Source organism: Brachybacterium sp. FME24, assembly GCF_014897705.1.
GTDB lineage: Bacteria > Actinomycetota > Actinomycetes > Actinomycetales > Dermabacteraceae > Brachybacterium.
In genome coordinates, this window is record NZ_JABUXV010000028.1 from 1 (window position 1) to 46,767 (window position 46,767).

Consider the following 46,767-nt stretch of genomic DNA (forward strand, 5'->3'; position numbering starts at 1 on the left):
CGCTGCCGACCGCTGCGTAATCACACCCCGTGTCCAAGATCCGGGGGTAGGGCCCGGCTCGTCGGCGAAGACCACCGACGGGCGACCAGCCAGGGCGCGGGCGATCGACACCCGCTGCGCCTGGCCGCCGGAGAGCTGGGTGGGACGACGCTCATGCATCCCCTGCAGGCCGAGGCGGTCCAGCCAGGAGCGGGCCTCAGCAGTGGCGCTGCGCCGGGAGACCCCGGCGAGCATCCGCGGCAGGATCACGTTCTCCACCGCGGTGAGCTCGGGCAGCAGCTGACCGTCCTGGAAGACGAACCCGAAGTCGCTGCGGCGCAGGCGGGTGCGAGCGCGGTCACCGAGCGACGCGAGGTCCGTGCCGTCGTGGAGGACATTCCCCGAGGTGGGACGCAGGATCCCGGCGAGAATGTGCAGCAGCGTGGTCTTCCCGCAGCCGGAGGGACCCATCACCGCCAGCGAGTCCGCGCGACCGATGTCGAGGTCCACACCGTCCAGGGCATGGGTGGCAGTGCCCTGGGTCCCGTAGGTCATGATCAGGCGCCGGCCCGAGAGCACCGGGGCAGGATGCAGGGCGGAGGGCTGCGCAGTGCCGGCCGGTGCGGGAGCGGCGGCCTGCTGGACGGGGACAGCGGGCTGCTGGACGGGGACAGCGGGCGGCTGGATGGGAGCGACGGCCTGCTGGACCGGAGCGACGGCCTGCTGGACCGGGACGTACGAGGGGTTCGTGGAATGGGACGACGGGCCCGTCGGGGTGGAGGACGCGAATGGAGAAGTGTTCATGCGTCCCAGAATCCTGCCCCCACCCCCGCAGGCGCATCGACCCCTGGATCCATATCCCCCCGTCGATGTCAGACCGTGGTCGGACGGGCTGCGCACAAGGCACGATCCCGGTCGACGCACCCAGCCTGCCTGCCTGCGCTTTGCTCCCCGTGCCTTCACCGCATCGCGACGAATAATGTCCCCTCACGACCGATCAGAGCGACCTGATCGGTCCTGAGGGGACATTTCCGGGTTGACGATCCCGCTCGTGCCTCGCGGAACGTCGATCAGACTGAGCCGAACCGGCTGATCTCCTACCGCTCGTGCCTCGCAGAACGTCGATCAGACTGAGCCCAACCGGCAGACCTCCTACCGCTCGTGCCTCGCAGAACGTCGATCAGACTGAGCCCAACCGGCAGATCTCCTACCGCTCGTGCCTCGCAGTACGTCGATCAGCCGAAGCGGCCGGAGATGTAGTCCTCGGTCTGCTTGTTCGTGGGGTTGGTGAACATCGTGTCGGTGTCGTCGACCTCGATGAGGTGGCCGGGCTGGCCGGTGCCCGCGATGTTGAAGAAGCCGGTGCGATCGGAGACCCGCGAGGCCTGCTGCATGTTGTGCGTGACGATCACGATCGTGTACTCCTCCTTCAGCTCGTGGATCAGATCCTCGATCGCGAGCGTGGAGATCGGGTCGAGCGCCGAGCAGGGCTCATCCATAAGGACGACCTCGGGACTGACCGCGATGGTGCGGGCGATGCACAGACGCTGCTGCTGCCCGCCGGAGAGTCCCATGCCGGGCTTGTCGAGGCGGTCCTTGACCTCGTTCCAGAGGTTCGCGCCCTTCAGGGAGCGCTCCAGGAGCTCTTCGGCGGCCTTCTTGGAGATCCTGCGGTTGTTGAGCTTCACGCCGGCCAGCACGTTGTCGCGGATCGACATGGTCGGGAACGGGTTCGCCTTCTGGAAGACCATGCCGACGCGACGCCGCACGTTGACCGGGTCCACGCGAGGGTCGTAGATGTCCTCGCCGTTGATCTCGACCTTGCCCTTGGCGTAGGCGCCGGGGATGACCTCGTGCATGCGGTTCAGAGTGCGCAGGAAGGTCGACTTGCCGCAACCGGAGGGCCCGATCAGAGCGGTCACCGAACGGGGCCGGATCTGGACGTCGACGCCCTCCACGGCCATGAAGTCACCGTAGTAGATGTTGAGATCCTCGACATTGATGGGCTGAGGGGCTGCCATCTGGTGTCCTTTCGCGTGGGACGTCAGCTCAGCGGCTGAGCTTCGGAGAGAAGTAGTGGCTGACCATGCGGGCGACGATGTTGAGCACCATCACGATCACGATCAGGGTGAAGGCCGCGGCCCAGGCTCGGTCGATGTTGGTCGAGATCGAGCAGGCGTAGACCTCCTGGTTGATCGGGTTCGTGACGGTATCGCTCATGCAGTTCGCACTGCCCGCGCGGTACTGCTGATTGATGAACGTCGGCAGGGTCGACATTCTTCCGTCGAACATGTTCCAGTTCACCGACGTCACCATGCCCACGGTGAGCAGCAGTGGAGCGGTCTCGCCGATCACGCGGGCGATCGCCAGGGTGACGCCGGTGGTCAGACCTGCGATCGCGGTACGCAGCACCACCTTGACGATGGTCAGCCACTTGGGCACGCCCAGGGCGTAGGCCGCTTCGCGCAGGTCCATAGGGACCAGGCGCAGCATCTCCTCGCTCGAGCGGACCACGGTGGGGATCATCAGCAGCGAGAGCGCGACGGCGCCCATGATGCCCATGCGCACGCTCTGGTCGGGCATGAACGCGATGAACAGCGCGAGTCCGAACAGGCCGGCGACGATCGAGGGGATCCCGGTCATGACGTCGACCAGGAAGGTGACCCCCTTGCCGAGCACCTTGCGCCAGCCCACGTCGGCGTACTCCACCAGGAAGATCGCGGTGAACAGACCGATGGGGATCGAGATGATCGAGGCCCACAGGGTGATCAGCAGGGTGCCGATGGTCGCGTGGACCACCCCTCCCGCATCCGCGCCGCCGATGATGCCCGACATGTCGGTGGTCCAGAAGGCGAAGGGGGTGGGGGCGGCCGCGACGACGCGGACCAATCCGCGCCCGACGACTTCCCACAGCAGGGAGAGCAGCGGGAACATCGCGATGGCGAAGGCCCCGATGACGACGAGGGTCATCAGCCTCTCCATCGCCCAGCGACGGCCTTCCCGGATCCGGGAGTAGGTGTAGCCGAACAGGAGATGGAAGACGAAACCCAGCAGGATTGCTCCGGGGATCGACAAGGCGTCGAAGATCGCCAGCAGTGCGATAGCGACGAGCAGGCCGGCCAGGCCCGTGACGACCAGGTGGTACCACGGCAGCCGGCGCTCCTCCTTGCTGCGCATCGTCGGGGCGATGTCGACGGTGGTCGGGGAACTCATGGGACCTCAGCTCTTGACGCCGCTGCGGGCGACGATCCAGCGGGCAAGGGCGTTGATGATGAACGTCAGCACGAACAGGACCAGGCCCGTGAAGATGAGCAGGGACATCTCGGTGCCGGATGCCTCCGCCTGCTTCGAGGCGATGTTCGCGGCGATCGATTGGTGCATCCCGACCTCGAGGATGTGGAACGAGAACGTCGCGCCGGGCGCGAGGATCATCAGCACGGCCATGGTCTCGCCGAGCGCTCGGCCGAGGCCCAGCATCGAGGCGGCGACCACGCCGGACTTGCCGAAGGGGAGGACCACGGTGCGGATCGTCTCCCAGCGGGTGGCACCGAGGGCGAGTGCGGCTTCTTCCTGCAGGCGCGGGGTCTGCAGGAACACCTCACGCGCCACCGCCGTGATGATCGGCAGGACCATCACAGCGAGCACGATCGCGGCGGAGGCGAGGTTGCGCATCGGAGCGGTCGGGTCGCCGGCGAACAGGGCGACGACCGGCTGCCCGCCGACGAGGGGGACGAAGCCCGGCCAGGACGGCCAGGTTCCCAGCGTCGAGTTCAGGAAGATGTAGAGCGGCTCGAGCTTGGGGACGAGCCAGATACCGCCCCAGAGCCCGTAGACCACGGAGGGCACGGCCGCGAGGAGGTCGATCATGTACCCGAGGCCGGAGGCCATCCGGCGCGGAGCGTAATGCGAGATGAACAGGGCGATGCCGATGGAGACCGGGATCGCGATGCCCAGCGCGATCGCGGCGGCCAGAACGGTGCCGAAGATCAGCGGCAGGGTGGTCTCCAACAGGGAGAACGCCGAGCTCTCGCCGATGAATTCACGACTCTCCCGCACCGCCGGCAAGGACTCGGTGGTGAGGAAGATGGCCACGAGGGCCAGGGTCACGAAGATGAGGAGGCCCGAGCCGATGCTCAGATACGAGAAGACGGCGTCACCGACGCGGCGACGGCTGCTCGACATCGAGGGTGGGGGCGTCTCCGGGGTCTCCGGCATGACGTCGGTAGTGCTCACAGGGGCCTTCCTCAGAGCTCACGGGGCAGGGTGGTGACGCGGGCGTGCCGCCGAGCCACGAATGGGCCGGCGGCACGACGTTGTGCAAGGGCGATATCAGCCGACCGTGATGCCGTCGATCGCCTCGTGGACCTCGGTGGAGAGCTCTTCGGTCAGCGGAGCGGAGCCGGCGTTGTCGGCAGCGGTCTGCTGACCCTCCGGGGAGGTGATGTAGGAGGCGTACTCCTTGACTGCCTCACCCTGGGCGGCGTCGGCGTAGGAGCCGCACACGACCAGGTAGGACACCAGGACGATCGGGTAGACGCCCGACTCGGTGGTGGTGCGATCCAGGTCGAAGACGATGTCGTTCTCCTCGCGGCCCTCGGCGCGCGGCGAGACGTCGACGGCCTTGGCAGCGGCGTCCGCGCTGTACTCCACGAACTCCTCGCCCACCTGGATGGCGGCGATGCCGAGGTTACCGGCCTGCGAGGCGTCGGCGTAGCCGATGGTGCCGTTGCCGCCCTCGACGGTGGAGATCAGGCCCGAGGTGCCGTCACCGGACTGGCCACCCTCGATCGGCCAGGTCTCGATCGGACCGTGGGTCCAGGCGTCGGGTGCCGACTTGGAGAGGTAGTCGGTGAAGTTCTCGGTGGTGCCCGAGTCGTCGGAGCGGTGGACCGGGACGACATCCAGATCGGGCAGATCGGCATCGGGGTTGGCCTCGGCGATCTTCGGATCGTTCCACTTCGTGATGTCGCCCGCGAAGATGCCGCCGATGACATCGGCGGGGAGGTTCAGCGAATCGACGCCCTCGAGGTTGAAGACGACGGCGATCGGGGAGATGTAGAGCGGCAGGTCGATTGCCTGCTCTCCGTTGCAGACCTCGGTGGAGCCCGCGAGCTCCTCCTCGTCCAGGGCCGCATCGGAGCCGGCGAACTGGACCTGGCCGCTCAGGAACTGCTCGCGGCCGGTGCCGGAGCCGGTGGGGTCGTAGGTGACGCTGAGGTCGCCGCCCTCGGCGCCGACGAGGCCCATGAAGGACTCGGTCCACGCGGTCTGCGCGTTCTGCGCGGAGGATGCCCCCGCGCCGGCGAGGTTTCCGGTCAGCTCGGCGTAGCCTCCGCCGGCTGCACCGCCGCCATCTGATCCGTTGCCCTCCTCGGCGGCCGAGCCACCGCCGCAGGCCGTCAGAGCGAGGCCGCCGACCAGGCCGAGAGCGGCGAGCGAGACGAGCTTGTTCTTGCGAACGTTCACTGCAAGTCCTTTCGGGGCCGGAGGCCCGGGGAATGTGTGTGCCACGTGATGCGGAGAAGTCTGACGCCGGTGACGCTAGGGAGCACAGGTGACACCGCACCCGCTCCTGTATGAACACCAGGTGAACAGCCCGGCCGACGGCGCGAACCTGCAGGTCAGTCCGTGGATACGATCCGGTCACACTTTCAGGTGCACGGCGCGCGGACGCTGCGGCGCACCGCTCGTAACGGGTCGCCGATGCTCAGTTCATCTCGGCGAAGATTCCGAGCACGATGAGCAGTGCGAAGTAGAGCACCATGAAACCGAGCAGCACGAGCCCGAGGATGTTGAGCACGAGCCCCGCGATCGCGAAACCCCGCCCCGCCAGGACAGTGGGTGCGACCGGAGATGTCTCGCGCATGCCGAGGATCGAGAAGACGAGCCCGACCGGCGCCGGCAGACCGATGCACACCACGAGAGAGGCCAGGCCCAGGATGAAGGCCGCGATCGATTTTCCCGAGGTCGGCGCAGGTCGTGCGTACTGGCCCACGATCGGAGCGCCGCCGGCGGCGATCGCACCGGGCGCCCACGGGGTCGGGCCCTGGGTCGCGGGAGCTCCGGCGCCCTGCGACGAGAACGACGGCGCAGAGCTGTCGCTCGGCCGCGGATCTACCGCGTAGTAGCCCTCGGCCGGCGAACCCATCGCGTACGGGTCGGTACCGTCCGGCCCGACCGCGTAGGGGTTCTGGGCCGAGGGACCACCAGCGGCGGGACCGTGCGCCGGGTGCCCGCCGCTCGTACCGTCCTGTTCCGAATAGTCGGAGTACCCGTTCCCCTGATGCATACCCGTCATCCTCCCCGTCCTCCTCAATTCCGTGGCCCCGCCCCGTCTCCTCGGGTTCGGCGCCGCGCTGTCGATAGTGGGCCGATGCTCAGCCGATGTTGGGCAGATGGCGCTCGATCGCGACCACCGACCTCGCCGGAGTCGTGTGCAGCATCAGCGCCTCCCCGGCGGCGAGGAACGGATCCTCACGTGGCAGCTCGAGCGCTGCACTGCGCTGCGCCACCTCCCGGATCGACTCGATCACTGTGGGCAGTACGGGCCGATGCGTGCACACCACGGTGCCGCGCGCCTCGTGCAGGACTCGTTCGATCACTGCTCGGGTGCGCGAGGGGTGCCCGTCATGCCCGGCCTCACTGAGCTCGTCCTTGGTGCGGATCTTCAGACCCTCGATCCGGGCCAAGGGCTCGACCGTGCTCACGCAGCGCTTCCACGGGCTGCTCACCACGCTGCGCGGATCGAAGGCGTCGATCAGCGGGGGCAGCGCCTGCGCCTGCTTGCGCCCCTTGGAGTTCAGGGGCCGGTTCTTCTCACCTTTGCGCCACTTCGCACGGGACAGCGCCGCCCCGTGCCGCTGCACGATGATCGGCACCGTCACCAGTTCGTCGAGCTCCTGGAATCGCCGCAAGGTCGCCAGGCAGACCTGATCCCCCTGCCGGGTCAGCAGTTTCTCCGCCTCGTCCAGACGCACCCAGCGCACGTGGTCGATCTCCGCGGGATCCATCGGGCCGGGCGCCGTCTTCGCACGAACCGTCCCACTCCAGTACTGCACGATCTTGGTGCGACCGTCGGGGAGCAGATAGACCGACGCCGGCAATGGCCGGTGCAGACGCACTCGGTACCCGGTCTCCTCGACGACCTCGCGCACAGCTGCGGCCGGGAACGTCTCGCCCTTGTCGAGCTTGCCCTTGGGGATCGACCAGTCGTCATAGCGAGGACGATGCACGAGCAGCACCTCCGTGCCCTTGGTCCCCTCACGCCAGGCGAGAGCGCCGGCCGCGAGGACAGGGGGCGGCTTCCCGGGGACGGCGTGCACGGTCAGCTCGTCCCCCCAGCGCTCATCTGCACGTCACGACCCGAGACGGCGAATCCCCACGTCTCGTACAGGCGCAGCGCCGGGGCATTGTCGGCCTCCACGTACAGCTCGACGCCGGGGACCCCGGCCTGGAGCAGACGGTTCAGCGTGGCGGCCAGCAGATGCCCGGCCACACCGTGCCCCTGCACCGACGGCGCGGTGGCCACGACGTAGATCTCGGCGTCATGCCCAGCGGACGCAGCGGCGGCGTCAGGACTCTCCGTCGCCTCGCGCTTGACCCATACGAAGCCGACGAGCTCCTCGTCGCGGAGTGCCACGAGGAGATCCTCGGGGTCGAACCAGGGCTCGGCGAGGCGCTGGTCCAGATCGGCCCGGGTGAGCGCGCCCTGCTCGGGGTGCTCGGCGAAGGCGAGGGCATTGACCTCGACCCACCGGTCCGCGTCGCGCTCCGCGTCGAAGGCGTCCAAGCGCAGTCCCTCCAGGCTCGAGGCGGGGATCGCGGGCACCGGGTGCGCGACGTCGAGCTCGTGGTGGAGGGTCAGCAGGCGGCGGGTCTCCCGCAGGCCGGCGCCGGTCAGGAAGGCGAGGGACCCATCGAACGCTCCGTGCGCCCACACCCCGGCATCGGGACGCAGTTCGAGGGCGGCGCGCAGCAGGGCCGTGCCGTGTCCGCTGCGGCGGTGATCGGGATGGACCATGCCTTGGACGGTGCCGTCGGCGAGCACGCTCGCGTAACCGAGCAGCTGAGTCGGGGCGGCATCGGCCTCGAGGAGGAGATGTTGTGCGGAATCTCCCTGCAGCGCGAGCCGTGCCGCTTCGTCCAACGGGGAGATCCGGTCGTGGGCGGTGACCGTATCGAGCAGGTCACGGGCCGCGTCGCGGTGGGTCTGCGACAGAGCAGCCGTCGTGATCATGGGGTCCTTCCGGGGCTCAGAGGTGCGCTGAGTGTGCCGCCACCTGCGGTCGCTCGTAGACTGCCACTGTAGCGCCCGTCGGACCAGTCCCGTCGGCGACCACGAAGAGACCGGATCCGAGTGCGAGGGAGGCCCCATGACTGCTCCCGAGCGCACCCCGCTCGGCGCTGCCCTGGCGCTCCTTCTGACCGTGGTCGCCCTCACCGGCGCCGCATCCCCGACCCTGATGGCCACCACCGTGGCGGCTCTCGCGCTGCTGGTCGCCATGGCCTGGCCCGACCTTCTCGAGCTCCCCTCCCCTCGTGGCACCCGCCTCGTGATCGCCGCTGTCGGGGTGGCGGGTGCCGTGCTCGCCGCGACCGCCACGCAGCGGATCGCCCCGATGTCCGCGATCGTCATGATCTGCGCCGGTGGGGTGTTCGCGGCCTTCGTCCAGCAGATGCTGCGTCGGGATCGACGAGAACTCACCGCCTCCTTGACCGGCACGGTCGCCGGGGTGTTCGTCTCCGGGATCGCCGCGACGTGGGTTCTCGCCCAGGTGGAGGCCGTGGAGATGGGCCGTGCGGGTCTGGTCGCAGCGATCGCTGCCGGCCTGGCCGCCACCCTCCTGCTCAATGCCACCCCGCTGCCGTCGAGGCTGCGGTTCCTCCTGTCCGCTGCGGCGGGCACCGGGGTGACCTCGGCGCTCGCCACCACGCTGGATGGGACGCCCCTGCCGATCGCGGCCGGGCTCGGCCTGCTGGTCTCGATCGGTGCCAGTTGCGCCCATCTGCTGGTCGGGTCCTCGCTGGTGGCGAAGGAACCTGTGCCCTCTCTCGCCGTGGGGGCGGTGCCGGTCGCCACGGTCGGTGTGGTCGCCCACCTCGCGGTGAACCTCCTCCCCTGAGCGTGAGATCCCCCGCTCCGAGAGATCCGCAGTGTTCGCCGTGCTCGCCGTACTCGCCGTACTCGCCGTACTCGCGGTACCCGTGAGACCAACACCCGTCGGCCGCCGCCACCTGAACCGTCTCGGGGCGATAGACTCAGCGGCATGTCCGCGCTCTCTTTGTTCTTCCTCGCCCTCGTGGTCCTGGTGGGCCTCGGCACCCTGGCCTTCGCCATCCTGGTGCTCACGCGACTTTTCAACCGCTGATCGGCTGAACGGCACCCATGCCCATCTCGCTCGACCCCTCATTGCCCGAATCGCTGTACCCGCTGGCCTGGCTGGTCGGCACCTGGCAGGGTGAAGGAGCCGTCCATCGACCCGGGGACGCAGAAGCCCCCGACCGACGGATCGAGCAGCAGTTGGTCTGCACCGCCCGCGAGGACGGCACCCTCGGCTGGCGTTCGACGATCCACGAGATCGATGACCCCGCTCCCCTGCCGCCCACCAGTGCGTTCGCTCGCGACGACACTCCCGAGCCTGCCCCCGCGGGCACCGGTGAGCGCACCCTGCTGATGCGGGAGGATGGCATCTGGACCATCGGCGACCCCTTGCCCGGCCAGGACGTCGCCGCGGCCCAGGCTGCGAAGCCCGGTGACCCTGCCGGATTCGTGTCCTACGCCCTGGAGGCGCACTTCGAGCGTCGCGACGGCGCCGACGAGAACTGGACCGGTGAGGTCCGCGGCCCCCGCGTGCAGCTCGCGCTCGGCTCCGCCGATGGTGGCGCGGCGATCTCCGGGACCCGCATGTTCGGGTACATCAGCGGCCGCCTGATGTGGCTGTGGGAGCAGCGTGTTCCCGGCGCCTCGAACGAGAGCGCCGACCCCCAGGGGTCGCCCATGACCCCGTACATCTCCTTGGAGCTCCACCGTGTCTGATCCCGCCCCTGCCCGCGACGTGCGTCCCCTGCTGAGCACCGGCGCGGTGCTCGGGGAGGGCCCGGACTCCACCGTCCCCGTGCATTACGGGGCCCCGCTGCGCGAGCAGCGACGACTGCTGGAGCACCGTGCGGTCGTCGACCTCGGCCAGTTCGAGGTGCTCGAGGTGCGCGGCGCCGACGCCCGCAGCTGGATGACCACGATCACCACCCAGATGCTCGAGTCGACGCCCGTGGGCTCCTGCGCGAGCCTCGCGGTGCTCTCCCCGCAAGGTCGGGTCGAGCACATGGCGGTCGCAGTGATCACGGCCGAGGACGCCCTGCTGCTGGTGCTCGACGCCGGTGGCCGCGCCGGACTGCGCCGTTACCTCGAGATGATGCGCTTCGCTGCGCGGGTCGACCTGACCGACCGCGATGACCTGCGCGTGCTGGGCGCTCTCGCGCCCGCCGCCGAGGTGCTGGCGGAGCTCGACCTGCCCGAGCCGGCCGCCGTCTGGTCCGAACCCTGGCCGCAGCTCGCCCCGGGCGGCGTGGCCTATGGTCCCGATCCGGAGGATCCCGTCGGCTCTGTCCTCACTGTCCTGGACGCCGCGTCCCTCGCGCAGCTGCCGTGGCGCCCCGAGCACCTGGCCGGGACGAGTTCCTGGGAGGCACTGCGGATCGCGGACCACCGGGCCCGCGCGGCCCGCGAGGTCGACGAGCGCACCATCCCCCATGAGCTGGATCTGCTGCGCACCACGGTGCACACCACCAAGGGCTGCTACCGCGGCCAGGAGACGGTCGCGAAGGTCCTGAATCTCGGACAGCCGCCGCGCCGTCTGGTCATGCTGCATCTCGACGGCTCGCAGGACGTTCCGGTCGTGCCCGGTGGCGAGGTGCGCCTCGGCGGCGCCGAGGGGAAGGTCGTCGGCGTCGTCACCTCCGCGGCGCTGCACGCGGATCTCGGCCCGATCGCCCTGGCCGTCGTGCGTCGCGCGGTGCCGCTGGATGCGGCACTGACCGTGCAGGCCCCGGTCTCCGAGGCCGACGGTGGCGCCGGCCCCGGCGCGCTGTGGATCGATGCCTCCCAGGAACCGATCGTGGTGCCCCGCGATCACGGCGCGCGACCGGCCACCGCAAAACTCTGACGCGGCAGCGGGTCGCGGGATCCGCGGCGCCGACCACCTCGCGCAGGAGTCCCGGTTTTCACGGTCTTCACGCCTCGGCCGCCCCCATCCACGTCCTTCGCACAGCATCGGCACTGCCCTGCCACTGACTCCGCCGGTGCCGACGGCCCGGACCTGGAAGAATGACGGCATGAGTGCACAGGGCGACCAGCAGGCGTGGACCCGACACCGCCGGCAGGTGTTCGAGGTCAAGGAGCAGGCGCTGCATGCGGCCCGCGAGGCCGAGCATCAGAAGGCGACCGCCACCATCCGCGAGGCCGTGGCCCGGTTCCGGGAGGCCGGGATCCCCCCGATCCCCTTGCGCGCGAAGCCGTACACCGGTTCCGGCACGATCCGCACCGAGCTGGAGGGCTGGTACCTGAAGCGGGACCGGTCGCTGGCCGTGGACACCGAGGGCCGCTACTACGTGATGCGGGTCGCTGGAGGCCTGCGGGCGCGGCTGCGGGGCGCCACACCCGAACCGGCCCTGGCGCCGCTGGTGGTCGGTCGCGGGGCGCGCGACGGTGACAGCTTCGACCTCGAGGAGCTGCTGCAGATGCGGTTCGAGGATCCGGTGCGCCCATGAGCCCCACCCGTTCGCCCTCCCCCACCACCTCATCGATCCCGCTTCTCGACCGTGCCCGCTCGATGGTCTCCTCGTGGTTCGTCACCGGACTCTCCCGGGGGCGCAACGATGCTCTGACCGTCGGCCGCGCCGCTCTGGCCGCTGCCCTCGCGTACCTGATCAGCGGCGTGATCTGGAATCACGAGTTCCCGTTCTTCTCGTCGATCGTCGCCTTCATCATCATCGGTTTCGGCATCGAGAAGAAGATGCGCAAGATCGTCGAGATGGCCGCGGGGGTGCTCTTCGGCGTGCTGCTGGGCGAGCTCGCTCGGCAGTTCATCGGCTCCGGTACCTGGCAGATCCTGGTGGTGGTGTTCGTCGCCGGGATGCTGGCGCGCCTGATCGACAAGAGCAACCTGTTCGGCTTCCAGACCGCGATCCAGTCGTTGCTGGTGATGATCATGCCCATCACCCCGGGGATGACGCCGGGCGGGCGCGTGCTGGATGCCGTGACCGGCGTGATCGTCGCGATCATCATCCATCTGCTGCTGTCCGGAGATCCGAGGCGACTGCAGCGCCAGGCCGCGATCTCCTTCTACCAGGAGCTCCAGGACACGCTGGTCTCCCTGGCCCTGGCCGCTCGCAGCGGTGATCGCGACGTCGCGCAGGCGGCGCTGGTCACGCTCCGGACCTCCTCGCAGAAGTACACCGACGAGTGGATGCTCGCCAACGACGTCGCCAACGAGATGGCGACCTTCTCCCCGACGGGGCTGCGGCACGCCGATGACGTCGGCCGTCTCGAGCATCTGCTCATCGGCTCCGACCGGGCGATGCGGAACATGCGCGTGATCGCTCGTCGGGAGACGGAGTTCCTCGACGCCGTGCGAGGCGACGCCCACTCCACCCTGGCCGACGCACTGCTGGCCGCGCGCGACGCCGTCTCCGAGCTGTGCATCGCTGTGGCCCATGACGAGGTCGACTTCACCGAGGTGCGCCGCAAGCTGCGCCTGTTCTCCTCCTACCTCACCCCGGAGATGCTGCTGCGCAACGACGAGGGCGTGCGCCCGGGCCGCGCCGGGCATTTCGAGGGCGTGACGCTGGCGATTCAGCTGCGGTCCCTCGCGATCGATCTGCTGCAGGCCACGGGCCTGACCTCGGCCGAGGCGAAGCAGTTCCTTCCCAGCCTGGTCATCGCGGCGGATGGCGACGCCATCGGCCCGCGTCCTATGACCCAGGAGATGCATGCGCTCGAGCCGCCCGCCACCACGGAGGCCCTCGAGCTGCTGATCACGGACCGGTCCGACCCCGACCGGCGGCGCTGAGCCGCTCGTTCCACGGCGGACCATGGGCCCGTCAGGGCCGCTGCGGGCGATCAGCCCCTCCACACCGCATCCTGGGACCGGGGATCCGGGATCCGCCCAGCCGATCCCCTTATCCTGGAACGATGATCGCCCTCATCCAGATGTGGATCTTCCTTGTGCTCGCCCTCGCCCTGCTCGTGGCAGAGATCTGGGCATTCGTGAATGCTCTGCGTTTCCGACCCGACGCCTACGTCGCGGCGGGCAAACGCACCAAGGTGTTCTGGTGCGTGCTCACCGGCGTGGCGATGCTGCTGGGGTTCCTGTCTCTGCCTGCGCCCATCGGGAGCGGCGGGGCCTCGATGCTCTTCATGCTGGGCGGCATCATCATCGCGGGAATCTTCCTCGCCGACGTGCTTCCCGCCCTGAAGCGGGTCATGGGGCGCGCCGCCGGCAATCGCTGGTAGAAGCTCCGCCCCGCGCTCTCGCCAGCGCGCTTCGCCCTGCAGCTCCGCACGGCACCCACACCCACACCCAGCGCACCTGCCTGCTCGCACCAGATTGCTTGGTTCTCAGCCAGTTTCGGCGCATAAGTGGCTGAGAACCTGACACAAGCTGCTCGATCGAGGCCAGCCGCATCGGTCGAGGGGAGCATCACCGCTCGGGGCAGCACCGCGAAGGACACCGTCACCGGACACGACAGGGCCCCGGAGCCGTAGCTCCGGGGCCCTGTGGTCGATCAGCTCTGTCTAGGCGGCTGATCCTCTCTCGCTCATACCTTCCGGTATGTCGATCAGGCCGGGTGGGTGCCGGCCGAGCGGAGGTTCTCCGCCGCCTCGACCAGGCGTGCGGCCAGTCCGGCCTCGGCCTTCTTGCCCCAGGCGCGGGGGTCGTACGCCTTCTTGTTGCCGACCTCGCCGTCGACCTTCATGACGCCGTTGTAGTTCTCGAACATGTGCGAGACCACCGGGCGGGTGAAGGCGTACTGGGTGTCGGTGTCGATGTTCATCTTGATGACACCGTTGTCGACAGCGGTCTGGATCTCCTCGATGGAGGAGCCCGAGCCGCCGTGCATGACGAGGTCGAACGGCATGTCCTTGCCGTACTCGGCGCCGACGGCCTTCTGGATGTCCAGCAGGATCGACGGGGTCAGCTTGACGTTGCCCGGCTTGTACACGCCGTGCACGTTGCCGAAGGTCAGGGCGGTCAGGTAGCGACCGCGCTCGCCCAGGCCGAGCTTCGCGGCCGTCTTCAGGCCGTCTTCGGGGGTGGAGAAGAGCTTGTCGCCATCGACATCGGCGACCACGCCGTCCTCCTCGCCGCCGACGACGCCGACCTCGATCTCGAGGATCTTCTTGGCCTCGACGGACTTCTCGAGCAGACGCTCGGCGATCTCGAGGTTCTCGTCGACCGGCACGGCGGAGCCGTCCCACATGTGCGACTGGAAGAGCGGGTTCAGGCCCTTCTTCACGCGGTTCTCGAGGTCCCACTCGATCAGGGGCTCCACCCAGGTGGGCAGAACCTCCTTGGCGCAGTGGTCCGTGTGGAGCGCGACGTTGATCGGGTAGTTCTTCGCGACCGCGTGCACGAACTCGGCGAGAGCGAGCGAGCCCGCGATGCGGTCCTTGACGGTGGAGCCGGAGAGGTACTCGGCGCCACCGAAGGACACCTGGATGATGCCGTCGGTGTTCGCATCGCTGAAGCCCTGCAGGGCGGCGATGGCCGTCTGGGAGCTCGAGACGTTCACGGCCGGGTAGGCGAACTTGCCTGCCTTCGCGCGGTCGATCATCTCTGCGTACTGATCCGGGGTTGCGACTGCCATGTGGCATTCTCCTTCGCTGAAGAGGGTCTGAGACGACCGGCGGCGTGGAGGCGCCGCGCAGGGTCGTTCGATCGTGTCCATTGTTCCACAGTGCGCTGGGCGACCACCGGTCGGAGGTCCCTCGCGGACACCGCCTTCAGCGCAGGGGCAGGTCGGGGATCTCCGCGTGCTGCAGGATCCAGCTGTGCATCGCGATCGCCGCCGCTGCGGCCACGTTGATCGACCGCGTGGATCCGAACTGGGTGATGCCCACGACGAGGTCCGCGGCGTCCAGGATCTCGGCACTCACCCCGGGTCCCTCCTGGCCCACCACCAGCAGGGCGTTGCGGGGCAGCGCCGTGCGCTCCAGGGGCATCGCCCCGGGGACCAGATCGATCACCACGAGGGGGCGCCCCTGCTCCCGGGCCCACGCGATGAGGTGCGCGGCGTCGGGATGGTGGATCTCGTGCTGGTAGCGGTCGGTGACCATCGCGCCGCGCCGGTTCCAGCGGCGTCGGCCGACGATGTGGAACGCCCCCACCGCGAAGGCGTTCGCCGTGCGCACCACCGAGCCGATGTTCGCGTCGTGCTCGAGGTTCTCGATCGCGACATGCAGATCGTGGCGATGCGTGTCGAGCTCGGCGATGATCGCCTCGCGCCGCCAGTACCGGAAGCGGTCCTCAACGTTGCGCCGGTCGCCGTCGGCGAGGAGCTCGGGATCGAAACGGTCGCCCTCCGGCCACGGGCGCGGGTGCGGGCCGACGCCGACCATGCGCTCAGGCGTCGGTTGAGGCTCAGGGGTCGACTGAGGCACAGGAGTCGACTGCGGCTCGGGGGCCAACGGAGGCTCGGGAGTCGTACCGGACTCCGCAGTCACCGGGTCGCCCCGGAGCCCGTGTCGCCCTCGGCGCTCTGCTCCTGCTCGAGGATCTCCTTGTCGGGGTCCGGGAGCCCGAGCTTGCGGCGTCGGACCTCGCGACGGATGATCTGGACCGCGAACACCAGGATGACCAGGGCGACGATGGCGTAGACCACGGTGGAGAAGAAGTCGGTGTAGGGCTCGATCACCGTCCAGTTGCTGCCCAGGTAGTACCCGAAGGTCACGAACACGGTGTTCCAGATGGCGCTGCCGGCGAGGGTGAGCAGGCTGAAGGTCCACAGCGGCATCGCGTACAGGCCGGCGGGGATCGAGATCAGCGAGCGCACCCCGGGCACCATGCGACCGAAGAAGATGGCCTTGTGCCCGTGCCTGTCCATGAAGTCGACGGTCTTGTCGTAGTCCTTCACGTGCAGCAGCGGCAGCTTGAGGAAGATGGTGCGCAGGCGCACCGGCCCCAGCAGCCGGCCCAGTCCGTACAGCAGCCATGCCCCCGCCAGGGATCCGACGAGCGAGGCGACCAGCATCGCCCAGTAGCTATGGTTCGGGCCGGCGGCGGCCACCCCGGCCAGGGGCAGGATCACCTCGGACGGGATCGGCGGGAAGACGTTCTCGAGGAAGATCAGCAGGCCCACACCCAGGGCGCCGAGGCTGTCCATGGTGCTGACAGCCCAGTCGACGATGTTCATGCAGATCTCCTCTGTGTGCGGTCCGGCCGTCCACGGCGGACCGGTCGTGACGGCGTACCGGGAGCGGGGTGTCGCCGAACGCCCGGTCGGAGGCTCCGACCGGTGGCACGTCCCCTCGCCCGGAGCAGGATGTCGCCCCACCACCCATGCTAGGTGCGAGAAATCCCCGAGGCGGCACCGCATGCTCGGTTGCGCAGGACCTTCACGAATACTGTTCCGCCTGACCACGGCGCCACCGCGGTCTACTCTGTCGCCATGACCTTCAATCCGAACGCGGAGATCCGCTCAGACAACGTCTCCCGTGCAGGTGGCGGTGGGGGCGGGGGGTTTCGCCCCGGCGGTTTCCGTCCTGGGGGCCGCGGGCGCGGCGGCCTGAAGCTCGGCGGCGGCGGTGGATGCGTGCTGGTCGTGATCCTGGTGATCTATATCGTCATGGGCGGCAACCCGCTCGATCTGCTCGGTGGATCCGATCCCACGACCACCCAGCAGGGCCCGGTCGCCGAGGGCGGCGCCCTGGAGGAGTGCCAGACCGGCGAGGACGCCAACCAGCGCGACGACTGCCTGGTGCAGGCGACCGTCGAATCCGCGGACTCCCTGTGGGCCCAGCTCGCCCCGGAGTCCGGCATCGATTTCGTCGAGCCCACGGGCGCGATCTTCGACAGCACGGTCCAGACAGGGTGCGGTGCGGCGACGGCGGACGTCGGCCCGTTCTACTGCCCCGCGGATTCCACGCTGTACGTCGACGTCTCCTTCTTCGACTCCCTGAGCTCGCAGTACGGGGCCGACGGCGGCCAGCTGGCGAAGATGTACGTCGTGGCCCACGAGTACGGCCATCACATCCAGAACCTGTCCGGCACGATGAACGGGCTGGATCGTCGGAGCACGGGGCCGCAGTCCGACGGCGTGCGGCTCGAGCTCCAGGCCGACTGCTACGCCGGGGTCTGGGCGAATCACGCCTCGACCTCCACCGATGACAACGGCCAGACGATGCTGTCCCCGCTGACCGAGGAGGACATCGACTCCGCGCTGTCCGCGGCGAGCGCGGTGGGCGATGACCATATCCAGGGTGACGTCGCCGGCGGTGAGGTGCGCCCGGAGACCTGGACCCACGGCTCCTCGGAGCAGCGACGGGCGTGGTTCACCACCGGCTATCAGGAGGGCACCGTGGCATCCTGCGACACCTTCTCCGCCGATCAGGTCTGAGGGACCCGCTGGGCGGGTGCGAGCCGCTGGACAGACGAGAGCCGCTGGACAGACGAGACCTGCTGGGCAGGCGCGATCTGCTGGACCGGCGCGGTCAGATCTCCAGCTCGGAGATGTCGTAGGCGTAGAGGTAGCGGTACCCGGCGGCCTCGACGGCCTCACGGGACGCCTCGGAACGGTGCACGATCACCGCGACCGCGGCGATGTCCGCACCGGCCTCGGTGAGCGCCTCACAGGCGGTCAGCACGCTGCCGCCGGTGGTGGAGGTGTCCTCGACGGCGATGACCCGACGCCCGGAGACCTCGGGGCCCTCGATGCGACGCTGCAGGCCGTGGGCCTTGTTGGCCTTGCGCACCACGAAGGAGTCCAGCGGGGCGCCCGAGCCGCCCGCTGCGGCGTCGTAGGCGGACGCATGCATGATCGAGGTGGCGACGGGATCCGCGCCGAGGGTGAGCCCGCCGACGGCCTCGACGCCGGGCACGAGGCCCTCGCGGCGCAGCAGATCCAGCATCACGCGACCCACGAGCGGAGCCGCCTCATGGTGCAGGGTGATGCGGCGCAGGTCGACGTAGTGGTCGGCCTCGGCGCCCGAGGAGAGGATGACGTGACCGCGCACCACGGCGAGGTCACGGATCAGCTCGCGCAACCGCTCACGCGCGACATCGATCGGGGCGGACGGGTCAGGAGCTGAGGTGGTCTGGCGCATACGGACAGGATAATGGACCGTGCCGCCTCCCCTCCTGTCGACCGTCCGCCCTGTGCCTAGTCCTTATGCCTCGTCCTCATGTCTCGTCGTCCCGCTGCCACGGCGCCCGGAGCGCGCGGCGGGACGCCTTCCGCTGGGACTGGAGCACTGCCCGCTGCTGGAACCGGCGGTACCAGTTCGGGGAGGTCATCGCTCGGATGAGCGGCCTGGGCGCGATCCGGGAGAACTCCCCGGCGGTCCGGTACTTGACCGAGGGGATCGACAGCACGGTGCCCTTGGCGGTGTCCTTGAGGGCCTGCTCGACCACGAACGGCGCCTTCAACCAGGTGACGCGGGGCATGCCGTCCATGGACATCGCGGCGCGCTCATGGAACTCGGTCTGCACGAATCCGGGCAGCAGGGCCGTGGCGGTGACGCCCGTACCCTTGAGCTCCATCGCGAGCGACTCGGTGAAGACGGTGACCCAGCTCTTGGAGGCGGCGTACGGGCCGGCTGTCGTATAGCCCGCCAGCGAGCTCACGTTGAGGATCGCGCCGCGCCGCCGCTGCACCATGGTGCGGGCTGCGGCATGGGAGAGCACCAGGACAGCCTTCATGAGGGTGTCCATCTGCTTCTCATGGTCCTCGACCCCGATGTCGAGGAAGCCTCCGCGCAGTCCGTAGCCGGCGTTGTTGATCAGCAGATCGATCCGGTCGACGGGATCGGTGAGACGGACCGCGACCCGCTCCAGCCGCTCCCGTTCCGAGAGGTCCGCGGGGAGGATCTCGACACGGACGTCGTGGACGTCGCGGATCTGCTCGGACACAGCATGGAGCCGGTCCTCATCCCGTGAGACCAGCACGAGATCATGACCTGTGCCTGCCAGCTGCCAGGCGAATTCCAGACCCAGTCCTGATGTCGAACCGGTCACGAGTGCGCGCGCCATGGGCATATCTTACGACTGCCCGGAGCGTCCCGAGGCCCGCTCTGCACCGTCCCGCGCCCCGTAGGATCGTGGGCATGCGTATCGCCACCTGGAACATCAACTCGCTGCGGGCACGGATGGACCGTGTGCTCGCCTTCCTGGAGCGTCACGAGGTCGACGTCCTCGCTCTGCAGGAGACCAAGGCCAAGCCCGAGCAGCTGGACCTCACGGCGCTGCAGGACGCCGGGTACGAGGTCAGCGCTCATGGCCTGAACCAGTGGAACGGGGTCGCCCTGATCTCGCGCGTCGGCCTGAGCGACGTGCAGACCCAGCTGCCGGCCGTCCCCACCTATCCCGAGGACGAGACCGGCGTGGTCGAGGCCCGCGCCCTCAGCGGAGTCGTCGGCGACGGGCTGCGGATCTGGTCGCTCTACGTGCCCAACGGCCGCGAGGTGGACCATCCTCACTACGCGTACAAGCTGCGGTGGCTGGAGGCGCTGCGCGCCGAGGGCGAGCGCGAGCTCGCCGCGGATGAGGCCTCCCGCACCGTCCTGGTGGGCGACTTCAACGTCGCCCCGCGCGACGAGGACGTATGGGACATGGACGCCTTCGAGGGGAAGACGCACGTCACCGAGCCCGAGCGGTCGGCGTTCCGCGCGATCGTCGACGCCGGTTTTGCCGACGTGGTGCGACCAGACCACGAGGGCCCCGGCATCTACACCTACTGGGACTACCAGGCACTGCGGTTCCCGAAGAAGGAAGGGATGCGCATCGATTTCGTGCTCGGCTCCCCGGCGGTGCAGTCGGCGGTGACCGGATCCTTCATCGACCGCGAGGAGCGCAAGGGCAAGGGCGCCTCGGATCACGCGCCCGTCGTGGTCGACCTGGACTTCTGAGACGGCGCGGAGCCGGGCTCACAGAGCGGTGAGCCCGGGACGTCGACCGCGAGGTCGAGGGGCCCGGTCTCTGACGGGCACTGGCCCGGCACGGTGCGGCAGGGCGTCGCCTTCACGGTAGAGGGACGTCGCTCTCGCTGTAGGGGGACGTCGCCGTGATGGCAGGGCGTCGCCCCGAGGGGCGACGGAAGCGCCCCGCACACAACGATGGAGCGGCGCCGCGATCAGACGCGGCACCGCTCCGCACGATCCGTGAGCATCGGTATCAGGCGTGCAGAGTGTGTGGCTGCGGTGGCGCTTTCGACGCCTCACAGCCGGTCCGTTGCGGGGACCAGTCGCACGTGGGTTCCGGTGCCGGTATTCGTGTTGTGCAGATCACACTACGCTGGACTCGAGAGGCACGCAAGCCCCCGGCTCCGCTGTCCTTTCCTCCCCAGAGGGTGGTTGTCCACCGCCGCTGGGTCAGCTCTGCACCGAGCACCTCATGGCGTCCACGATGACGGCATGACCAGCACCTCAGCACCATCCCGACGAGCCATCGCCCCCGCTCCCGGGGTGCTCGACAGCGGCGCGAGGGCGCTCCCTGCGGGCGCACCGACCGGCAGCCCGGTGCGCCGGCCAGCACGGTTCCCCGGAACGTCACCGACCCCTCCCGCCGCGGTCGACGACACTGCCCCGAGGGCCCTCTGGATCGGCGCGGAGACGGCCTTGCAGGAGCTGGTCCGCGACCACGCCACCGCCGCCGGCATCGAACTCCTCGACTCCCCCGGGGACGCTGCGGTGAGGTGTCTGGTGATCGACGACGTCGCACTCGGAGGGGACCCCGTGCCGGCCGTCCCGGGCCGCCTTCCCCTGCTGGTGGTGACCTCGCAGACCGAGGTGCCCCGCGCACTGTGGGAGCGGGCGCTGGCCGCCGGTGCCCGCGCCGTGCTCACCCTCCCCGACGGCTCCGAGGAGCTGCTCTCCCAGCTGACCGAGCTCGCCCGACCCCGCGCGGCCTCCACCGTGATCGCCGTGGCGGGTGGGTGCGGCGGCGCAGGCGCCTCGAGCTTCGCCGCCCGGCTGGCGGCGGCGGCACGGCCTGCCGGTCCCGTCGTCCTGATCGATGCGGACCCTCTGGGAGGAGGCCTCGACCTCCTGGTCGAGGGCACCGACGCGGACGGCATCTCCTGGGAGGACGCGACCGGCCTCGGTCCGGACGACGGGGTCGCGCTGCGGGACGGTCTTCCACGGATCGACGAGATCGGGCTGCTGGGCTCCCGAGCCCAGCTCGGGCCGGAACCGCCCGCCCTGTCACGCGTCCTCTCCGCGCTGACCCCGCTCGGGGGAACGGTCGTCGTGGACCTCGCCGACGCCCTGGTGCCGGTCGCGGCGGAGCATGCCGATCACCTCCTCCTGGTCGTCCCGGCCTCGGATCATGCGGTGCGTGCCGCCGCGCGCAGGCTGCGCACCTGGCGCCTCCCCGACACCATCACCCAGGTGGTCGTGCGCCGACGGGGACCTCTGGCCCCTGCCGAGGTCGCCGAAGACCTCGCGCTCCCGCTGGCCGCCTCCTTCCGCGACGGCCCGCGGGGTGCGGTGCCGCTGCTGGACGTGCGCCGTCGAGGCGCCGATCGGGCAGCGCGCCGGCTGCTGCAGCGCCTGCTCGCGGAGGGCCGGTCATGACCCCGGCGACGAGGGTCGGTCCTGAGCAGACGCTCGCACTGCTCATAGACCTCGTCCGTGAGGACCTCGTCCGCAACCCAGGACTGGTCGACGTCCCGCGCGTCGCCCAGGCTCTTCGCCGTCAGGGCAGGGTCCTCGGCGCGGCCGCGACCCTCGAGCTCACGTCCCGCATCCGCGACCACATCGACGGGCTCGGCCCGCTGCAGCCCCTGGTCTCCGCCGGTGTCACCGACCTTCTGGTCAACGACGACGGGTCGGTCTGGGTCGATGATGCGGAGGGGCTGCATGCTGCCGACCTGCACCTGGGCCCTCAGCAGGCCCGCGATCTCGCCGTGCGCCTGGCGACCTCCGGAGGTCGCCGCCTGGACGACGCCGTGCCCTGGGTGGATGCCCATCTGCCCTCGGGGATCCGCCTCCACGCCGTGCTCCCGCCGCTCTCGCCCGGCGGTGCGATCGTGTCGCTGCGCCTGCCCGGCGGCGAAGCGCTGGATCTCGAAGCGCTCGAGGCGCTCGGCGCCTTCGGCCCGCAGGGCCGGAAGGTGCTGCTCGCGATCATCGCCTCTCGCCTCCCGTTCCTGGTCACCGGAGGAACGGGGACCGGGAAGTCCACGCTGCTGGCCGCCATGCTGGGAGAGGTTCCGCACGGCGAGCGGATCGTCGTGGTCGAGGACGTGCTGGAACTGGCCGTGGATCATCCGCACGTCGTGCATCTGCAGTCTCGTCATGCGAACAGCGAAGGTGCCGGAGCCGTGGACCTCATCGCCCTGGTGCGGCAGAGCCTGCGCATGCGACCGGACCGGATCGTGCTCGGCGAATGCCGGGGCGCCGAGATCCAGGAGCTGCTGCAAGCCCTGAACACCGGCCATGAGGGAGGCTGCGGCACGGTCCACGCCAATACGGCGCACGACGTCCCTGCTCGGCTGGAGGCCCTCGGAGCCCTGGGAGGCCTGGGCCGCAGTGCCCTTGCCGCGCAGGTCGCGAGCGCTCTCGAGGTCGTGATCCACCTCGGCCGCCGCAAGGGGCGGCGGGTCCTGGAGGAGATCGCCCTGCTCCACCGCGCTGACGACGGCATGCTCCAGGCCACCACCGCCTGGCACGTGGACGGCGCGGAGCTCCGGGACGGCCCGGCCGCCCCGGCGCTCGCGGCCCGGCTCGGCCGCACCTCCCAGGAGCACCCGCCCGCTCGACCCGCGACGCCGCCCAGCCCCACCGCACCCGATCGGTCCTCACCCCCCGAGCTCGACGCGAGAACCAGTGACGTCCACGAGGGTGCCCAGGGGGCATCGGTCCAGGCGTCCCACCGCTCCGGCAGGAGAGCGGCATGACCCTCCTCGTGGCCCTCGCCGTGCTGGCTCTGCTCACCACCCTTGCGGTGGCATGGGGCGCCGCTCCCCCGCGCATCGCCGTCGGACCTCGGATCCGGCCGGGCCGGACCCGGCGGGCGGCTGCCGGGCGCCTCGAGGTCGCCCGGATGGTGGAGCAGCTGGCCACGGTGATCAATTCCGGCGCCGGCCTCCGGCAGGCATGGAGCGCCGTCGCCCGCTCACTCCCTGCGGGCGAGCTGACCGACCTGGCTCGTGCGGCGGGTGCCGGCGCCGATCCTCGACGCGCCGCCACGGGCGCCCTGGCCTCCTCCGAGGCGATCAGCTCCCTGGGGGCTGCGCTCGCGGTGGCCGAACACACGGGCGCACCGACCTCCGGACTGCTGCAGAGCCTGGCGGAAGCCCTCCGTGACCTGCACGATGCCGCCCAGGCGCGCCGCAGCGCCTTCACCGGCCCGCGGTCCACGGCCCGCATCCTGCTCGTCCTGCCGCTGGCAGGTCTCGGCCTGGGCATGCTGCTCGGGGGTGATCCGCTGCGCCTGCTGATCGACTCGCCCGCCGGGAACCTGCTGGGTGCTCTCGGCATCGCGCTGACCGGCGTGGGCTGGTGGTGGATGCAACGGCTGATCCACCGAGCCGATCCCCCGTCGACGGAGCGCGTGGATCCCTCGGTGGTGCTCGAGCTGATCGCCGGGGCGCTCGAATCCGGGTTGCCCCTTGCTCGGTCCGTCCGCTCGGTCGCCCAGGCCCTCGCTGCCGGACCCGACACCGAGTCGCTCACCCGAGCGGCGACGGCTCTCGAGGCCGGGCTCGCCCCCGAGCTCGCCACAGCGGACCTGCCCCCGGAGTTCGCCGCGCTCAGCGAGTCCGCGATCCTCGCCGAATCGGCCGGGGCCGACCTCTCCCGGGTGCTGCGCTCCGCCGCCCGGGACGCCCGCCGGGGCCGGGCCCGGGACTCCGAGGTGCGCGCGGCGCAGCTCGCCGTGCGTCTCGTCCTGCCCACCGGGGTGGCGCTGCTGCCCGCCTTCGTGGTCCTCGGGATCATCCCGACGGTGATCTCCCTGCTCGGGGGCACCATCGCCCTCACCACGACGGGGGGCGCCCCGCTATGAGACGCGCATCCATCTGGCCCGTGCCCTGCCATCTCCCGCCCCGCCGAGCGCTCCGTCGTGCGCAGGGCTCCCTCCGTGCGTCGGTCCCTTCCCGGGTCGACGCCGGGCAGCCGCGGCTGCCCACCCGGACCGGCACCTGACGGTCCGGATCGAGCGGCGCCCGCCGCTCGCCACCGGGCGGTGCCCACCGCCCACGAAGAGTAGGAGAACACCATGTCCGCCACGAAGAACCGGATGCGCCGCTCCCTCGATCGCGTGATGCGCGACGAGACCGGCGCCTCCACCGCGGAGTACGCCATCACGGTGCTCGCAACCGTGGACGGAAAAAAGCATACTTAGACAGCGCCAGATTGCGCCGGTTCGCGCCAGTTCCGCTATACTGGAGGCGCGGTCGAAGCTCGATCGCGACCCCGACCGGAGCAGTGCCCCTCCGACGGAAAGAAGGAGACACCGGTCAGGGCACTCCGGTGTAAGAGGGATCGGCGAGCGACCCGTCCCCTCGGATAAAAGCGGCAAGGTCGCGTGTCGGGGCCAAGAGATGGGCTCCTCCCGACTGCCACAGGTGTCCCACGCTTGCGTACCGGTGCGACTCCCGGCGCGAGTCATAGGCCAGAGTCGCGGGTGCCGAGGCGATGGGCTTCCTCGGGTTCACCGGCCGCAGATGTCCCACCCTCGTCGGACCTGGCGCTCCAGCGACGAGGCATAGGCCAGAGCGCAGCCGCCCTCACTGGCAAGTGAGGGATTCAAAAGGCGGCCATTTGTGCACGGGTGTTGACTCCCAAGGAGAGTCCCCGTGTCATCGACATCGACACAGAACCAGCCCCAGACCGTCTATTCCCTGCGCGACCTCGTCGACCGCGGATATGGCGCCTACTCGACGTTGCGTGGCCACGTCGCTGCTGGCCGCCTTCCGTCCATCCGCGTGGGCAACCGGATCAAGATCCGCCAGCAGGATCTCGACGCCTTCGTGACCAGTTCGGCGGAGGCCGACGAGGCGGCCCTCCAGCGGGTGGTCGACAGCGCCCCGCCTCTCACGCCGGGCCAGCGTGAACGCCTCGCCATGATCCTTGGTGGAGGTGCGTCGGCATGAGCGCAGAAGAAAGCCGCCCCGGCGGCGACACCGAGACGGCCATCGAGAATCGGGCGGATTCTTCCCACCATTCTACCAACGGTGCAGCGCCTCCGCCTCTTACGGGGGACGACGAGATCGCCCGCCTGGAGCGCGAGCTGGCCGAGGCCCAGCGGGGAGGCCCGGCGCCGGTTCCGCAGGCGGAGGCGAATGCTCAGAGCGCAGATTCGACCGTGCCGCCCTCCGTCGAGACGCTGACCGAGGAGGCGTACGAGGAAGTCCGGGAGGCCCTCGCCGGCCAGACGGTGACGCTGCGCAAGTATCGCGACATGCTGCTGGCGCTGATCGAGCAGAAGGTCGCGGTGGAGAACGAGCGGCGCAAGCTGGAGAAGCTGACCCGCTTCCGGATTCCCGGACGCCTGGACGAGTTGACGATCGTGAAGATCCTGCTGGATCGCTTCGACATCGCGACGGTCAACTTGACGCACACCAAGGACGGCGACGACCTGTCGCTGCTCGCGATGTACCAGTCGTCGGGCGACGCTGAGGGCACGTACGCGACTAGCGAGAGCGTGTTCGTCAGGCTCATCAGCGAGTTGGCACCGAGCATGTGCCGGCGCGACATCGAGTCGGTCATCAGGCGCCTGCCCTCCCATACGAGGGTGGTGCAGCGCTGCGACGACCCGGCCCTGACGCCGGTGAAGAACGGCGTCTTCAACCACACGACCCAGGAGCTGGAACCGTTCTCTCCGGAGCGCGTGTTCCTGGCGAAGTCACCGGTCGACTATCTCGCAGACGCGCCGAACCCCGTCATCACGATGCCCGATGGCCAGCCGTGGGATGTCGCGTCGTGGATCGCCGATCTCTCCGACGACGAGGGCGTGCCCGAGCTGCTTTGGGAGATCATCGCGGCGGCCCTGCGCCCGAACGAACGCTGGAACCGTTCACCGTGGCTGTACGGCACGAGCGGTCGCAACGGTAAGGGCACCTACATGGAGCTGCTGAGGAATCTCATCGGCGACGGTGCCGCGACTCTGTCGATCAAGGCGTTCGGCGACCGGTTCTCGAAGGGCTCGCTGCTGACCTCAACGGCGGTGCTCTCCGACGAGAACGACGTCGGTGACTTCGTGAAGTCTGCCGCCGACTTCAAGTGCGTCGTGACCGGAGATCCGATCCAGATCGAACGCAAGAACCGCCAGCCAGTCAGTGTCGTGGTTCAGGGACTCGTGGTCGCCTGCTTCAACGGGTTCCCTCGGACGAAGGACAAGTCCGAATCGTTCAATCGTCGGCCGCTCATGGTGCCGTTCCGGAAGAACTTCACGGGCGACGAGCGGAAGTACATCAAGTCCGACTACCTCAAGCGTGAGGACGTGCTCTGCTACGTGCTGCGCCGGGCACTTCAGTTGCAGCACCCGGCTCTGAGCGAGCCCGAGGCGTGTACGGAGGTGATGGACGAGTTCCGCGTCGCTAACGACCCGGTTGCAGACTTCTGGACCGAGTTCGAGGATCAGTTCGTCTGGGACCTGCTGCCGTCGCCGTTCCTCTACGACCTCTTCAAGGTCTGGTTCTTACGGACGCGTCCCTCGGGCATCCCTCTGAGTCAAAACGAGTTCACTCGGCAGCTCAGGGAGATGGTGTCAGATTCGACCTGGGAATACACCAAGGGAAAGCGTCCTGGCAGTGCCATGTCGACCCCGGAGCTGTTGATCGACGAGTACGGCCTGTTCGACTGGATGAACTCCAGCTACCGGGGCTCTGACCCGAACGGGCGGTGCCTCCCCCACCCGCTCAAGGAGACCTACCGCGGCTTCGTGCGCAAGTAGCCAAGACACCTGCGCCTTCAAATGTGAGGCGATACCGGTATCGATAAACAGATAGGAAGAGATCATGAACGATCAGAATGTAGAGACGAGTGCGCAGTATGAGGAGGGCGCTGTAGTGACGGCGGAGGTGTCGCCGAAGCCGAAGGTCTCGAAGCGCCGGAAGCCGAAGACCGCCCGCGAGCGTCTCGCGGATATTATGCGCCAGCAGGAGTCGTTGAAGCAGCAGGTCGCTGCCCAGCGCGAGCGCGAGTGCGTCGAGATCGTCGAAGCGCTGTACGAACTGCACGGCATCGATGCGCTCAGCGGCGACGTGGGTGAAGGCCAGCGGCTCTCTCGCCTGCGCGACGCGCTGGGCCTCTCCTCTACGGAGTAGATACAGGCCGGAGACCCTCTCGCCGAAGCCCCGATCACCGATTCTGGCGGTCGGGGCTTCGTCGTGTAGGTGGGGATCGAAGGGGCAGAGTGGACGTGCGCAGCACGGCCACGGAGCCCCTCGCAAGCAAAGGGAGGAGGAGCGCCAGCGACGACGACCGGTCCGACCGGAACATTCGAGCGAAGCGAGAATGTATACGGTCGGATTGCTTGCCAGTAGCCGGGGCCCTGGGGCAAAATGGAGTTACGAGTCGTTCGCCAGAATGCGTCGTTGACGAATGGAGCCCCAGGGCCCCGGCTACTTGGAGGGTGCAGTGAACGAGGAACGAGTGAACACAGAGCACCCGACCGTGCGCGAGGAGGACGTGTCCGACGAGCACCTCTCCCACGTCGGCGACGACTCCGTTGCTGACGTGGTGAGTGACAGGCGCCGGTCGCCGCGTCGAACGAAGGAGACCGTCGTGTCGAGCAGACTCGACGAGTCCGGGTCCGATGACTTCGCCTTCGTCAAGTCCGAGCTGCGCATGTCCTCGTCTTCCGAGGCGATCCGCGAGATCGTGAAGATCGCGGCCGCGGTACTGCGTGACGAGAAGTACCAGGACGCCTCACGAGCGCAGGAGCTGCGCACTGTCGACCTCGACGAGGACCAGATCGCTTCGCTGAAAGAGTCGCTCGACCGGAACGCGACCGGCTACTTGGACGCGACTTTCCAGTTCCAGAAGATCGGCAACAACATCAACCAGCTGGCACGCTCGGCGAACTCTGGCGACCGCGTCCCTACTGCTGCTTTGAAGCAGGTCTCACGTCACCTGGCGCGGATCCAGGAGTTCCTGGAGCTCCTGGCCGATCGCGATGGCGCTCGTTCTCAGACGCTTCGGAGGTGGTTGTGATGCCTTCGATGACGATCGGTAAGACGCCTGTCGCGTGGCGGCTGCTGCGGTACACGGTGAAGCCGAAGTCCGGTTCGACGAAGAAGGAGCGCGTGCTGCATGCGGCGGGGCTTCGCTGTCGTCCCGAGACCTCGACGGGAGAGTTCGCAGCAGTGCGGCGTCGACATGGCAAGCAGGGTGCGATGCGCAAGTCGCCGGCCCGCTACGAGCTCCCGGGACACAGTGAGGAGGCCACGCACGTGCGCGATACTCGCCCTGGTGGTCGGCGGTACTGGCGTGAGGGTCGGGACGATGAGACTGCGACCCACGTCAAGCACGAGGGCGGCTACGTGCGCCAGAACGAGGCGGTGCATTTCATCATCGGTTTCGGCCCCGATGAAGTGAATCCGCAGGATCCCGAACAGGTCGCTCACGCGTTTGAGTACACGGTCGCGCACTTCCGGGAGACCATGCCCGGACTCCAGGTGCACCTGGTTGGACAGGCCGATGGCAAAGGCATGACTCCCGATCCCACGACTGGTGAGGTCGGCGGGAAGTTCCACGTGCATGCGGTGGCGAATGCCGTTGTCTATGAGGACATGGAAATCGCTGGCCGCGTCTGGCATGCGGGCTCGAAGATGTCCGGTGCGCTCACGGACATCGACAGCGTCCGCGAACGGCATGACGTCTTCATGCGTGAGAACCCGGACTGGGGCTTCACGCAGAAGGCGAAGTCTGTCGCCGAGCAGAAGAAGGAGAAGCGCTCGGTGATGGACCGTCGCATGCGTTCGCGCGGTGAACGGTCGAACCACGACATCATCCGTGACGCGATGTGGTCCGCGCTGCACGACCCTCGATCTGTCGATGACGCCTTCCGGGGCACGATGGGCGATGCCCGTACGGTCGACCGCAGCGCGTTCGAGGCCGTCATGGCCGAGTACGGGGCAGATCATGGTCTGTCGGTCGAGGACCCGGGCTGGCGTCGTGGCAAGCCGCCAAAGCAGCGCAAGATCAGCTACAAGCTCGACGGCATGGCGACGAACGTCCGTGGCGAGACGCTTGGCGAGCAGTACGAAGCCGGCTTCATCTACCGACAGCTGTGCGAAGTCGCCGCTGGCCGGGACATCGAGCCGCGAGTCGAGAGTGCCGTCGTGGGTCCGGCACGCCCGGTCACGAAGCCGACCGACGACGAGCTGACCGAGGCCAGGGCCACGATCGAGGAACTCGTCCGCGAGGAAGAACTCGACGCTTGGGTTGCGGACTGGGCTCGTGCGGAAGATGTCTCTGTCGAAGAGCTTCTGGACGAGCGGGGGATGTTGATCGACGACGCAGGCCACCGCGAGCGGCTCCGTCAGTCCATGAACAAGTGGAAGGCGGCCAAGCAGAAGCAGGCGGATCGCGCCGCACCGAAACCGCATAAGGCGCAGACCACGGCGCCCACGAAGCACAAGGGCAAGGTTCCCAGCGAAGCGGAACCGCGGCAGCTTTCTCGGCGCACCCCAGCGATTCCGGACATCAGCACCGACGTCGACCGTCGGATGCGGGAGTCGGGGTTGGTTGCCGAGGACCTCCTCCGCGAGTTCGAGCGTCGCAAGACGGCTCCTACAACTCCGGAAGAGAGCCAGGACGTCGCGCAGCCCCCTGTGGGCCCGCAGGGCGATACGAGCGAGAAAACGGGGCCCTCCGCTCCCGCTCCGGTCGTCACTGCCGCCACCGTCGCTCCCGCTCCGTCCGTTTCTGGTGAGTACGAGGAGTACCGGTCACCGATGCGCGAGATGACTTCGAAGTGGGAGAGCCGTCGGGAGTTCTACGTTCGTGTGGCTGCGTTCGACGAGGAGGCCCGCCGGGTGCTTGCCCGTGGTGAGCGGATCGACGAGGAGACCGTGCCCAAGGGCGTCGGTGCACAGTTCCTCGACGCTTTCGCTCATCAGCTCGACCCGACAGTCGCTGATCAACTCTGGCTTCGGCAGGCGAAGGAGGAGAAGGTCGACGCTGCCTTCGAGCAAGAGAAGAAGGCGCAGGCGGCGATTGACAAGATCGGAAGCCAAGCCGAGGAGCGTGGTGACCTCACTAAGATGTGGCTTCACGCCGAGCCGACGCGGGAGCTGATCCGTTCGCGGGACGTCGCGAACCGGCGGCGGGACAAGCTGCGCGAGGAGATCGACCGGGGCATCTACGAGGTCGTCCGTGGCAGGACTCCCGCTGTCCTGGGGTGCGAGGAGCAGGATGAGCCCCAGCGCCAGCAGGATGGGCCGAGCATCGGCTGAGCCGGTCTTACCCTCGTAGCCGTGGCTGACCATGGGTGCCATATGGGAGCGTCAGCTCGGGGTGGGGAGCCGGCAGGTTGTGCCGGCATCTGTGACGGTCGGTCTTGCCCGGCAACCGCGGCCGACTGTGGGAGCTTGCATTGGAGCGTCCGCTCGGGGTTGGGTGCCAGCTGGCTGCATCATCACCCGTTGCTGCTCGCCTTACCCCGCAACTGCGGATGACCACGGGAGTCATATGGGAGAGTGCGCTCGGGTGGGGAGCCGGCAGGTTGTGCCGGCATCTGCAACGGTCTCTGTAGCGCAAGGTCTTGCCGCGCTACAGCTGCGCTACACCGGGAAACCCTCTCTGACCAGGGGAAGCATGTGATTTGTAGCGATGTAGAGCATGTAGCGCGGAAAATAGGTTTACTGCATGACGCACCCTTTGGACACGTGGGCGCCTGACGAGAAAATTTTTGGTGCGCTACACCGCTACATGCGCTACGAACAGGGCTGAAAACACCGGTTGAACTGGACAAACATGGTGTAGCGCAGTCCCGCTACACACACGCGAGCTCCGCTACAAATTGACTTTCTTGCCGCTCCGTCGTCGGCTGGCATCGGCGGCTGTCATTTTCTGTTGCGGACAAGCGCTGCCCCGCCCCTGAGCCCCACGACCATCTCAGCTCCCACACCGGTGAGTATCGGCAGCTGCCCGATCTCGGTTCCCGATCTCCCTAGATCAGAAGAGCCGGAAAAAAGAAGCCCCGCCGGGGAGCAAATGCTCTCCCAGCGGGGCTTCTCTATTCAGCTCAGCTTGCGATCCAACTGTCGTTGGCATCGCGCATGAACCCGTCGACTTCACCTGCAACACCGATGGTGCCGTCCGTCATGACCGATAGCTGCACCGTCGCAGTGGTGTCGCTCTTCCCGTCGGCATCAACGGAGGGAAGCTCGATCTCGATTGCGTTGTCCGGGTCGGACGCGGATGCAGCGCAGTCGCCTACGACGGTGACGGCCGAGAAGTCATCGGCGATGTAGGTGCCCGCCTCGGGTGCGGACTCGTCGAAGTCGGAGAGCGCGTTGGGTTCTTTACTGGCGGTAAGTCCCAGCGCCTTGGTGATGATCCCGGCGTTCGTGGTCTCGCCTTCGCTGCCACCGCTGAGGTAGCCATCGACGACCTCTTGGCCAGTCGCGCCGTCCGTGTAAAAAGTTCCCTGAATCCCGGCGAACATCTGGATGTTTTCTGCGATTTGCTGGGCTGTCAGGCCGCGCTCCTCGCCGTCGGCGATGATTTCATCGACCTCGGTAACAATCTCGTCGATCGAGGATGCCTCCGAGCGCTCCAGAAGGGCCTCCTCCGCCTGCGACCGCTGTCCCGCGTCCGATCCTGCCGACACGAGCGCATCGGGCTGGCCGTCCATGTACGTGATCGCCAAGTCAGCAGCACAGACTTTCGCGTTGCCGAGGTCGTGACCGGTCACAGCGATCTGGTCGACGACCATGCCGTCGGCGTCCGCTCCCATCGCCTCGCGGAGGTCGTCGGGAACGCGAATGGTGATCTCTTCAGAAGGCTCAATGCCGTTCGCCTGGAATTCGTAGACGTTGGCAGCGGAGTCGCCGTCGGTCCCGTCGGTCGCCGTCTCTGCCGGGCCGGACGCGCATCCAGCAAGGGTGACGCCGAGGATCGCCACGGCGAGCGTTGCCGCTGGTCTGTGCAGTGTTCTCTTCATCATTCGCTTGCGCGGGTACGCGCGTTCCTCTCTGGTTGTCCTGGTCTCGCTACTGATCCTAGTGGAAGTGATGAGTACCTGGTACTCTTCGCTTCCGTCTTTGAGGCTTGGAGGGTGAAGGAATCCCTCAAACACCGCCTGGGTCGGAACCTCCGCGCCCTGCGTGTGTCGAGAGGGCTCACTCAGGAGAAACTTGCCGAGTACCTCGATGTGACACCGCGCTATCTGGCAGGCATCGAGCGAGGTGAACGCAACTTAACGCTCGACTCGATCGACACTCTTGCCGAGGCCCTACAGGTGGACAACCTCGCGTTGCTCACGGTCGGCGTCGACGACCCGAACACGGCTCAACGCGCATAATAGCAGCGGGCGGCTGCGGGACTGATGCTGAGCGCGTCCGCAATAGTGGCCCAGGTCGAGGGCGTTGTTTTCTGCGGACATCCTTACTCCTCCTCGTGGGTGCTGACCGGCTTGTCGCCGACTTCTGCCACCGACACGGGTCCGTGGATGGGACAGGTGTGGACGCGCCAGAGACCTCGGCCGGGTATGGCAACGTAAGCGCGGTCGCTGAACTGAGGTGGCGAGCAATCGAAGCAGAAGCAGAGCTGCAGATCGATATCCGTCATCACAGGTTCCGGAACACGAAGACGCCGGATCCAGGCGCGTCCTCGACGGTGAAGTCGAAGGCCAGATCCCGAGTCCACGACTTCCAGTCGAAGTAACGGGCAACTTCCTCGGGCACGTCGGCCAGTAGGCCGATGTCTTCGGCGAGCTGGTGTGCGTACTCGTTGAAGTCATCCCAGGCACCGGCGTAGCGTTCTTCGAAGTCGGAGACGGACGGCAGGTCTCCCGTGCCCACGGCGACGTAGTTGCCGCTGCGGACCCAGGCGAGTAGGGCCGGGCGCAGGTGCTCGTCGACGTCCTCGACGATGCGACCCCACTCAGCGGCCTCGGTCGGGCTCATCTCTCGGTGGACCGGCATGTCGTCGACGTCGAGGCACCACAGCTCTTCACACCCGGCGCGACTGCCGCCGGATCCCCGATGCACGTCGGCCAGGGTGACCTCGTCGGCGTCGATGGCGTGGAACCACTCGCCAACGAGTTGTCCGTTGTTATAGCAGGCCAAACACCCAATCCAGACCTTCATCGCGGGCTCGGTCGTGGTGGTCATGACGTCTCTCCTTTGTCGTGGGGTTGAGAGGACGGCGGACACCGCAGGCAGCCATGGTCAAGTGGCGCACTTACACGGCACCCACTCGCCTTCTCAGAAGAGATCCCGAGCCGCCTCCGGCGGCATAAGCCTTTTCAATCACCACCGCGAGCTTCAGTTCCCAACCACGTTCTCCTGGAATACCAGGAGAGCTGCTATCTGCGGCGCAGAAGGGCAGCCCGAAGCCCCCGAGAACCCGCGGAATCACGCGGAATTGCGGTAGAATTGACGGAGGTCCGGATCTGAGAACCAGCTGTCGTCCTGACCCGTGGAAGCGTCACTGCTGGGGCGTGCGGACCGCTGTCCGGCGGCCCGCAAGAGTCAAGTGACGACAGGACCACCATGATGGACGACAATTCATCGGCAGCGGCCCCGCAGCCTCCCGGACTGCTAGACGAGGGCCTCATCGCCGAAGCGGACCTCGCAGAGCGCCTCGGCTGGACCCGCGATTGGATCGGGAAGCGCCGTCGCCGGGGCGAGATGCCCGATCACATCAAGCGGGGACGGACGATCCTCTATCCGCGTCCCGCAGTGGAGGCGTGGCTCCGTGCCGGGCTGCACTCCACCGACTCGGGGTTGGCCCGATGAGCGCCGGGACGCAGGCGCACATGCCGGGTATCCGTGCCTGGAGGAACTGGACGCCCCGGCGCATACTCGCGCTGGCGCTCATGCTGATCATCCCGATCACCCTGGTGCTCGGCTCCGCCTCGGGTGCCTTCGCTCAGGAAGAGGATGAGGATGACGCTGTTGCTGCGATGAACTTCTACCGGCTCAGCTCCTCGGTGACGGCACTGTTCTCTGAGGCGACCAAGCCGAAGTCGAAGCTCGATCTCACCGATACGGGCTGGCCGACGGTCTTCACCAACGCTTCCAGCGGTGGATCGATGGTCGGTTACGTCGACAGCGACTTCAATCCCATTGCCGGCTGGCTGAACTCGAAGACGGCGCAGTCCTCGGACGCGATCGGCTACGGCACGCTCATGACCTTCGACGAAGGCACGGGCATCGGTGGGCTCAGCGGTGCACAGCACTACTCCTACTTCGGAGCCACGCTCAACGGAATGGGCCTGGACTCGACCAGCACCGGTCTGTCGCTGGGCTTCTTCAACACCATGCTCGGCGGCGTGATCATGCTGCTCTACATCCTCACTGCGGCTGTCGATGGGCTGTTCTCGATCATCCTCACGGTGATGGACTGGCTCAACCCGTTCAAGCTCTTCTACGTCGGTGTCAACGCGGTGAGCCCCGAGTTTGCGAATGGTATGACGGGCGGCCAGGGGCCTCCCGGATTCCTCGGTTCCCTCGCGGAGTGGGTCGGCGGCTGGTACCAGGTGCTGAACTCGCTGTCCTGGACGGTGCTGGTGCCGATCTTCATGTCGAGCTTCGTCATGGGCATCCTGCTCTTCAAGAAGATGGACAAGGGCTCGGGCCTGAAGAAGCTCTTCATCCGCCTGTTCTTCATCGGGCTCGGCCTGCCGCTGCTCGGCTCGATGTACACGGGCATGCTCGGCGCAATGAACACCGCGACCGACGACGGCAACGCCGGCTCGACGAAGGTGGTTCTCTCGACCTACGTCGACTTCGAGGGCTGGGCGCTCGATCAGCGCCTGCGCATCCCTGATGGCGCGACGATCGAGTGGAATAACCTCAGCAACCAGCCTTCTGGTGCTTCGCAGGCCAATGTCCGCGATACCGCGCTGCTCATCAACGCTCAGGTCTTCGATCTGCCGGGCGTCGAGGCTGTGGGCACTGACATCGAGGATTCCTGGAACGAAGCCATCCGCGGCGGCGAGACTGACTGGACCGAGGTCAAGTACGGCTCCATCATGTCGATGCTGTGGCGCTACATGGGCAACGAGCAGGTCTCGGCCTCTTCGTTCGAGACCGAGTCGAAGTCCACGCTCTCGCCTGAGGCCCGTGAGAAGGCTCCTGACTGGTTCGAGGGCTACATGAAGGACCCCGAGGACTTGGCGAAGACGGACAAGACTGTTGCTCCGAACGTCAACCCGCTGCTGGTCACGGCCGACGGTACGGGGCTGACGCTCAACCAGGAGTCGGGTCGGACCGACAGCAACTTCGCCTTCTACACGGCAGGCGATGTCGGTGAGTGCGGACGTCAGCTCTCTACTCCTGGTGGTGCGCCGAGGTCGTGCAACCTGGCTCCGTTGGCGATGTACAACTACCTCAACACGGACTTTGGATCGACGTCACTTCACACGTACTCCTCGGGCCGTTCGAGCTCCGAGGCGACGCGGTCGGTCCACAACTCGGTCAGCATGGTGGGCACCGGAACGATGAGCTTCATCTACTGGTTCAACGCCGTGGTGCTGCTGGGCTCGTTCGTGCTCATCGGCTTCGGATACGCGTTCTCGATGATCATGGGCAACCTCCGTCGTGGTCTCCAGCTTGTGACGGCGATCCCCTTCGCCACGCTGGGAGCCATCGCCGGTATCGCCAAGGTCATCGTGTACTCCATCGCGCTCATCATGGAGGTCATCATCACGATCTTCCTGTACAAGTTCGTCCAGGAGTTCCTCATCGCTCTTCCGAGCATCTTCGAGAAGCCTTTCGCGGGTGTGCTCAACAACGGCGACACGGGCAATGCCCTGATGATGTACCTGGGCTCCAGTGGCCTGATCGCCATCATCATCACGCTGGCCGCGATCGTACTGACGATCATGTTCACGGTCATGGCCCTGCGTGCCCGCAAGTCGATCGTGAAGGCCATCGAGGAGGCGACGACCAAGATCGTTGAGAAGTTCGTGGACTCTTCGGTCGGTGCACCCGGAGGCGGTGGCGGGATGATGCCTGCCCTCGCTGGCGGTGCGGCGGCAGGGGCAGGTGCTGCTATCGGCAACCGCATGATGAGCGGCGGCGGTGGCAGCGGGAAGAAGTCCCCGTCGTCGAACGCCGGAGGGGCCAATGGCCCCGGTGCCATCGCCCCCGACGGTTCCGGCCCCGAGGGCGGCGGGTTCCTCGGAGGCAACGTCGACACGGACGGCGCACTCGACTCCGATGGCACCATGGCTCTGGCAGGCAGTGACACCGAAGGTGGAGCTGCCGAGGGTGCTGACGCGCAGGCGGCAGAGGGCTCGCAGGGCTCCGGATCGCCCATGGGCGGCGCAGACGGTTCTGCGGGCGCAGACGGCTCGGACCCAGCCAGTGAGACTGAGCTCGGCAAGCAGGTCGAGAGCAGCGGTCTGTCGAATCCGACGGGTGACGCAGTCGATGGTGCCGAGTCCGGTGCTGACGGCAGCAGCATCGGACAGCCTGCTGCTGATGGCGGAACTGAGGGTGGCAACATCGACCAGCCCGCCGTGGGTGACGGCGAGGCGATGGACGCGGCGTCCGGCTCGATGCAGGACTCGCAGGAGAGGTATAAGGAGGCTGACCAGGCGAAGCTCTCGGCTGGCACTGAGGGTGCTCAGGCCGCTGGTCATGGTGCTCTGGCAGCCGGTCGTGCTGTGGCTGGTGATGAGGCGGGAGCTGCTAAGTCTGCGGGCGATGCTCTCGACCATGGCGGCCAGTCTGCTTCGGCCGATGCTCGTGCCCGTCAGGCGTCTGCGGATGCCGGCAAGTCCAGCCTCGACTCGCAGAACACCCAGGCGGACAAGCAGCGTCAGCAGCAGATCAAGCAGGGCCAGCAGGTCTCCAGTGCCGGCAAGACCGTCTCTGGTGTTGCTGGTGCGGCCGGCGGCGCAGGAGGAGGCACGGCCCCGACTGGTGGCAAGGCTCCGACCGGGGGAGGTAAGACTCCGTCGACCGGTGGCAAGGGTCCTTCGACTACCGGTGGCAAGGCTCTTTCGGGAACGCCTTCCTCGTCGAAGGCTTCTTCGAGCGGCGGGATGACGCCGTCGACGGCCCCGTCGAAGCCGTCCTCCGGGCCGAGGGCTCCGTCCTCGTCGGGCAGCACGGGCAGCGGCGGCGGTCGGCTTCCCTCCGATGGTAAGAACCCCTCCGGGAGCACCCGCGGAGGCAGCCAGCCTCGGATGAGCGCTCCGGCCCCGAAGCAGCAGGCGTCCAAGCCGGCTGCTCCGCCGAAGCGGGCTACGGCCAAGCCCGCCGCACCGGCCGCGAAGCCGGCGCCCACTCAGCAGCCGAAGCACGCTCCGACCCGCCGCAGTAGCGGCACCGGCTCGGCACGTGATGGCGTCCGCAAGGCCCAGGGCGCTCAACGCCGCGCGACGCAGCTCAAGCGGAAGGGCCGCGGGAAGGGAGGGAAGAAGCTCCTGTAGACAGCGGATGCGGGAAAAAGAGGCTCTTCAGAGCTGAGTGTGGGCGCGCCGGCGGTGCGGGGTAGCTGGAGGTAGGCGTCGAGGTCCCCGATGATGAGCGGACTCTTACCTCTGCTCGCACCAAGGACCTCGACAATGCTGAACTCTACGGTCTGCTTTCGAGCTCTGGCCGGGGACAGCGGTGCCACCGAGGTGCCAACGCATAACGTGCAGGTCAGGCCGGCTTTGCCCACATATCCCACGTTCCCCACCATGACCTCTTAGGGAGTTTCGGTATCGGTCCGGACTAACCACTGGTGTTGTTTGGCCCTCTGGTGGCCGCTTGGCTCCGATCACCAGCGACCTCCGGAGAGCTGAATCGAGCGCACCTACAGCCGGTGCCGGCACCGGGAAGACTTGAGGCGATCGATGACGAGACAGTCGTGAACCGATCGCCTGCCTGACGGCCCGACCGTAGCCTTCACCGGGGCGCGCAGAGGACCGATTCCGAAGGTTCGTGCGGTCAGGTTCCTGGGGCGAGGGAGCAGGTTGTGCCCGGGTCGGGGACACCGCGATGCACGAGCTGGTTCTCAACCGCGTTGACGATGCATTCGTTGGTTTCGAGCAAAGTGCCGTGCTGGTTGCCTTCGACGGTGAGGAGTGATCCTCCGAGTGTCTCCGACAATTGGACCGCGCCTTCGTGCGGGGTCGTCGGGTCGCCCAACACGGAGATCACCAGTGTGTCGGCGAGTCCCTCGATCGCGCCGCTTTCGATGACTGCGGGTTCCGGGTCCGCGGGCCAGGCGGTGCAGACGTCGATCGTCGCCACCTCATGGCCTGGGTCCAGGAACGGGGCGATCTCGTACACCTCACGCTTCAGAGAGGTCTCTTCCTCGGGGGTGCTGCGCTCTTCGTCCATGCAGTCGATGGCAGCGTTGGCCTCGAGGGCGTTCGAGTACGTGCCGGCCTGGCGCTGCTGATACGCGTCCCGCAGAAACATCAGCTCGTCGCCGGATCCGGCCTCAGCGGCGGCGAGGCCTTCGAGCACGAGCGGCCAGACCTCCTCTCCATACAGGCTGAACATGGCCCCATCGATGGCCTTGATCGTGTTCAGCTCCCTCCCATCTGTCGTCGGGGCGGGGTTCTCGTCGAGGGCTCGGACGATCTGCTGGAAGCGGTCGACAGCCTTGTTCGGCTCGTCCCCGAGCGGGCAGTCCGCCTGTGTGGAGCAGAACGTTGCCATCTCCTCGAACGCACGCTGGAATCCGCTGAACTGCTGGAGTCGTCGCTCGCGTTTGTCCGCGGTGGGGTCGATCCCGCCGTCGAGCACCATGGCCCGTACACGCTCTGGATACATGTCCGCGTACACGGCGCCGATCCGCGTTCCGTAGCTCGCTCCTGCGAACGTCAACTGATCGTCGCCCAGGACTTCGCGCAGCACGTCCATGTCACGCGCGACGTCACGGGTCGACAGGTGTGAGAGGGCCTCGGCGCCGCCTGTCCTCTCGGCGCAGCCGGCCACGAAATCGGCGGCACGACTACTGTCCCATTCCTCGCTTCCTGACGTGAGGGAGAGCAAGGGGGCATCTGCTTCGCGCTGCTCATCGTCATAGCAGTCGATCGACGGAACCGAACTTCCCACGCCACGGGGATCGAATCCGACGATGTCGAAGTTCAAGGTGATCGGACCGTCCGCCCACAGGTCGGCGAGCGTCACGGCGAAGGAGGTCCCGCTGAAGCCTGGTCCCCCGGGGTTCGTCACTACGGATCCCGTTCGCTCCTCGCCCGTTGCAGGGACTCGGAGCAGAGCGATCTGGGCGGTCTCTCCTTCAGGATCCTCGTAGTCGAGAGGGACCTGCAGAAGCGCGCACTCAGCGCGTTCTGCCGCGTTACCGGTGGTGAGGGGTGCTGCGGCGCCGGTTGTCTCGTCACTGCACGTACCGAACTCCAACGTTTGCTGATGGAACTCGTCCAGTCCGTGGTCTGCCTCCTGCGGAGCGACGGGACTGCAACCGAACAAGAGAAGCACGCAAGCCATCGCGGCAAGAAGGGTGGTCGCTGTGGCAGGGCCTCGGGGTGAGGCCAGAAAGTTGATCATGTCCTCATCGGAAGGGTGGCCCCAGGGGCCACGTCAAGCGCGTGGTGCCTTCGCCTCCCGGGCGGAGACTAATGCGGAGGACTGTGCGAGCACTGCCTGCTGTGCGGGATTGTGGAGCTGCGCGATCGCCACCGCAATCGCTTCGATGCGCGCTGTCGAGACGCCCTTTAGGAGGCGTGGTGCAGGGTCGCGCAACCACCGGATTTCCGCCTGGAGCTTCTGGACCCGATCCGCCCGAGCTCTTGCCAGGCGGCCGATGGTGGCCGTGCCCGCCTGCGGATCGAGTGCCCTGAATTCCACGTCCTCGGGTGAACGGCTTTCGAGGATTCCGCGAATATCTCGCATCGCCTCGAGGTCGAAGACTCTCGCGCAGATCAGGAGCAGGGCCCTGTCGGTATCGGAGAGCTCAGAGCCCACGGAGCCGAAACCGGCGGGGACGTCCGCAGGAGCGCCATGGTGCCTGAGCGCCTGGACTTCCTCACGGAGCAGAGTGATCTGCTGTTGCTTCGCCGCGAGTTCGAGCTCGAGATCTTCGAGCGCAGTCGGCATGCGATCCGGCTCGTCGAGCATCCTCTGTACGTGCGATAACGAAACCCCGAGGTCTACCAGACGCCGGATTCGCAGCAGCCGGACCAGATGGCGGGCCTGATAGCGGCGGTAGTCGTTCCGGTCCCGATCTGGTTCCTCGAGGAGTCCGAGCGAGGTGTAGTAGCGAATGGCTTTGCGGGTCACCCCAGCGAGCTCGGCGAGCTGCCTCGTGCTCCACATATCGACCTCCACGAGACCTGACGGTGCGGGCTCCTGCCGATGGCGCCACGGGGAGGTGCGCCCTGGAGACCACCCGGAGCTGACGGAGCCACCCTACGCAACTGCCAGACGGCGAGGTCCACTGCCTCCGAGCCGCGACGAGCCACCCTCTTGACCATGCCGTGACGGCATAGTTTCTACTTGGGGTCACGCGCCCACGAAGCTAGTCCGAGGAGGTAGTCCGACATGGGTTGGAGCACCCAGCAGTTAGCCGAACTCGCCGGCACCACGCTGCGGACGGTCCGTCACTATCACGAGGTCGGCCTACTCGAGGACCCTCCCCGAAGGGCGAACGGCTACAAGGAGTACCAGGTGCGCCACCTCGTGCGCCTCCTGCAGATCCGCCGGCTGGCGGGGCTGGGGATGTCCCTGGAACAGATTGCAACTCTGCCCGTTGCGGGGTCCGACCCGCTCGCGGAGCTCGAGGCGATACACGATGACCTCGCTCAAACGATCCAGAAGCTGGAGGAAGCGCGCGCTGACATCGCTGCCGTTCTTGAGCACGGCGAGGGTGCAACGCTGCCCGCGGGCTTCAGCGCCGTCGCGGGCGGACTCACCGATGCCGACCGATCTCTCGTGACCGTCTACTCCAGCGTATTCACGGACGATGCCATGCGCGGCTTCCGGGAGATCCTCCCGCGTGAACTTACAGACGTGGACCGACAGTTCTCAGAGCTGACGGAAGACGCCGATGTGGAGACGCGGATCCGGCTCGCGGAGCGCATGGCTCCTGGCCTGCGTGCTTTGTACGCCCAGCACCCCTGGCTCACCGACCCCGCTCCGAGTCCCGCAGTGGGCTCACATGAGACTCTGCGCAGCACCGTGGACCAGGCGATGACGGAGCTGTACAACCTGGCCCAGATTGAGGTCGTCTACCGGACGCACCTGCTTGCGACAGACCAGCGCGATGACCGGCTGCAGCAGCCAGAATCCCGTGGCTGACGTCGGATCTGAATTCACAACTGGAGCCGTAAGTTGCGCCTTTGCGCCCACGACCCGCAGTACTTTAGCGATTAGTTTAGGAGAACTTTCATGAGTGTCATCAAGTCCGCTGAGAACACCCCCGTGGATCCTCGAGAGGATCTCCGCCGACCCGGCTGGCCGGAGATCATCATCGGTGTTGCAGTCGCCTTCTTGCTCCTGTCGATCACCCCTGTGGTCTCCGGTCTACTGCCGGACGCTGACATGCGAAATCGCGGTTTGCTGCTCATGTGTTGGTCTGTGGTCGTCCCCTTCGCGGGATTCACAGCGGCAAAGCTTGTCCGGAGCCGCCCGTTGACCGATTTCGCCATCCGTGCGACGACGCGGCGCTGGCTTCTCGCAGCCGTCGGAATCGGAATCGCGGCATTCCTTGTAAAGGGTGTCGTAAACATGGCGATCATGACGCTTACGGGTTTCGAGGAGAACGCCCAGTCGGCGTTCTATGACTCGTCCAGCAGTGGTCTGCTCCCCCTCGTGGTCATGGTCGCGACTGTCTCGCTCCTGGTGCCCATTGGCGAAGAGTTCCTCTTCCGTGGCGTCCTGATGAGGGGGCTGCTCCGCTACGGTGCGGTGGTCGCAGTCCTGGGGAGCACCATGGTGTTCGCCGTGTTCCATGGAATCAACATGGCTCTTCCCTCAGCCTTTGTGGTCGGACTCGTTGCGGCGGAGGTCACTCGTCGTTGCGGCTCGATATGGCCGGCCGTCGTGATCCATGTCGTCAACAACCTCGCGGCGCCGGTGTTCGTAGTCCTCGGTGGCGCCTCCGCCGTAGGCTGATCGCCCTTGCCAGTCCAAGCAGGTAGCGCGTCTCTCTCCCGAGCCGATGTCCCATGCAACGCTGTTCTGGCCCGAACCTGCGTCTGGTTCGCCCGAAGCGGCTGTTCTCCGTCCCAGAGATAGTTACCTCGGGAGTGTGACCTTGACGGCGCCATTTCACCTCGCTGCGAAGGACCGCTTTCCACCCCCAACTGAAGCCCGTCGTTGTCGCCCGGATGAGGCGGCGATGGAGCGTCGTGCCGAGGCACAAAGTGCAGGTCATCCACGTCCGCCGACGACATACAGACGGGATGTCCGGTTCTACTTCAGGGCCGACGACCCCCTGCTCCGTTGACGCGGTCAGATGTCGTGTTGACCCTCGGTGGCAGCGGTGCCGCGGTAGTCCTCGTCGGTGAGTGCTGCGGTGAAGATGTCGGGGTCGATGATCTCGTGCGGCACAGGCCGTCCGTCCTCGACGGCGGACGCGTGGGAGAGCCAGCCGTACATCATCGACAGCGGGAACTCGCCGTCGCTGCCGCAGTAGCTGCGTCGGCGCCACAGGGCCCACAGGACGATCGACTGGGCGATGTCTGCAGTGATCGCGTCTCGACGTTGTTCGGTGCTCTGGCGAAGCTCGGTGAGGGCGAACTGTCCGTCTTCGCTGCTGGCGGCGCAGGCAGCCATGACACGGGCAGCGCCGGGCGGCATCGGGTCGGCGATGGCGATGAGGTTGATGTCGAGCAGGAGCCGATCGCGGTCCCATTCGTCCTCGTCATCGGGCACGAAGGTCACGTCGCTCCCGTCACGGAAGGTGCCGAAGCCCGGGTGCGGGGTCCGCCAGGGGTCCGAGGGCGGCAAGGTGTCGAGGATCGTGGCCGTCACGCCGGTGGCCCAGGCGATGGTGAAGACAGGGGTGCGGCGGGTCCATTCGCGGAAGCGGCGGTCGATGTCGACGCGGGTTGCCATGGGTACGAGGGGGTCGTGTGCGGCGGCGGCCCACTGCGCGAACGCGCGCCGGCGCGAGGTTGCTTCCTCGCGTGTGATCTCCATGGTTCCGCCTGTCGTCCGCTCGAACTGCATTCGTTCATCGTTCCATGTCTGCCTGGGCAAACGAAGCCGGATGCACTTGATTCGCGGCACCTTGGCATATAACCAGTATGAGCAACTCACTCGCGGTCATCGGACTGCCCCATGTGCGCGACGCGCTGGCGAGCTTCCGGTTCGACGTCGTTTCCGGCGACGGGTTTCCCGACACGTCCCGGCGGATCCGTGACGCGGCGGCCACCTCGCCGCTGCCCGTCCTGATCGAAGATCATCAGCAGATCGGGCTCGAGCCGCTGATCTCCCGCCTGCCCGAGACAGCTCCCGTGGTGATCGTGCGCGGGGCGGAGCCGATCCTTGGAGAGACGCGTAGTTCGATCCCGGTGGCGTCGAGCCTGGGCGAGTATCTCGGAGCACTCGGCTTCCACGATCTTGACCCGGCGCTGCAGGGCATCCGCGTCGAGGCCGACGGCACGATCCCCCAGCCTCTGCCCGAGACGCCCGCAGTCAGGCAGCAGGGCAACGACTCCACCACGACCGAGCCCGGCTCGTCTGATCGGGCGCCTGTCGAGCCCGTCGAGGACTGGCTGAACGATGAGGACGACGATGCCGCGCACCCGGCGCCGCCCCTCGCAGAGTCTGCGCCCATCACCAAACGCGCCGCAGCGCAGTCGGCGCTGACGGACTGGCTCGAGGATTCCGCCGACGATCCCGAGCCCGCGGCAGCGCTGTCGGACGGCTCGGAAGCGGACGATGAGGAGGAGTTCGACGGGTTCCACTCCCCCACCCCGCAGCAAGGCTCGCGCAGTCCCCGGGTCGAGTCGGAACTGGATGAGAGCGTGCCGGTGTTTCCGGGCAGGCGTCGGATCGCCCTGCCGACCTTCGACACCGTCACCGACTCAGCGCCGATCACCGATCCGGAGCCGCAGCTCGATCCCCTGGACGAGGAGCTCTTCGACGACCTCTCCGACAGCCTCGAGGGGCCGGGCGTCGAGGACGAGGTCGATGCCGATACCGCACTGGATGACGTCACCAAGGCCAGTGCCACCAGACGCAGCCGGCGCAGCACCGCCCCCGCCGAGGTGATCGGCTGCCTTTCCGGGAAGGGCGGGGAGGGCAAGTCCACCCTCGCGCTGGCATTTGCGCAGGCGGCCGCCGAGATCGGGGGCAAGTCGGTGTGCCTGATCGACGCGAACCGTGCCCAGGGCGATCTCGGCCTGTACCTGCGGGTACGGACCACCGATCTCCCCTCGATCTACGACGCCGTCATGATCGGAGACCTCGCCTCAGCGATCCTCTCCCCCGACCAGCTGAACCAGGCACGGCAAGGCCGCGGCGATCACCTCGCGTTCTCGTTTGTCCAGGCGCCCCGCCCGGTCAAGGGCAGCGAAGATATCTCTGCGGAGATCGCTACGGTCACGGCCGAGCACTACACCGAGGTCCTCCAGATCGCACGGGCCCGATTCGACCTGGTCATCGTCGACACCCAGATCACCGAGGGGCTGGACACGGCCGGCGTGATCGACCGGGTCGTTGCGCCGCTGCTGGCGCGCGGGGGCTACGGGGTCGGGATCTGCGAGCTCACTACGCCAGGGGTGGAGAACCTGCTCGTGGCTATGGAGTCGCTTCGTCAGCACGGCGCCGAGGCGACGCGGATGATGTCGATCGCGAACAAGGTCCGGCCCTCGATCACCGACTACGGCAAGCTGCCGCAGCTGCTGGGCAGGGACTCGTCGTGGAAGGGCGCGATCCACTACGACGACCGCATCTACGACGACCTCGTCGCCCGGCGCATCCCCTACGCGGTCCCGACCCTCTACGGCGTTGTCATGGATGTGCTTCTCTGGCTCTTCAGAGTTGAGTGTGGGTGCGCCGGTGGTGCGGGGTAGCTGGTGGTAGGCGTCGAGGTCCCGGATGATGAGCGGACTTCTACCTCTGCTCGCACCAAGGACCTCGACGATGCACAACCATAGTTGCGTATGCCCTGACGCGCTCGATCGCTGTGGGAGATGCGATCTTCTCCTGGACTTCCCCGGCCTTCACCTGATCGCGGTCTCGCAGGCTCCATCAGGCCTGATGCTCGAGGTGGAGTCCTGCGATCCGGTCACGGGCTGCCCTGGCTGTGGAGTCATCGTGACTGGTCACGGCCGTGTGATGGTCGAGATGATCGATGCGCCCTGGGCCGGCAGGCCGGTGCGGATCCGGTGGCGGAAGCGCCGCTGGATCTGCCTCGAGGACATCTGTCCCGTGGCGACGTTCCTCGAACAGGATCCCGAGGTCTGCGCACCGCGGGGACTGTTGAGCATCCGTGCGGTTCGGTGGGCGATCAGCCAGCTCCGCCGTGAAGGAGCGACGATCCAGGGCCTGGCCCGGCAGCTCGGCACCACCTGGAACACGCTCTGGTCCCAGGTCCAGCCCGTCCTGACCCTGGCCGCCGAGGACCCGTCCAGGTTCGAAGGAGTGCATGTCCTGGGCGTGGACGAGCATGTCTGGCATCACCGTGATCCTCGCCGGCGTGGTCCGAAGGAACTCACCGGGATGGTCGATCTGACGCGCGGCCCCCACCCGACCGCGAGGCTTCTCGATCTCGTCCCGGGCCGATCCGGGACGGTTTATCGCAACTGGCTCGACGAGCGGGGCGAGGAGTTCCGGCAAAGTATCGACATCGCGACGCTGGATCCGTTCCAGGGATACAAGAACGCGATCGATGACCGCCTCGAGGATGCCACCTGTGTACTGGATGCGTTCCACATCGTGAAGCTCGGCGGGGCTGCGATCGACGACGTCCGCCGCCGGATCCAGCAGGAGACCCTCGGCCACCGCGGCCGCAAGGGTGATCCTCTCTACGGGATCCGCCATGTTCTCCGCGCCGGCCGAGAACGCTTGACGAGCAGGCAACAGGTGCGTCTGGCCAGCGCTTTCGACGCCCATCCCGCTCACATCGAGGTCGAGGTCGCCTACCACTGCGTCCAGGACCTCCGAGACGTGTTCCACCAGCCCACACCCGCCCGGGGTCGTCGACTGGCCGAGCAGCTGATCGAGAAGCTGCCATCGTGCCCGATCCCCGAGATCGCGCGGCTCGGGAAGACGCTACGCCGCTGGAAGACCGCGTTCCTGGCCTACTTCGACACCGACGGCGCGAGCAACGGCGGGACAGAGGCCGTCAACGGGATCATCGAACTCGGCCGCCGCATCGCCAGAGGGTTCCGCAACTTCGAGCACTACCGACTCCGCATGCTCCTCATCACCGGCGGTCTCGACGCCTCACCCCACACTCAACTCTGAAGAGCCTTGCGGGCTCATCGCATCTGAGGGTGTAGCTGGTTTCTGAAGCCGCCTGATTCGAGGAGA

At 67.5% G+C, this 46,767-nt stretch carries 42 protein-coding genes; 24 read left to right on the plus strand and 18 right to left on the minus strand.

The window, feature by feature from the left end; translation table 11 throughout:
• The 8 genes from INT51_RS20720 to mshD all read right to left on the minus strand — a co-directional run.
• The coding region (locus INT51_RS20720; protein ID WP_370540845.1) for an ABC transporter ATP-binding protein at nucleotides 1-783 on the minus strand (783 nt) is incomplete at its 3' end.
• A gap of 431 nt (nucleotides 784-1,214) precedes the next feature.
• Nucleotides 1,215-2,000: a phosphate ABC transporter ATP-binding protein PstB gene (gene pstB, locus INT51_RS20725; protein WP_193107314.1), complete on the minus strand. Its 786-nt coding sequence runs from the start codon at nucleotides 1,998-2,000 to the stop codon at nucleotides 1,215-1,217.
• A 28-nt stretch (nucleotides 2,001-2,028) separates the two neighbouring features.
• Nucleotides 2,029-3,192, minus strand: coding sequence for a phosphate ABC transporter permease PstA (pstA, locus tag INT51_RS20730; RefSeq protein WP_193107315.1), 1,164 nt, complete (start codon nucleotides 3,190-3,192; stop codon nucleotides 2,029-2,031).
• Between the two features lie 6 nt (nucleotides 3,193-3,198).
• Nucleotides 3,199-4,212: a phosphate ABC transporter permease subunit PstC gene (gene pstC, locus INT51_RS20735; RefSeq protein WP_304502276.1), complete on the minus strand. Its 1,014-nt coding sequence runs from the start codon at nucleotides 4,210-4,212 to the stop codon at nucleotides 3,199-3,201.
• 96 nt (nucleotides 4,213-4,308) lie between these two features.
• Complete coding sequence (pstS, locus tag INT51_RS20740) at nucleotides 4,309-5,445, minus strand: phosphate ABC transporter substrate-binding protein PstS (RefSeq protein WP_193107316.1); 1,137 nt, start codon at nucleotides 5,443-5,445, stop codon at nucleotides 4,309-4,311.
• 241 nt (nucleotides 5,446-5,686) lie between these two features.
• Nucleotides 5,687-6,277 carry a DUF4190 domain-containing protein gene (locus tag INT51_RS20745; RefSeq protein WP_193107317.1) on the minus strand — a complete coding sequence of 197 codons (591 nt, stop codon included), beginning with the start codon at nucleotides 6,275-6,277 and terminating at the stop codon, nucleotides 5,687-5,689.
• A 79-nt stretch (nucleotides 6,278-6,356) separates the two neighbouring features.
• Entirely contained in the window at nucleotides 6,357-7,301 is a 945-nt protein-coding gene (locus INT51_RS20750) for an NUDIX hydrolase (protein WP_304502277.1), read from the minus strand.
• Nucleotides 7,302-7,303: 2 nt separating this feature from the next.
• Nucleotides 7,304-8,215: a mycothiol synthase gene (gene mshD / locus INT51_RS20755; RefSeq protein WP_193107318.1), complete on the minus strand. Its 912-nt coding sequence runs from the start codon at nucleotides 8,213-8,215 to the stop codon at nucleotides 7,304-7,306.
• Nucleotides 8,216-8,351: 136 nt separating this feature from the next.
• On the opposite strand from mshD, the gene INT51_RS20760 reads away from it, so the two are divergent.
• The 6 genes from INT51_RS20760 (at nucleotide 8,352) to INT51_RS20785 (ending at nucleotide 13,489) form a co-directional block, all read left to right on the plus strand.
• Nucleotides 8,352-9,101, plus strand: coding sequence for a hypothetical protein (locus INT51_RS20760; RefSeq protein WP_193107319.1), 750 nt, complete (start codon nucleotides 8,352-8,354; stop codon nucleotides 9,099-9,101).
• Nucleotides 9,102-9,364: 263 nt separating this feature from the next.
• Nucleotides 9,365-10,015 (plus strand): heme-binding beta-barrel domain-containing protein, encoded by a 651-nt coding sequence (locus INT51_RS20765; protein WP_193107320.1) that lies wholly within the window; start codon nucleotides 9,365-9,367, stop codon nucleotides 10,013-10,015.
• Complete coding sequence (locus tag INT51_RS20770; protein WP_193107321.1) at nucleotides 10,008-11,141, plus strand: folate-binding protein YgfZ; 1,134 nt, start codon at nucleotides 10,008-10,010, stop codon at nucleotides 11,139-11,141. The genes INT51_RS20765 and INT51_RS20770 overlap by 8 nt, the downstream gene beginning before the upstream one ends.
• Nucleotides 11,142-11,310: 169 nt before the next feature.
• Nucleotides 11,311-11,745, plus strand: coding sequence for a hypothetical protein (locus INT51_RS20775; RefSeq protein WP_193107322.1), 435 nt, complete (start codon nucleotides 11,311-11,313; stop codon nucleotides 11,743-11,745).
• Nucleotides 11,742-13,046 (plus strand): aromatic acid exporter family protein, encoded by a 1,305-nt coding sequence (locus INT51_RS20780; protein WP_193107323.1) that lies wholly within the window; start codon nucleotides 11,742-11,744, stop codon nucleotides 13,044-13,046. The genes INT51_RS20775 and INT51_RS20780 overlap by 4 nt, the downstream gene beginning before the upstream one ends.
• Before the next feature lie 122 nt (nucleotides 13,047-13,168).
• Complete coding sequence (locus INT51_RS20785; protein ID WP_193107324.1) at nucleotides 13,169-13,489, plus strand: DUF2516 family protein; 321 nt, start codon at nucleotides 13,169-13,171, stop codon at nucleotides 13,487-13,489.
• Between the two features lie 326 nt (nucleotides 13,490-13,815).
• Here the strand turns inward: INT51_RS20785 and fbaA are convergent, their stop codons facing one another.
• The 3 genes from fbaA to INT51_RS20800 form a co-directional block, all read right to left on the minus strand.
• Nucleotides 13,816-14,844, minus strand: coding sequence for a class II fructose-bisphosphate aldolase (gene fbaA / locus INT51_RS20790; protein WP_193107325.1), 1,029 nt, complete (start codon nucleotides 14,842-14,844; stop codon nucleotides 13,816-13,818).
• 136 nt (nucleotides 14,845-14,980) lie between these two features.
• Complete coding sequence (locus tag INT51_RS20795) at nucleotides 14,981-15,595, minus strand: TrmH family RNA methyltransferase (protein ID WP_226986007.1); 615 nt, start codon at nucleotides 15,593-15,595, stop codon at nucleotides 14,981-14,983.
• Between the two features lie 101 nt (nucleotides 15,596-15,696).
• Entirely contained in the window at nucleotides 15,697-16,389 is a 693-nt protein-coding gene (locus INT51_RS20800; RefSeq protein ID WP_193107327.1) for a DedA family protein, read from the minus strand.
• Nucleotides 16,390-16,644: 255 nt separating this feature from the next.
• Here INT51_RS20800 and INT51_RS20805 point away from each other — a divergent pair, with 255 nt between their 5' ends.
• Nucleotides 16,645-17,592, plus strand: a complete 948-nt coding sequence (locus INT51_RS20805; RefSeq protein ID WP_193107328.1) for a neutral zinc metallopeptidase — start codon at nucleotides 16,645-16,647, stop codon at nucleotides 17,590-17,592.
• 94 nt (nucleotides 17,593-17,686) lie between these two features.
• Here INT51_RS20805 and INT51_RS20810 read toward each other — a convergent pair whose 3' ends face one another.
• Entirely contained in the window at nucleotides 17,687-18,298 is a 612-nt protein-coding gene (locus INT51_RS20810) for an orotate phosphoribosyltransferase (RefSeq protein WP_193107329.1), read from the minus strand.
• A 76-nt stretch (nucleotides 18,299-18,374) separates the two neighbouring features.
• Complete coding sequence (locus tag INT51_RS20815; protein ID WP_193107330.1) at nucleotides 18,375-19,223, minus strand: SDR family oxidoreductase; 849 nt, start codon at nucleotides 19,221-19,223, stop codon at nucleotides 18,375-18,377.
• A gap of 74 nt (nucleotides 19,224-19,297) precedes the next feature.
• Here INT51_RS20815 and INT51_RS20820 point away from each other — a divergent pair, with 74 nt between their 5' ends.
• The 10 genes from INT51_RS20820 to INT51_RS20860 all read left to right on the plus strand — a co-directional run bounded on the left by INT51_RS20820 (nucleotide 19,298) and on the right by INT51_RS20860 (nucleotide 30,597).
• Entirely contained in the window at nucleotides 19,298-20,098 is an 801-nt protein-coding gene (locus tag INT51_RS20820) for an exodeoxyribonuclease III (RefSeq protein ID WP_193107331.1), read from the plus strand.
• 504 nt (nucleotides 20,099-20,602) lie between these two features.
• A complete protein-coding gene (ssd, locus tag INT51_RS20825; RefSeq protein ID WP_193107332.1) occupies nucleotides 20,603-21,763 on the plus strand; it encodes a septum site-determining protein Ssd in 1,161 nt (386 codons plus the stop codon).
• Complete coding sequence (locus INT51_RS20830) at nucleotides 21,760-23,088, plus strand: TadA family conjugal transfer-associated ATPase (RefSeq protein ID WP_193107333.1); 1,329 nt, start codon at nucleotides 21,760-21,762, stop codon at nucleotides 23,086-23,088. Before ssd ends, INT51_RS20830 begins: the two co-directional genes overlap by 4 nt.
• Nucleotides 23,085-24,197 (plus strand): type II secretion system F family protein, encoded by a 1,113-nt coding sequence (locus INT51_RS20835; protein ID WP_193107334.1) that lies wholly within the window; start codon nucleotides 23,085-23,087, stop codon nucleotides 24,195-24,197. Before INT51_RS20830 ends, INT51_RS20835 begins: the two co-directional genes overlap by 4 nt.
• 213 nt (nucleotides 24,198-24,410) lie before the next feature.
• A complete protein-coding gene (locus tag INT51_RS22450) occupies nucleotides 24,411-24,536 on the plus strand; it encodes a DUF4244 domain-containing protein (RefSeq protein ID WP_226986008.1) in 126 nt (41 codons plus the stop codon).
• A 454-nt stretch (nucleotides 24,537-24,990) separates the two neighbouring features.
• A complete protein-coding gene (locus tag INT51_RS20840; protein ID WP_193107335.1) occupies nucleotides 24,991-25,287 on the plus strand; it encodes a helix-turn-helix domain-containing protein in 297 nt (98 codons plus the stop codon).
• A 308-nt stretch (nucleotides 25,288-25,595) separates the two neighbouring features.
• Nucleotides 25,596-27,089, plus strand: coding sequence for a phage/plasmid primase, P4 family (locus INT51_RS20845; RefSeq protein WP_193107336.1), 1,494 nt, complete (start codon nucleotides 25,596-25,598; stop codon nucleotides 27,087-27,089).
• A gap of 64 nt (nucleotides 27,090-27,153) precedes the next feature.
• The gene (locus INT51_RS20850) at nucleotides 27,154-27,462 is read left to right on the plus strand and encodes a hypothetical protein (RefSeq protein ID WP_193107337.1); all 309 of its coding nucleotides are present in this window, start codon (nucleotides 27,154-27,156) and stop codon (nucleotides 27,460-27,462) included.
• Between the two features lie 460 nt (nucleotides 27,463-27,922).
• Nucleotides 27,923-28,351, plus strand: a complete 429-nt coding sequence (mobC, locus tag INT51_RS20855; protein WP_193107338.1) for a plasmid mobilization relaxosome protein MobC — start codon at nucleotides 27,923-27,925, stop codon at nucleotides 28,349-28,351.
• Nucleotides 28,351-30,597, plus strand: a complete 2,247-nt coding sequence (locus INT51_RS20860; RefSeq protein ID WP_193107339.1) for a hypothetical protein — start codon at nucleotides 28,351-28,353, stop codon at nucleotides 30,595-30,597. Before mobC ends, INT51_RS20860 begins: the two co-directional genes overlap by 1 nt.
• A gap of 791 nt (nucleotides 30,598-31,388) precedes the next feature.
• Here INT51_RS20860 and INT51_RS20865 read toward each other — a convergent pair.
• Complete coding sequence (locus tag INT51_RS20865; RefSeq protein WP_193107340.1) at nucleotides 31,389-32,270, minus strand: hypothetical protein; 882 nt, start codon at nucleotides 32,268-32,270, stop codon at nucleotides 31,389-31,391.
• Between the two features lie 153 nt (nucleotides 32,271-32,423).
• Between INT51_RS20865 and INT51_RS20870 the strand changes: the two genes are divergently transcribed.
• Complete coding sequence (locus INT51_RS20870) at nucleotides 32,424-32,669, plus strand: helix-turn-helix domain-containing protein (protein ID WP_193107341.1); 246 nt, start codon at nucleotides 32,424-32,426, stop codon at nucleotides 32,667-32,669.
• A 265-nt stretch (nucleotides 32,670-32,934) separates the two neighbouring features.
• Here INT51_RS20870 and INT51_RS20875 read toward each other — a convergent pair whose 3' ends face one another.
• Nucleotides 32,935-33,480: an antirestriction protein ArdA gene (locus INT51_RS20875; protein WP_193107342.1), complete on the minus strand. Its 546-nt coding sequence runs from the start codon at nucleotides 33,478-33,480 to the stop codon at nucleotides 32,935-32,937.
• 384 nt (nucleotides 33,481-33,864) lie between these two features.
• Here INT51_RS20875 and INT51_RS20880 point away from each other — a divergent pair, with 384 nt between their 5' ends.
• Both INT51_RS20880 and INT51_RS20885 read left to right on the plus strand, forming a co-directional pair.
• Nucleotides 33,865-34,107, plus strand: a complete 243-nt coding sequence (locus INT51_RS20880; RefSeq protein WP_193107343.1) for an AlpA family transcriptional regulator — start codon at nucleotides 33,865-33,867, stop codon at nucleotides 34,105-34,107.
• A complete protein-coding gene (locus INT51_RS20885; RefSeq protein WP_193107344.1) occupies nucleotides 34,104-37,754 on the plus strand; it encodes a hypothetical protein in 3,651 nt (1,216 codons plus the stop codon). Before INT51_RS20880 ends, INT51_RS20885 begins: the two co-directional genes overlap by 4 nt.
• Nucleotides 37,755-38,256: 502 nt before the next feature.
• Here INT51_RS20885 and INT51_RS20890 read toward each other — a convergent pair.
• Together INT51_RS20890 and INT51_RS20895 are read right to left on the minus strand one after the other, a co-directional pair.
• On the minus strand, nucleotides 38,257-39,495 hold the full coding sequence (locus tag INT51_RS20890) for an alpha/beta fold hydrolase (RefSeq protein WP_193107345.1): 1,239 nt from the start codon (nucleotides 39,493-39,495) through the stop codon (nucleotides 38,257-38,259).
• 369 nt (nucleotides 39,496-39,864) lie between these two features.
• The gene (locus INT51_RS20895; RefSeq protein ID WP_193107346.1) at nucleotides 39,865-40,611 is read right to left on the minus strand and encodes a MerR family transcriptional regulator; all 747 of its coding nucleotides are present in this window, start codon (nucleotides 40,609-40,611) and stop codon (nucleotides 39,865-39,867) included.
• Between the two features lie 213 nt (nucleotides 40,612-40,824).
• Between INT51_RS20895 and INT51_RS20900 the strand changes: the two genes are divergently transcribed.
• Complete coding sequence (locus INT51_RS20900; protein WP_193107347.1) at nucleotides 40,825-41,580, plus strand: MerR family transcriptional regulator; 756 nt, start codon at nucleotides 40,825-40,827, stop codon at nucleotides 41,578-41,580.
• A 90-nt stretch (nucleotides 41,581-41,670) separates the two neighbouring features.
• Nucleotides 41,671-42,396, plus strand: a complete 726-nt coding sequence (locus INT51_RS20905) for a CPBP family intramembrane glutamic endopeptidase (protein WP_193107348.1) — start codon at nucleotides 41,671-41,673, stop codon at nucleotides 42,394-42,396.
• A gap of 339 nt (nucleotides 42,397-42,735) precedes the next feature.
• Here the strand turns inward: INT51_RS20905 and INT51_RS20910 are convergent, their stop codons facing one another.
• Nucleotides 42,736-43,425: a hypothetical protein gene (locus tag INT51_RS20910; RefSeq protein ID WP_193107349.1), complete on the minus strand. Its 690-nt coding sequence runs from the start codon at nucleotides 43,423-43,425 to the stop codon at nucleotides 42,736-42,738.
• Nucleotides 43,426-43,532: 107 nt separating this feature from the next.
• On the opposite strand from INT51_RS20910, the gene INT51_RS20915 reads away from it, so the two are divergent.
• Nucleotides 43,533-45,305, plus strand: a complete 1,773-nt coding sequence (locus INT51_RS20915; protein ID WP_193107350.1) for a hypothetical protein — start codon at nucleotides 43,533-43,535, stop codon at nucleotides 45,303-45,305.
• Between the two features lie 70 nt (nucleotides 45,306-45,375).
• On the plus strand, nucleotides 45,376-46,701 hold the full coding sequence (locus INT51_RS20920) for an ISL3 family transposase (RefSeq protein WP_193107351.1): 1,326 nt from the start codon (nucleotides 45,376-45,378) through the stop codon (nucleotides 46,699-46,701).
• Nucleotides 46,702-46,767 lie beyond the last annotated feature (66 nt).

Bases quoted from the DNA above. Each gene is read 5' to 3' on its own strand.
- pstB (WP_193107314.1), bottom strand. From the start codon at position 2,000: ATGGCAGCCCCTCAGCCCATCAATGTCGAGGATCTCAACATCTACTAC.
- pstA (WP_193107315.1), bottom strand. From the start codon at position 3,192: ATGAGTTCCCCGACCACCGTCGACATCGCCCCGACGATGCGCAGCAAG.
- INT51_RS20745 (WP_193107317.1), bottom strand. From the start codon at position 6,277: ATGACGGGTATGCATCAGGGGAACGGGTACTCCGACTATTCGGAACAG.
- mshD (WP_193107318.1), bottom strand. From the start codon at position 8,215: ATGATCACGACGGCTGCTCTGTCGCAGACCCACCGCGACGCGGCCCGT.
- INT51_RS20760 (WP_193107319.1), top strand. From the start codon at position 8,352: ATGACTGCTCCCGAGCGCACCCCGCTCGGCGCTGCCCTGGCGCTCCTT.
- INT51_RS20765 (WP_193107320.1), top strand. From the start codon at position 9,365: ATGCCCATCTCGCTCGACCCCTCATTGCCCGAATCGCTGTACCCGCTG.
- INT51_RS20775 (WP_193107322.1), top strand. From the start codon at position 11,311: ATGAGTGCACAGGGCGACCAGCAGGCGTGGACCCGACACCGCCGGCAG.
- INT51_RS20780 (WP_193107323.1), top strand. From the start codon at position 11,742: ATGAGCCCCACCCGTTCGCCCTCCCCCACCACCTCATCGATCCCGCTT.
- INT51_RS20785 (WP_193107324.1), top strand. From the start codon at position 13,169: ATGATCGCCCTCATCCAGATGTGGATCTTCCTTGTGCTCGCCCTCGCC.
- fbaA (WP_193107325.1), bottom strand. From the start codon at position 14,844: ATGGCAGTCGCAACCCCGGATCAGTACGCAGAGATGATCGACCGCGCG.
- INT51_RS20795 (WP_226986007.1), bottom strand. From the start codon at position 15,595: ATGGTCGGCGTCGGCCCGCACCCGCGCCCGTGGCCGGAGGGCGACCGT.
- INT51_RS20800 (WP_193107327.1), bottom strand. From the start codon at position 16,389: ATGAACATCGTCGACTGGGCTGTCAGCACCATGGACAGCCTCGGCGCC.
- INT51_RS20805 (WP_193107328.1), top strand. From the start codon at position 16,645: ATGACCTTCAATCCGAACGCGGAGATCCGCTCAGACAACGTCTCCCGT.
- INT51_RS20810 (WP_193107329.1), bottom strand. From the start codon at position 18,298: ATGCGCCAGACCACCTCAGCTCCTGACCCGTCCGCCCCGATCGATGTC.
- INT51_RS20815 (WP_193107330.1), bottom strand. From the start codon at position 19,223: ATGGCGCGCGCACTCGTGACCGGTTCGACATCAGGACTGGGTCTGGAA.
- INT51_RS20820 (WP_193107331.1), top strand. From the start codon at position 19,298: ATGCGTATCGCCACCTGGAACATCAACTCGCTGCGGGCACGGATGGAC.
- ssd (WP_193107332.1), top strand. From the start codon at position 20,603: ATGACCAGCACCTCAGCACCATCCCGACGAGCCATCGCCCCCGCTCCC.
- INT51_RS20830 (WP_193107333.1), top strand. From the start codon at position 21,760: ATGACCCCGGCGACGAGGGTCGGTCCTGAGCAGACGCTCGCACTGCTC.
- INT51_RS20835 (WP_193107334.1), top strand. From the start codon at position 23,085: ATGACCCTCCTCGTGGCCCTCGCCGTGCTGGCTCTGCTCACCACCCTT.
- INT51_RS22450 (WP_226986008.1), top strand. From the start codon at position 24,411: ATGTCCGCCACGAAGAACCGGATGCGCCGCTCCCTCGATCGCGTGATG.
- INT51_RS20845 (WP_193107336.1), top strand. From the start codon at position 25,596: ATGCTGCTGGCGCTGATCGAGCAGAAGGTCGCGGTGGAGAACGAGCGG.
- INT51_RS20850 (WP_193107337.1), top strand. From the start codon at position 27,154: ATGAACGATCAGAATGTAGAGACGAGTGCGCAGTATGAGGAGGGCGCT.
- INT51_RS20860 (WP_193107339.1), top strand. From the start codon at position 28,351: ATGCCTTCGATGACGATCGGTAAGACGCCTGTCGCGTGGCGGCTGCTG.
- INT51_RS20875 (WP_193107342.1), bottom strand. From the start codon at position 33,480: ATGACCACCACGACCGAGCCCGCGATGAAGGTCTGGATTGGGTGTTTG.
- INT51_RS20880 (WP_193107343.1), top strand. From the start codon at position 33,865: ATGGACGACAATTCATCGGCAGCGGCCCCGCAGCCTCCCGGACTGCTA.
- INT51_RS20885 (WP_193107344.1), top strand. From the start codon at position 34,104: ATGAGCGCCGGGACGCAGGCGCACATGCCGGGTATCCGTGCCTGGAGG.
- INT51_RS20900 (WP_193107347.1), top strand. From the start codon at position 40,825: ATGGGTTGGAGCACCCAGCAGTTAGCCGAACTCGCCGGCACCACGCTG.
- INT51_RS20905 (WP_193107348.1), top strand. From the start codon at position 41,671: ATGAGTGTCATCAAGTCCGCTGAGAACACCCCCGTGGATCCTCGAGAG.
- INT51_RS20910 (WP_193107349.1), bottom strand. From the start codon at position 43,425: ATGGAGATCACACGCGAGGAAGCAACCTCGCGCCGGCGCGCGTTCGCG.
- INT51_RS20915 (WP_193107350.1), top strand. From the start codon at position 43,533: ATGAGCAACTCACTCGCGGTCATCGGACTGCCCCATGTGCGCGACGCG.
- INT51_RS20920 (WP_193107351.1), top strand. From the start codon at position 45,376: ATGCACAACCATAGTTGCGTATGCCCTGACGCGCTCGATCGCTGTGGG.